The sequence below is a fragment of the Kitasatospora sp. NPDC043949 genome, from assembly GCF_056435365.1.
This window is the reverse complement of sequence record NZ_JBWKEQ010000012.1, coordinates 56,066-108,635: the sequence shown is the minus strand read 5'-3', so window position 1 is coordinate 108,635 and position 52,570 is coordinate 56,066. Positions and strand designations below refer to the sequence as shown.

The 52,570-nt window shown below is 69.4% G+C and carries 44 protein-coding genes, 4 tRNA genes and 2 pseudogenes (1 of these 50 only partly in view); 26 read left to right on the top strand and 24 right to left on the bottom strand.

Features of this window, described 5'->3' with window-relative positions; genetic code table 11:
* Nucleotides 1–128: 128 nt before the first annotated feature.
* The 3 genes from metG to AC07AL_RS12970 all read right to left on the bottom strand — a co-directional run bounded on the left by metG (nucleotide 129) and on the right by AC07AL_RS12970 (nucleotide 3,118).
* Nucleotides 129–1,862, bottom strand: coding sequence for a methionine--tRNA ligase (gene metG / locus AC07AL_RS12980; protein ID WP_363628064.1), 1,734 nt, complete (start codon nucleotides 1,860–1,862; stop codon nucleotides 129–131).
* A gap of 207 nt (nucleotides 1,863–2,069) precedes the next feature.
* Nucleotides 2,070–2,270 carry a DUF397 domain-containing protein gene (locus tag AC07AL_RS12975; protein WP_063348346.1) on the bottom strand — a complete coding sequence of 67 codons (201 nt, stop codon included), beginning with the start codon at nucleotides 2,268–2,270 and terminating at the stop codon, nucleotides 2,070–2,072.
* A complete protein-coding gene (locus AC07AL_RS12970) occupies nucleotides 2,267–3,118 on the bottom strand; it encodes a helix-turn-helix domain-containing protein (protein ID WP_363628065.1) in 852 nt (283 codons plus the stop codon). The genes AC07AL_RS12975 and AC07AL_RS12970 overlap by 4 nt, the downstream gene beginning before the upstream one ends.
* A 309-nt stretch (nucleotides 3,119–3,427) precedes the next feature.
* Here AC07AL_RS12970 and AC07AL_RS12965 point away from each other — a divergent pair, with 309 nt between their 5' ends.
* Entirely contained in the window at nucleotides 3,428–3,586 is a 159-nt protein-coding gene (locus AC07AL_RS12965; RefSeq protein ID WP_350880619.1) for a hypothetical protein, read from the top strand.
* A 51-nt stretch (nucleotides 3,587–3,637) separates the two neighbouring features.
* On the opposite strand, the gene AC07AL_RS12960 is transcribed toward AC07AL_RS12965, so the two are convergent.
* The 3 genes from AC07AL_RS12960 to AC07AL_RS12950 form a co-directional block, all read right to left on the bottom strand.
* Nucleotides 3,638–3,838: a DUF397 domain-containing protein gene (locus tag AC07AL_RS12960; RefSeq protein ID WP_350880617.1), complete on the bottom strand. Its 201-nt coding sequence runs from the start codon at nucleotides 3,836–3,838 to the stop codon at nucleotides 3,638–3,640.
* Nucleotides 3,839–3,898: 60 nt separating this feature from the next.
* Nucleotides 3,899–4,528: a GNAT family N-acetyltransferase gene (locus tag AC07AL_RS12955; RefSeq protein ID WP_363581419.1), complete on the bottom strand. Its 630-nt coding sequence runs from the start codon at nucleotides 4,526–4,528 to the stop codon at nucleotides 3,899–3,901.
* Between the two features lie 123 nt (nucleotides 4,529–4,651).
* Nucleotides 4,652–5,935: an adenylosuccinate synthase gene (locus tag AC07AL_RS12950; RefSeq protein ID WP_363581417.1), complete on the bottom strand. Its 1,284-nt coding sequence runs from the start codon at nucleotides 5,933–5,935 to the stop codon at nucleotides 4,652–4,654.
* Between the two features lie 126 nt (nucleotides 5,936–6,061).
* On the opposite strand from AC07AL_RS12950, the gene AC07AL_RS12945 reads away from it, so the two are divergent.
* From AC07AL_RS12945 to purM, 3 genes are all read left to right on the top strand, one after another.
* Nucleotides 6,062–6,916: a diacylglycerol kinase family protein gene (locus AC07AL_RS12945; RefSeq protein ID WP_363581415.1), complete on the top strand. Its 855-nt coding sequence runs from the start codon at nucleotides 6,062–6,064 to the stop codon at nucleotides 6,914–6,916.
* Between the two features lie 242 nt (nucleotides 6,917–7,158).
* A complete protein-coding gene (purF, locus tag AC07AL_RS12940; RefSeq protein ID WP_350880611.1) occupies nucleotides 7,159–8,742 on the top strand; it encodes an amidophosphoribosyltransferase in 1,584 nt (527 codons plus the stop codon).
* Between the two features lie 79 nt (nucleotides 8,743–8,821).
* The gene (gene purM, locus AC07AL_RS12935; RefSeq protein WP_363581413.1) at nucleotides 8,822–9,907 is read left to right on the top strand and encodes a phosphoribosylformylglycinamidine cyclo-ligase; all 1,086 of its coding nucleotides are present in this window, start codon (nucleotides 8,822–8,824) and stop codon (nucleotides 9,905–9,907) included.
* A 162-nt stretch (nucleotides 9,908–10,069) separates the two neighbouring features.
* Here purM and AC07AL_RS12930 read toward each other — a convergent pair whose 3' ends face one another.
* Both AC07AL_RS12930 and AC07AL_RS12925 read right to left on the bottom strand, forming a co-directional pair.
* Nucleotides 10,070–10,327, bottom strand: a complete 258-nt coding sequence (locus AC07AL_RS12930) for a DUF3073 domain-containing protein (RefSeq protein WP_063348338.1) — start codon at nucleotides 10,325–10,327, stop codon at nucleotides 10,070–10,072.
* A gap of 416 nt (nucleotides 10,328–10,743) precedes the next feature.
* Nucleotides 10,744–11,901, bottom strand: coding sequence for a Glu/Leu/Phe/Val dehydrogenase dimerization domain-containing protein (locus AC07AL_RS12925; protein ID WP_363581411.1), 1,158 nt, complete (start codon nucleotides 11,899–11,901; stop codon nucleotides 10,744–10,746).
* 208 nt (nucleotides 11,902–12,109) lie between these two features.
* Here AC07AL_RS12925 and AC07AL_RS12920 point away from each other — a divergent pair, with 208 nt between their 5' ends.
* Nucleotides 12,110–12,997 (top strand): DUF8083 family protein, encoded by an 888-nt coding sequence (locus AC07AL_RS12920; protein WP_363581409.1) that lies wholly within the window; start codon nucleotides 12,110–12,112, stop codon nucleotides 12,995–12,997.
* 485 nt (nucleotides 12,998–13,482) lie between these two features.
* Entirely contained in the window at nucleotides 13,483–13,689 is a 207-nt protein-coding gene (gene bldC / locus AC07AL_RS12915; protein WP_014137253.1) for a developmental transcriptional regulator BldC, read from the top strand.
* A gap of 357 nt (nucleotides 13,690–14,046) precedes the next feature.
* On the opposite strand, the gene AC07AL_RS12910 is transcribed toward bldC, so the two are convergent.
* Together AC07AL_RS12910 and hrpA are read right to left on the bottom strand one after the other, a co-directional pair.
* Nucleotides 14,047–14,120, bottom strand: a tRNA-Asp gene (locus AC07AL_RS12910).
* 118 nt (nucleotides 14,121–14,238) lie between these two features.
* Complete coding sequence (hrpA, locus tag AC07AL_RS12905) at nucleotides 14,239–18,225, bottom strand: ATP-dependent RNA helicase HrpA (protein ID WP_363581407.1); 3,987 nt, start codon at nucleotides 18,223–18,225, stop codon at nucleotides 14,239–14,241.
* Between the two features lie 187 nt (nucleotides 18,226–18,412).
* Between hrpA and AC07AL_RS12900 the strand changes: the two genes are divergently transcribed.
* Complete coding sequence (locus AC07AL_RS12900) at nucleotides 18,413–18,943, top strand: SigE family RNA polymerase sigma factor (RefSeq protein WP_363376868.1); 531 nt, start codon at nucleotides 18,413–18,415, stop codon at nucleotides 18,941–18,943.
* Nucleotides 18,940–19,920: a hypothetical protein gene (locus AC07AL_RS12895; RefSeq protein ID WP_363581405.1), complete on the top strand. Its 981-nt coding sequence runs from the start codon at nucleotides 18,940–18,942 to the stop codon at nucleotides 19,918–19,920. Before AC07AL_RS12900 ends, AC07AL_RS12895 begins: the two co-directional genes overlap by 4 nt.
* Nucleotides 19,921–20,011: 91 nt before the next feature.
* On the opposite strand, the gene AC07AL_RS12890 is transcribed toward AC07AL_RS12895, so the two are convergent.
* The gene (locus AC07AL_RS12890; RefSeq protein WP_363581403.1) at nucleotides 20,012–20,557 is read right to left on the bottom strand and encodes a Uma2 family endonuclease; all 546 of its coding nucleotides are present in this window, start codon (nucleotides 20,555–20,557) and stop codon (nucleotides 20,012–20,014) included.
* A gap of 688 nt (nucleotides 20,558–21,245) precedes the next feature.
* Between AC07AL_RS12890 and AC07AL_RS12885 the strand changes: the two genes are divergently transcribed.
* The 5 genes from AC07AL_RS12885 (at nucleotide 21,246) to AC07AL_RS12865 (ending at nucleotide 30,169) form a co-directional block, all read left to right on the top strand.
* Nucleotides 21,246–21,830: a hypothetical protein gene (locus AC07AL_RS12885; RefSeq protein ID WP_478317418.1), complete on the top strand. Its 585-nt coding sequence runs from the start codon at nucleotides 21,246–21,248 to the stop codon at nucleotides 21,828–21,830.
* Between the two features lies 1 nt (nucleotide 21,831).
* The gene (locus tag AC07AL_RS12880) at nucleotides 21,832–23,994 is read left to right on the top strand and encodes an N-6 DNA methylase (RefSeq protein ID WP_478317417.1); all 2,163 of its coding nucleotides are present in this window, start codon (nucleotides 21,832–21,834) and stop codon (nucleotides 23,992–23,994) included.
* Between the two features lie 93 nt (nucleotides 23,995–24,087).
* Nucleotides 24,088–25,707: a class I SAM-dependent DNA methyltransferase gene (locus AC07AL_RS12875; RefSeq protein WP_478317416.1), complete on the top strand. Its 1,620-nt coding sequence runs from the start codon at nucleotides 24,088–24,090 to the stop codon at nucleotides 25,705–25,707.
* Nucleotides 25,708–25,802: 95 nt separating this feature from the next.
* A complete protein-coding gene (locus tag AC07AL_RS12870) occupies nucleotides 25,803–26,936 on the top strand; it encodes a restriction endonuclease subunit S (protein WP_478317415.1) in 1,134 nt (377 codons plus the stop codon).
* The gene (locus tag AC07AL_RS12865; RefSeq protein ID WP_478317414.1) at nucleotides 26,933–30,169 is read left to right on the top strand and encodes a type I restriction endonuclease subunit R; all 3,237 of its coding nucleotides are present in this window, start codon (nucleotides 26,933–26,935) and stop codon (nucleotides 30,167–30,169) included. Before AC07AL_RS12870 ends, AC07AL_RS12865 begins: the two co-directional genes overlap by 4 nt.
* Nucleotides 30,170–30,233: 64 nt before the next feature.
* On the opposite strand, the gene AC07AL_RS12860 is transcribed toward AC07AL_RS12865, so the two are convergent.
* From AC07AL_RS12860 to AC07AL_RS12825, 8 genes and pseudogenes are all read right to left on the bottom strand, one after another.
* The gene (locus AC07AL_RS12860) at nucleotides 30,234–30,725 is read right to left on the bottom strand and encodes an NUDIX domain-containing protein (protein WP_478317437.1); all 492 of its coding nucleotides are present in this window, start codon (nucleotides 30,723–30,725) and stop codon (nucleotides 30,234–30,236) included.
* 252 nt (nucleotides 30,726–30,977) lie between these two features.
* A pseudogene (locus tag AC07AL_RS12855) lies at nucleotides 30,978–31,553 on the bottom strand (recombination directionality factor); the annotation flags it as partial.
* 399 nt (nucleotides 31,554–31,952) lie between these two features.
* On the bottom strand, nucleotides 31,953–32,999 hold the full coding sequence (locus tag AC07AL_RS12850; protein ID WP_478317413.1) for a hypothetical protein: 1,047 nt from the start codon (nucleotides 32,997–32,999) through the stop codon (nucleotides 31,953–31,955).
* Nucleotides 32,993–34,015 (bottom strand): glycosyltransferase, encoded by a 1,023-nt coding sequence (locus tag AC07AL_RS12845; RefSeq protein ID WP_478317412.1) that lies wholly within the window; start codon nucleotides 34,013–34,015, stop codon nucleotides 32,993–32,995. The genes AC07AL_RS12850 and AC07AL_RS12845 overlap by 7 nt, the downstream gene beginning before the upstream one ends.
* Nucleotides 34,016–35,308 (bottom strand): serine--tRNA ligase, encoded by a 1,293-nt coding sequence (gene serS / locus AC07AL_RS12840; RefSeq protein WP_478317411.1) that lies wholly within the window; start codon nucleotides 35,306–35,308, stop codon nucleotides 34,016–34,018.
* Entirely contained in the window at nucleotides 35,301–36,011 is a 711-nt protein-coding gene (locus tag AC07AL_RS12835; RefSeq protein ID WP_478317410.1) for a histidine phosphatase family protein, read from the bottom strand. Before AC07AL_RS12835 ends, serS begins: the two co-directional genes overlap by 8 nt.
* Entirely contained in the window at nucleotides 36,008–36,967 is a 960-nt protein-coding gene (locus tag AC07AL_RS12830; RefSeq protein ID WP_478317408.1) for an aminoglycoside phosphotransferase family protein, read from the bottom strand. Before AC07AL_RS12830 ends, AC07AL_RS12835 begins: the two co-directional genes overlap by 4 nt.
* The gene (locus AC07AL_RS12825; protein WP_478317407.1) at nucleotides 36,967–38,217 is read right to left on the bottom strand and encodes a methionine adenosyltransferase; all 1,251 of its coding nucleotides are present in this window, start codon (nucleotides 38,215–38,217) and stop codon (nucleotides 36,967–36,969) included. Before AC07AL_RS12825 ends, AC07AL_RS12830 begins: the two co-directional genes overlap by 1 nt.
* A gap of 211 nt (nucleotides 38,218–38,428) precedes the next feature.
* Between AC07AL_RS12825 and AC07AL_RS12820 the strand changes: the two are divergent.
* The 7 genes and pseudogenes from AC07AL_RS12820 to AC07AL_RS12790 form a co-directional block, all read left to right on the top strand.
* Nucleotides 38,429–38,644, top strand: a pseudogene (locus AC07AL_RS12820) (helix-turn-helix domain-containing protein); the annotation flags it as partial.
* Nucleotides 38,645–38,833: 189 nt separating this feature from the next.
* Nucleotides 38,834–39,820 carry a hypothetical protein gene (locus AC07AL_RS12815; RefSeq protein WP_478317436.1) on the top strand — a complete coding sequence of 329 codons (987 nt, stop codon included), beginning with the start codon at nucleotides 38,834–38,836 and terminating at the stop codon, nucleotides 39,818–39,820.
* Complete coding sequence (locus tag AC07AL_RS12810; RefSeq protein WP_478317406.1) at nucleotides 39,817–40,701, top strand: phosphotransferase enzyme family protein; 885 nt, start codon at nucleotides 39,817–39,819, stop codon at nucleotides 40,699–40,701. The genes AC07AL_RS12815 and AC07AL_RS12810 overlap by 4 nt, the downstream gene beginning before the upstream one ends.
* Nucleotides 40,702–40,732: 31 nt before the next feature.
* Nucleotides 40,733–41,896, top strand: coding sequence for a damage-control phosphatase ARMT1 family protein (locus tag AC07AL_RS12805; RefSeq protein WP_478317405.1), 1,164 nt, complete (start codon nucleotides 40,733–40,735; stop codon nucleotides 41,894–41,896).
* Between the two features lie 751 nt (nucleotides 41,897–42,647).
* Nucleotides 42,648–42,836, top strand: coding sequence for a helix-turn-helix domain-containing protein (locus AC07AL_RS12800; protein WP_478317435.1), 189 nt, complete (start codon nucleotides 42,648–42,650; stop codon nucleotides 42,834–42,836).
* The gene (locus tag AC07AL_RS12795; protein WP_478317404.1) at nucleotides 42,836–44,266 is read left to right on the top strand and encodes a site-specific integrase; all 1,431 of its coding nucleotides are present in this window, start codon (nucleotides 42,836–42,838) and stop codon (nucleotides 44,264–44,266) included. Before AC07AL_RS12800 ends, AC07AL_RS12795 begins: the two co-directional genes overlap by 1 nt.
* The gene (locus AC07AL_RS12790) at nucleotides 44,241–45,119 is read left to right on the top strand and encodes an HNH endonuclease (RefSeq protein ID WP_478317403.1); all 879 of its coding nucleotides are present in this window, start codon (nucleotides 44,241–44,243) and stop codon (nucleotides 45,117–45,119) included. The genes AC07AL_RS12795 and AC07AL_RS12790 overlap by 26 nt, the downstream gene beginning before the upstream one ends.
* 277 nt (nucleotides 45,120–45,396) lie before the next feature.
* On the opposite strand, the gene AC07AL_RS12785 is transcribed toward AC07AL_RS12790, so the two are convergent.
* From AC07AL_RS12785 to AC07AL_RS12765, 5 genes are all read right to left on the bottom strand, one after another.
* The gene (locus AC07AL_RS12785) at nucleotides 45,397–45,708 is read right to left on the bottom strand and encodes an SMI1/KNR4 family protein (protein WP_478317402.1); all 312 of its coding nucleotides are present in this window, start codon (nucleotides 45,706–45,708) and stop codon (nucleotides 45,397–45,399) included.
* 1,066 nt (nucleotides 45,709–46,774) lie between these two features.
* Nucleotides 46,775–46,848, bottom strand: a tRNA-Phe gene (locus AC07AL_RS12780).
* A gap of 27 nt (nucleotides 46,849–46,875) precedes the next feature.
* Nucleotides 46,876–46,949: transfer RNA gene (locus AC07AL_RS12775), tRNA-Asp, on the bottom strand.
* 55 nt (nucleotides 46,950–47,004) lie between these two features.
* Nucleotides 47,005–47,077, bottom strand: a tRNA-Glu gene (locus tag AC07AL_RS12770).
* Between the two features lie 126 nt (nucleotides 47,078–47,203).
* Nucleotides 47,204–47,545 carry a metallopeptidase family protein gene (locus AC07AL_RS12765; RefSeq protein WP_350880588.1) on the bottom strand — a complete coding sequence of 114 codons (342 nt, stop codon included), beginning with the start codon at nucleotides 47,543–47,545 and terminating at the stop codon, nucleotides 47,204–47,206.
* 70 nt (nucleotides 47,546–47,615) lie between these two features.
* Here AC07AL_RS12765 and crcB (AC07AL_RS12760) point away from each other — a divergent pair, with 70 nt between their 5' ends.
* From crcB (AC07AL_RS12760) to AC07AL_RS12735, 6 genes are all read left to right on the top strand, one after another.
* Nucleotides 47,616–48,107, top strand: a complete 492-nt coding sequence (gene crcB / locus AC07AL_RS12760) for a fluoride efflux transporter CrcB (RefSeq protein WP_400804486.1) — start codon at nucleotides 47,616–47,618, stop codon at nucleotides 48,105–48,107.
* A complete protein-coding gene (locus AC07AL_RS12755) occupies nucleotides 48,104–48,454 on the top strand; it encodes a DUF190 domain-containing protein (protein ID WP_363581399.1) in 351 nt (116 codons plus the stop codon). The genes crcB (AC07AL_RS12760) and AC07AL_RS12755 overlap by 4 nt, the downstream gene beginning before the upstream one ends.
* Entirely contained in the window at nucleotides 48,451–48,825 is a 375-nt protein-coding gene (gene crcB, locus AC07AL_RS12750; RefSeq protein WP_478317401.1) for a fluoride efflux transporter CrcB, read from the top strand. The genes AC07AL_RS12755 and crcB (AC07AL_RS12750) overlap by 4 nt, the downstream gene beginning before the upstream one ends.
* Before the next feature lie 404 nt (nucleotides 48,826–49,229).
* A complete protein-coding gene (locus tag AC07AL_RS12745; protein WP_363581395.1) occupies nucleotides 49,230–49,661 on the top strand; it encodes a hypothetical protein in 432 nt (143 codons plus the stop codon).
* Between the two features lie 196 nt (nucleotides 49,662–49,857).
* The gene (locus tag AC07AL_RS12740) at nucleotides 49,858–52,200 is read left to right on the top strand and encodes a DEAD/DEAH box helicase (protein WP_400804492.1); all 2,343 of its coding nucleotides are present in this window, start codon (nucleotides 49,858–49,860) and stop codon (nucleotides 52,198–52,200) included.
* Between the two features lie 203 nt (nucleotides 52,201–52,403).
* Nucleotides 52,404–52,570, top strand: partial view of a TIGR02452 family protein gene (locus AC07AL_RS12735; protein WP_363581391.1) — the start only. It continues 691 nt past the right edge of the window; only the first 167 of its 858 coding nucleotides appear in the window; the start codon lies at nucleotides 52,404–52,406; its stop codon lies off the right edge, out of view.

The window sequence follows — 52,570 nt, the reverse complement described above, 5'->3', positions numbered from 1 at the left end:
GGGGGAGGGCTTGGCTACTGGGGACGGGCCAAAGAACAAAACAAACCCACGAGGGCGGTAGCCCCACCCCCCCCTCCTGTGGACGCGGGCGGGCCCCCCCCCCCCCCCCCCCCCCCCCCCCCCGGGGCTCAGCCCTCCTGGCCGCCGAAGCGGGTGGTCCAGGCGGTCAGGTCCTCGTCGGTGATCTTGGCGAACAGCACCGGCGGCACGGTGAACGCCGTCCCGGCCGGCACCAGGTCCAGTGCCCGCGCCTGCTCCGGGCCGACCCAGGACAGGCCGGCCGCCGGAGCGTCCTCGGGCAGGGCGAAGGCGCCGCGCATCGCCGCCGCCGCGGTCGGGATGAACGGCTCGGAGACCACCGCGTACAGCTGGATCAGGTTCATCGCGGTGCGCAGGGTCAGCGCCGCCGCGTCCGGGTCGGTCTTCACCTGGAGCCAGGGCGCCTTCTCGTCCAGGTACGCGTTGCCAGCGCTCCACAGCGCGCGCAGAGCCTGCGCGGCCTTGCGGAAGTTGAGCCCGTCCAGCTGGGCCTCGTACTCGGCCAGCAGGGCGGCGATCTGCTCGCCGAGGCGCTGTTCGGCCTCGCCGGGCGCGTGGCCGGCCGGGACGGCGTCGCCGAAGCGCTTGCGGCTGAAGGTGAGCACCCGGTTGACGAAGTTGCCGAGGGTGTCGGCGAGGTCCTTGTTGACGACGGAGGCGAAGAGGTCCCAGGTGAAGCTGGAGTCGTCCGACTCGGGGGCGTGCGCCATCAGGAAGTAGCGCCAGTAGTCGGCCGGCAGCAGTTCCAGGGCGACGTCGGTGAAGATGCCGCGCTTCTGGCTGGTGGAGAACTTCCCGCCGTAGTAGGTCAGCCAGTTGAAGGCCTTGACGTAGTCGACCTTCTTCCACGGTCGGCGCGAGCCGAGGATCGTGGCCGGGAACATCACGGTGTGGAACGGGACGTTGTCCTTGGCCATGAACTCGGTGTACCGGACGCTGTGGTCGGCCTCGTACCACCAGGACTTCCAGTCCCGGGCCTGCCCGGCCGGGGCCGCGTCCGCCCACTCCTTGGTGGCGCCGATGTACTCGATCGGGGCGTCGAACCAGACGTAGAACACCTTGCCCTCGGCCGCCAGCTCCGGCCAGACGTCGGCCGGCACCGGGACGCCCCACTCCAGGTCGCGGGTGATCGCGCGGTCCTGGAGGCCCTCGGTGAGCCACTTGCGGGCGATCGAGGAGGCCAGCACCGGCCAGTCGTCGCCGTGGGCGGCGATCCACTGCTCGACCTCGTCGGTCAGCTCCGACTGGAGCAGGAACAGGTGCCTGGTCTCCCGGACCTCCAGGTCGGAGCTGCCGCTGATCGCCGAACGCGGCTCCAGCAGGTCGGTCGGGTCCAGTACCCGGGTGCAGTTCTCGCACTGGTCGCCGCGCGCCTTGTCGTAGCCGCAGTGCGGGCAGGTGCCGACGATGTAGCGGTCCGGCAGGAAGCGGCCGTCGGCGTTGGAGTACACCTGCCGGATCGCGCGCTCCTCGATGAAGCCGTTGCGCTGGAGTTCGCGGGCGATCTCCTGGGTGATCTCGCGGTTCTGCGGGGAGGAGCTGCGGCCGAAGTGGTCGAAGGACAGCCCGAAGCCGTCGTACACCGCCTTCTGCGCGTCGTGCGCCTGGGCGCAGAACTCGGCGACGGGCAGCCCGGCCTCCTGCGCGGCCAGTTCGGCGGGCGTGCCGTGCTCGTCGGTCGCGCAGATGTAGAGCACCTCGTGGCCGCGCCGGCGCAGGTAGCGGGAGTAGACGTCCGCCGGGAGCATCGACCCGACCATGTTGCCCAGGTGCTTGATCCCGTTGATGTACGGAAGGGCGCTGGTGACCAGGTGCCGAGCCATCCTCGGATGCTCCGATTTCTCCCGCACGCGCACCCCACCCGGAGTGCTGTGCCAGGCGCAGGGGTCCACTGTGGGCTGCCAAGCCTACCGCCGCCGGGCCGGGAGGACGGTGCGGCTCAGGGGCGGGCTCAGGGGTGGGCTCAGGGGTGGGTGCGGTTCAAGGGCGGTGCTGCTCAGGGGCGGGTGCTGCTCGGGGGCGGGTGTGGCTCAGGGCCCGACGGAGTCGCTGTACCGGTCGAACTCCCCGGCCTTCACCCCGCGGACGAACGCGGCCCACTTGCGCGGCGTGGTCCGGACGACGATCTCGGGGCGGTCCGACTCGCGGATCTCCACCAGACCGTCGGCGGCTCTGATCTCGACGCACTCGTTGCTCTCGCCGCTGGACGAGGACTTCCGCCACTCAGTCATGAGAAGTCTTTCAGTAAGGCCCGGATGAAGTCCCGGGACTCGGCCGGCCCGAGGGCGACCGCGGCGGTCTCCTCCTTGATCTGTCGGTACGTCTGCAGTTCGGTGTCGGTGTGCACGAACTTCGGCCCGTTCGAGAGGTCGATCTGCACGGTGTCGAGCTCGGGAACGGGCCCGCGGGCGAGGTAGAGGCTCTCTCCGGACCCGGGAAAGGTGTCGACGCTGAACGGGATGGTCCGGATCTCCACCCCGGGCCGCTCGGAATCCTCCAGCACGCCGAGCAGCTGGTCGCGCAGCACCACCGCCCCGCCGAACTGCATGCGCAGCGCGGATTCGTGGATGTACGCGGCGTACGGCTTCGGGCGTTCGGTGAACAGCCGCTGGCGCTGGATCCGGAACGCGGTGCGGGCGTCGGCGTCTGGCTGGGGCATCGGCGGCCGGACCCGGGCGAACACCGCGGAGGCGTACGCCGAGGTCTGCAGCAGTCCGGGGATGAAGGTGGTGTGCAGGATGGCCAGCGACTCGGCGTGGTGCTCCATCTCCGCGATGTCGATGAGCCCGCCGGGCAGCCGGCCGCGGTAGCCGTCCCACCAGTACTTGCGCCGGTCCTGCGTCATCGCGAGCAGCGCGTCGAGGTAGGGGCCGTCGGCGCAGTGGCAGGTGCGGGCCCAGAGCCGGAGCCGTTCGGCGCTGATGCCGGACTTCCCGTTCTCCATCTGCGAGATCTTGGGCAGGTCGGTGCCCAGGGTGGCGGCCAGGCTCTTGGGCGTCACGCCCACGCGTTCGCGCATCTTGCGCAGCTCGATGCCAAGGCGCTGCTGACGCACGGTCGGCGACAAGCGGGGTGGCATGACTCTCTTCTCCGGATCGCGGCTCGGGTCGATGCTTCCGGTGAAGTGTGCCGTGCTCACCCGGCCCTAGCTACTGAAATGGGGGATACCCCACGATGGAGTGAACGTTCTCCCGCTCGGTAGCAAGTCTTGCACCTCGACCCTATGGTCGTTCCCGCGTCAGTCACTGACTTGTTGTGGCCTAAACAGCCGCCAATCAGCCGTAAATACACACCAGATGCATGGTCGGCACGCTCGACATCACCGACCGGAGACTGTCATGCCGCTTCCGCTGCTTCTCACCCCCGCCCACCGCATTCCCGCCACCCGGTGAACGGCCTGCTCGTCGCCGGTTTGTCCGCCCTCCTGCTCGCCGTGCTATTCGTCGGCTGGCTGGTCTGGCTGGTCAACGCCCAACCCCGCGAACCGCGTTCCGTAAAACGCGAGTTCGTCGTCCGCCATTCCTCCGCCGCCGTCGAGAAGAAATAGCGCGCGGCAGCGGTGGCCCCCCGCCGGGAGGGGGGCCACCGGAGGGTGCGGTCAGCCGTCGCCGAAGTGGTCGAATTCGCCGCGCTTCACGCCCTCGATCCAGAGCGCGAACTTCTGCGGGGTGGTGACGATGATCGCGTCGGGGCTCTCGGATTCGCGGACCTCGATCAGTCCCCGTTCGTTGACGGACACCTCCACGGAGTCGCCGCCGTCCCGGGTGCTGCTGGTGGACTTCTGCCACTGCTGGGTCATCGGTTTCCTACTCCCATCGCGGTTCCTGCCTGGCACCCTGGACAACTCCCGGGGGGCCGTTCAGGAACGGGGGCGCACGGGGGGTTGGGCACCGCGCGAAAGGCGCTCGACGAGGCGGATCCGGGCGGCGGGCCACTCGTCGGCGAGCATCGAGAAGTAGGCGGTGTCGCGCCACACGCCGGTGGCGCGCCGCTTCTCGCGGCGGTGGACGCCCTCGTACCGGGCGCCGAGGCGCAGGATCGCGTTGCGGGAGCGCTCGTTGAGCGCGTCCGTCTTCCAGTAGACCCGGCCCATGCCCAGGTCGTCGAAGGCGTGCGAGAGCAGCAGCAGCTTGGCCTCGGTGTTGACGGGCGTGCGCCAGACCGAGCGGGCGTACCAGGTGCCGCCGATCTCGACGACCTCGTCGACGGGCCTGACGTCGTAGTAGCCGGTGATGCCGACGGCCCGGCCGCTGGGGAGGTCGATCACGGCGAACTTCACCGCCGACCCGGCCGCCACCTCGGCGAGCCGGGCGTCGAGGATCGCGCCCAGTTCCTCCTCGGTCGCGGGCGGGAGGGAGGGGATCCAGCGCCAGACCTCCGGGTCGGGGCCGACGCCGGCCCACAGGTCGGGCAGGTGGTGGCGGCCGAGGGGCTCCAGGCGGACGTGGCGGCCGGTGAGGGTCACGGGCGTGGGCGGCTGTGCGGTCATGCCGGAAAGGTAGCGCCATGCTGCACTAGATGCAATGAACTTCTGCACTAGTGCAAAATCGGCGGAGCGGGCAAAGCGAAGGGCCCCGTGGGACGTCCCGCGGGGCCCTCGACCGGATCAGGCTCAGATGAACGAGTTGATCTGGATCGTCTCGTCGCGGCCCGGGCCGACGCCGATGGCGGAGATCGGCGCGCCGGACATCTCCTCCAGCGCCTTCACGTACGCCTGCGCGTTCTTCGGCAGCTCGGCGAAGGTCTTGGCCTTGCTGATGTCCTCGGTCCAGCCCGGCAGCGTCTCGTAGATCGGCTTGGCGTGGTGGAAGTCGGACTGGTTGTACGGGAGTTCCTCGACCCGCTTGCCGTCGATCTCGTACGCGACGCAGACCGGGATCTGCTCCCAGCCGGTGAGCACGTCGAGCTTGGTGAGGAAGAAGTCGGTGAGGCCGTTGACCCGGGTCGCGTAGCGCGCGATGACCGCGTCGAACCAGCCGCAGCGACGGTCACGGCCGGTGGTGACACCGCGCTCGCCGCCGATGCGGCGCAGCGCCTCGCCGTCCTCGTCCAGCAGCTCGGTCGGGAACGGGCCGGAGCCGACGCGGGTGGTGTAGGCCTTGAGGATGCCGATGACCCGGTCGATCTTGGTCGGGCCGATGCCGGCGCCGGTGCAGGCGCCACCCGAGGTCGGGTTCGACGAGGTCACGAAGGGGTACGTGCCGTGGTCGACGTCGAGCAGGGTGCCCTGGCCGCCCTCCAGCAGGACGACCTTGTTCGCCTTGAGCGCCTGGTCCAGGACGAGGGTGGTGTCGGCGAGGAAGGGCTTGATCTTGTCCGCGTAGCCGAGGTACTCCTCGACGACCAGCTCGGCCGGGATGGCGCGGCGGTTGTACAGCTTGACCAGGATCTGGTTCTTGTCGTGCAGCGCCGCCTCGATCTTCTGGCGCAGGATCGACTCGTCGAACAGGTCCTGGACCCGGATGCCGACGCGGTTGATCTTGTCCGCGTAGGTCGGGCCGATGCCGCGGCCGGTGGTGCCGATCCGACGCTTGCCGAGGAAGCGCTCGGTGACCTTGTCCAGGGTGCGGTGGTACGGCGTGATCAGGTGGGCGTTGCCCGAGATCAGCAGCTTGGAGGTGTCGATGCCACGGTCGTTGAGGCCGCTCAGCTCGGAGAGCAGCACGCCCGGGTCGATGACGACGCCGTTGCCGATGACCGGCGTCACGTTAGGGCTGAGGATGCCGGAGGGGAGCAGGTGCAGGGCGTACTTCTGGTCGCCGATGACCACCGTGTGACCGGCGTTGTTGCCGCCCTGGTAGCGGACGACGTAGTCGACGGAGCCGCCGAGGAGGTCGGTGGCCTTCCCCTTGCCCTCGTCCCCCCACTGAGCGCCAACGAGCACGAGTGCCGGCACAGGCGTACACCCCTTCCGGTTGGGGCATCCTGCGTAGGCCGCAGTCTGCCCCGAGATAGACGAAGCCCCTGGCGCAGTAGCGCAAGGGGCTCTTGCACCGAGAGATTACCTGAGGAAGGACCGGTCGTGTCGTCCCTGTCCACGCCCGCAACCGGCGGCCCCGAGCCGCTCCTGCTGCTCCTCGACCCGGCGGCCCGGCAGACCGACGGCGAGTCGGTGCGGATCGCGAAGGACGTGCTCTGCGGAGGCGCGGACGTCAAGGTGGTCTATCCGGAGAGCCCGTCCGAACTCGACCGGGTGCTTTCGCACCGGGGTCGTCGACGCCCGGTCGTGATCGGTTCCGACCTGGCGTTGCAGCGGGTGCTCCAAGCCCTGTACCGCCAGCGTGAGCTGGGCGCGGATCCGGTGGGCATGGTTCCGGTCGGCCGGTCGGAGGAGCTGGTCGCGGCCCGCGCGCTCGGGGTGCCGGGCGAGCCGGTCCGGGCCGCGCGAGCGGTGCTGTCGGGTGCGGCGCGCAAGCTCGACCTGCTGGTGGACGACGGCGGCGGGGTGGCGCTGGGAGGGGTGCGGATCACCGGTGCCGGGACGCGGCGTCCGGCCGGCCGTACGGGTGGTTGGCGTTCGCTATGGGCGAAACTGGCTGCGGCCGAGCAGGCGAACGCACTCGCGGCGGACGGCCGGTCCTCCGCCGAGCACAACCCCCGGGTCCGGGTCGAGGCCGACGGCCGGCTGCTCGCCGACGTGCACCGGCCGGTGCGGCTGGTCCAGCTGACCCTGCCGGGCGTCGAGGCGGACGCCGCCGGCGTGCTGGAGGTGGTGATCCGCGCGCCCGGCGCCCTGGTGCGCGCCCGGGCGGAGAGCGTCTCGGTGGTCGGGCGCGGCTTCGGCTACGAGGCGGACGGCCACCCCGTCGGTCCGGTCCGCGCCCGCACCTGGACGGTCCACCCGGGCGCCTGGGGCCTGTTGCTGCCCGCCGCGTGACGCCGGGGTGAACCCCGGGTGAGCAGGCTCACTTTCGCCGTCGCCCCGACTCCCGGCCCTCCGCACACGGAACGCCCCAACAGGCGCGAACCACAAGGCCAACCGCCTCCGGCCGGAATTCCCCCCACCCGAAATCCCCACCCGGTAAGGGGTTTTGTCTACGCGCGTTACCGGCCGATCGTCAGACAATCCCGGCCGCCCGGGTTCCGGAAGCCCGTGCCCGCTGCCCTAGACTCGAAGACGTGCCACGTGGTGACGGAAGACTCAACCACGATCTTCTTCCCGGTGAGAAAGGCCCCCAGGACGCTTGCGGCGTCTTCGGTGTCTGGGCTCCCGGCGAGGAGGTCGCCAAGCTCACGTTCTTCGGCCTTTACGCCCTGCAGCACCGCGGTCAGGAATCCGCGGGCATCGCAGTGAGCAACGGCTCCCAGATTCTCGTCTTCAAGGACATGGGGCTCGTGTCCCAGGTCTTCGACGAGGCCTCCCTGGGGTCGTTGCACGGGCATATCGCCGTCGGACACGCCCGCTACTCGACCACCGGGTCCTCGGTCTGGGAGAACGCCCAGCCGACCTTCCGCGCGACCGTGCACGGTTCGCTGGCCCTCGGGCACAACGGAAACCTGGTGAACACCGCCGAACTGGCGGCGATGGTCGCCGAACTGCCCGGTGAGGAGCACGTCTCCCGCTCCGGGCGGAGCGCCGCGACCAACGACACCGACCTGGTGACCGCGCTGCTCGCCGGCCACCCGGACCTCTCCATCGAGGAGACGGCCAAGGTCGTGCTGCCCAAGGTCAAGGGCGCGTTCTCGCTCGTCTTCATGGACGAGCACACCCTCTACGCCGCCCGCGACCCGCAGGGCATCCGCCCGCTGGTGCTCGGTCGGCTGGAGCGCGGCTGGGTGGTCGCCTCCGAGACGGCGGCGCTGGACATCTGCGGCGCCTCGTTCATCCGCGAGGTCGAGCCCGGCGAGCTGATCGCCGTCGACGAGAACGGCATGCGCAGCTCCCGCTTCGCCGAGGCGAAGCCCAAGGGCTGCGTGTTCGAGTACGTCTACCTGGCCCGCCCCGACACCAGCATCGCCGGGCGCAACGTGCACCTCTCCCGCGTGGAGATGGGCCGCCGCCTGGCGAAGGAGGCGCCCGTCGAGGCCGACCTGGTGATAGCGACGCCGGAGTCCGGCACCCCCGCCGCGATCGGCTACGCCGAGGCCAGCGGCATCCCGTACGGCTCCGGCCTGGTGAAGAACGCCTACGTGGGCCGCACCTTCATCCAGCCCAGCCAGACCATCCGTCAGCTCGGCATCCGGCTCAAGCTCAACCCGCTGCGCGAGGTCATCGCGGGCAAGCGCCTGGTGGTCGTCGACGACTCGATCGTCCGCGGCAACACCCAGCGCGCGCTGGTGCGGATGCTGCGCGAGGCCGGCGCCGCCGAGGTGCACATCCGGATCTCCTCGCCGCCGGTGAAGTGGCCGTGCTTCTTCGGCATCGACTTCGCCACCCGCGCGGAGCTGATCGCCAACGGGATGACCGTCGAGGAGATCGGCCGCACGCTCGGCGCGGACTCGCTCTCCTACATCTCGATCGACGGCATGATCGAGGCCACCAAGCAGCCCAAGGACAGGCTCTGCCGGGCCTGCTTCGACGGCGAGTACCCGATGGAGCTGCCGGACCCGGCACTGCTCGGCAAGCTCCTGCTGGAGGCCGAGATCAAGGGCAGCCAGCAGCCGCCGGCCGTGCGCGGCAAGCCGACCAGCGGCAGCGACCTGGACGGCGTCCAGTCGCTGCTCGGCGGGGCGGGCGCGGCCGACGCGCTGCGCCGCCCGTAACGAATCCACGGTGGGGTCCCGCGAAACGGGGCCCCACCGCTGTTCCAGCCCCCACCAGACCCGAGAGGGCCGCACCGTAGTGACCAGCAACCAGAACGGCGCCACCTACGCCGCAGCCGGCGTCGACATCGAGGCGGGCGACCGCGCCGTCGAGCTCATGAAGCAGTGGGTGAAGAAGGCGAACCGCCCCGAGGTGGTCGGCGGTCTCGGCGGCTTCGCCGGCCTCTTCGACGCGTCCGCCTTCAAGCGCTACGAGCGGCCGCTGCTGGCTTCGGCCACCGACGGCGTGGGGACCAAGGTGGCCATCGCGGCCGCCATGGACAAGCACGACACCATCGGCCACGACCTGGTCGGCATGGTCGTCGACGACCTGGTCGTGTGCGGCGCCGAGCCGCTGTTCATGACCGACTACATCTGCGTCGGCAAGGTCGTGCCGGAGCGGGTCGCCGCGATCGTCAAGGGCATCGCCGAGGGCTGCGCGCTGGCCGGCTGCGCCCTGGTCGGCGGCGAGACCGCCGAGCACCCGGGCCTGCTCGGCCCGGACGAGTACGACGTCGCGGGCGCCGGCACCGGCGTGGTCGAGGCCGACGCGCTGCTCGGCGCCGACCGCGTGCGGGCCGGCGACGTGGTGATCGCGATGGCGGCCTCGGGCCTGCACTCCAACGGCTACTCGCTGGTGCGCCACGTGCTGCTGAACGAGGCCGGCTGGAAGCTGGACCGCAAGGTCGAGGAGTTCGGCCGCACGCTCGGCGAGGAGCTGCTGGAGCCGACCCGGATCTACTCGCTGGACTGCCTGGCGCTCACCCGCGCCACCGAGATCCACGCCTTCTCGCACGTCACCGGCGGCGGCCTGGCGGCCAACCTGGCCCGGGTCGTCCCGGAGGGCCTGCACGCCCGCCTGGACCGCGGCACCTGGACCCCGCTGCCGGTCTTCCAGACCGTCGCCCAGGTCGGCAAGGTGGCCACCCTGGAGATCGAGAAGACGCTCAACATGGGCGTCGGCATGGTCGCGGTCGTCCCGCCGTCCTCGGTGGACGCCGTGCTGGCGATCCTGGAGGACCGCGGCGTCGAGGCCTGGCTGCTCGGCGACATCGTCGAGCGCACCGGCGAGCACGAGGCCGGCGCGGCGCTCTACAACGCCTACGAGGGCTTCACCGCGGGCTGAGCCCGGCTGGACGACGAGAGGGCCCCTCCGGCGCACCGGAGGGGCCCTCTCGTCGTCCAGCCACCCGGGGGGCGGCGACCACCCGGTAACCATCCGGTACGCGGGAACGCCGAAGACCGGCCTGGCGCGCTGGGCGCCTGGGCCGGTCGGCGAAACTACTGGCTACGAGCGGCGAGAGGCCTGCGACGGCCCGGTGCCCGGCTCGGTGTCGTCCTCGTCGTCGAGGTCGGCATAGCGGGCGGCGTACTCGGCATACGGGTCGTCGTCCTCCTCCTCCTCGATCGGCTCCGGGTCGATCGGAGCGGTGGACGGCGATGCGCCCAGCTCGTTGGACAGACGGTTAGCGTCAAACCCGCCGCTGTTGTACTTCAGCTCGCGGGCGACCTTCGTCTGCTTGGCCTTGGCCCGGCCGCGCCCCATGGGTCGACCCCCTCAACGATGGGGCTCACGGCCCCGAGTCTGACACGTGTTCATGATCAGGACCGGCCTGCCCGAATGGGAGGACCGTCCCTTGGAGCATTAACGGTACCTGTTTCCGCCGCTGGACGGTACGTCGTCGGTGTGACGTGGCGCGCACCGACCGCACCCGAGACCAGGTCTTCCCAGGTCAGGGGAGGTTTTGCGGCGGTTTGCGCGCTGTCCGGAGGTGTCTGAGGTCCGTCGTTCCAGGACCGATTATCCCCCCAAGGGGGACCTTGGATCACCCGATCGGGCGCAGAAGTGAGAATCCGGTTCCACATCGTGATGCGCGGGGGGCGGCTGGGCCCCTCCCGCCCGGGGGCGGGTCACGGGGGTGCGGCCGCCCCCCGCGCATCCGAGGTTCCGGGGGCGCCGGATCAGGCCCGGCGGGCGCCCGGCAGCAGGACCGTGCGCAGCGCGCTGATCTCGCGCATCCGCTTCTCGGCCAGGCGGTCGGCGGCGACCGCCGGCGGGACGCCGTCGGAGGCGGCCCGGGTGAAGATCTCCAGGGTGGTGTCGAAGATCCTGGTGGCCTTGTTCTTGGCCCGGTCGAAGTTGAAGCCCTCGATCTCGTCGGCGACCTGGATCACGCCGCCGGAGTTCACCAGGTAGTCCGGCGCGTAGAGGATGCCGCGGTCCGCGAGGTCCTTCTCGACGCCCGGGTGGGCCAGCTGGTTGTTGGCCGCGCCGCAGACGACCGTGGTGCCGGACTCGCCGAGCGCGGCCACCGTGTCGTCGGTCAGCGCGCCGCCCAGGGCGCAGGGGGCGTAGACGTCCAGCCGGGCCTGCAGCAGGGCGGCGGTGTCGGCGACGACCTCCACCTCCGGGTGGGCCGCGCGGACGCGGTTCACGGCGGTCTCGGAGACGTCGGTGATGACGACGGTGGCGCCGTCCGCGACGAGGTGGCCGACCAGGTAGTGGCCGACCTTGCCGACGCCCGCGACGCCGACCCGCTTCCCGCGCAGGGTCGGCTGGCCCCAGCGGGCCTGGGCGGTGGCGCGCATGCCCTGGAAGACGCCGAAGGCGGTCAGGATGGACGAGTCGCCGGCGCCGCCGTGCTCGGGCGAGCGGCCCGTCACGAACTGCGTCTCGCGCGCGATGACGTCCATGTCCTGCACGTAGGTGCCCACGTCGCAGGCGGTGATGTAGCGGCCGCGCAGGGACTCCACGAAGCGGCCGTAGGCGCGGAGCATCGCCTCGTTCTTGTCCTTGGTGGGGTCGCCGATGATGACGGCCTTGCCGCCGCCGAGGTCGAGCCCGGCCAGCGCGTTCTTGTAGGACATGCCGCGGGACAGGTTGAGCGCGTCCTCCAGGGCCGCCTCCTCGGAGGCGTACGGGAAGAAGCGGGTGCCGCCGAGGGCCGGGCCCAGCGCGGTGGAGTGGATGGCGATGATCGCCTTGAGCCCGGAGCTGCGGTCGTGGCAGAGGACGACCTGCTCGTGGCCGTCGCCGGGGGCGCCGTCCTGCTCGGTGCGGAAGATCCTGCTGAGCACTCCGGGTGCGGGGTGCGTGGCGGATGTCTGTACGTCGGTCACTGTGGTGACTCCAGTATCGAAGGCCCGCCTGCTGTGGTGCGGGCGCCTAGGGCGAAGCGTAGTCGCGGGAGCGTCGCCGATCCGCCCTCTTGTCCGAGCTTGTCCCCGCGGTCCGGGGAATGGGACGCCGGGGGTGCGCGGTGCGGGCGCGAAGGGGTTCGGGGGCGCGCCCTCCCGGGGCCGGTCGGCGCGTGCGACCATGCAGGACGTGACCGTCGTGCGCACCTCGGTACTGCCGCCCTACGCCGCCCACCTGCGGGTCTACGAGCCGCTGGCCGCCTACCCGGAGTCCGAGCGGGCGCGCTGGCAGGCCTACGCGGCGGAGCGCGGTCCGGACGCCGTCGAGGCGGCGCAGCCGGTGGCCGCGGCCGTCCTGGAGGAGCAGCGGGAGGCGCTGGCGGAGCTGGCCGCCCGGACGCCCCGGGCGCTGCCCGAGCGGGAGAGCGGGCGGGCCTACCTGCGGGTGGTGGACGGCGTGCTGTACGTCTGCCCGTGGGCGACCAGGCTGCGCAGCTGGCAGGCGCTGGAGGAGCTGCGGGCGGCCGCGCCGGTGGCGCTGCTGGACACCGCGGTGCCGCCGGTGGCCCGGGCGGCGGCGGAGGCGGACCGGGAGCGCTGGCGGGCCGGCCATCCGGACGCCCGGCCGTGGATCCTGACCAGCCGGTGGGAGGTGCCGGTGCGCTGGTTCCTGCCGTTCGGGGACGAGGACCGCTGTTTCGTGCCGGCGCAGGAGCGGGGCAAGCCGGGGCGGGCGGCGGCGCTGTTCTACCTGGTGCCGATGGCGCAGGCGCGCCGCCGGGTGGCCCGGGCCTTCCGGGCGCTGCGTGAAGAGGTGCCGGACGGGGAACTGGTCCGGGGGGCGGAACAGGTCGGGCGGTGGCTGGAGGAATTCCATCCGCGCTCGCTGGTGGAGCTGGACTACGGGGGGCTGGTGCATTTGCTGGGGCCGGAGCGGCTGTTGGCGGACCGTTCGGCGGGGGAGCTGGAGGAGGGGCTCCGCGCGCTGCGGGCGGGGGACACCGCGGAGGCGCTGCGCGCGTACGGGGAACTGACGGCGCGCTGGCGGAGGGTGCTGGCGCTGCGGTACGCGAACTGACGTCCGACCACCCGTGTATGACTGTAAGAGTCCTATGGCCCGAGCTGGATGACCAAGGTCCTGGTTCGGGTCAATAGCTGTCGAACGTGACACTACTCACCGTTGACGCGAACTTACCCCTATGTGCAAAAATGGGACAACCAGCCCAACTTCACGCGGGCATGCCCACTTTTGGGTGGTTCTGGAGTCGATGCGTGCTTTGCGGGGAAACAGGGGGCCTGGTCCCCTCGTAACCAGGCGTCACGGCCGCGTGACTGCCCGTTATGGGGTGGTCCATCGCCATCCGTCGCTCTTGAACCCGTGAGGGGTCAATTTTGGCGGTTTGGTCGATAGGGCTGGACGGATGGTGTAGTTGTAGACACCAGGACAAGCCGTTCGTCCTATAACCGACTCGGCCCGTCTATGCCATTTCGGGCATCGCGGGCCAAGGTGCAGAATTTGAAGGATAGAACCGCCCTGGTTCGGTTCTCCCGAGGAGGCCGCTCATGACCGCTCGTACCCCTGATGCTGAGCCCCTGCTGACGCCGGCAGAGGTCGCCACCATGTTCCGCGTGGACCCGAAGACGGTCACTCGTTGGGCCAAGGCGGGCAAGCTGACGTCCATTCGCACGCTCGGCGGTCACCGCCGTTACCGCGAGGCGGAGGTGCGCGCTCTGCTGGCCGGGATTCCCGCTCAGCGCACTGAGGCCTGATAGGCCGAAGGCTCTTTAAAGGGGCCGCTTACCGGACTCCGCCGGGTCCGGTAAGCGGCCCCTTTGCCATGCCCGCTCGCGGTGTCCGGGTACTCGGCACAACGTACGGAATGCTGAACTCCGGATAACGATTCGATGCGCATGATGCGGGGGGGATTTACAGTTAATGGCTGTACAATTTTACATATTAAATTAGTGAGGTCTTGGTGGGGGTGGTGCGGGGGTGTTCTCGGGAAAAGATAAGTGACGACCGTCACACCGTCTGTCACTTGTGGTCTGGACCTGGTCCGGGATAAACACCGGACGCCAAAAGCGAGAGGCCCGGAACCTGACGGTTCCGGGCCTCTCGCACTGCGGCGATCCCGACGGGACTTGAACCCGCGACCTCCACCTTGACAGGGTGGCGAGCTAACCAACTGCTCCACGGGACCAGAGTTTTCTGATCTCGTTCACTCGCTTGCCGCGCTGCGAACAAGACAGATCGTAGCCCATGGTGGGCCCCCAGGTCGAACTGGCACCTGAGGGCCCCCGAGGAGGCCGCCGCCCAGCTCAGAGCGTGGCCCTGGCGGCCTCCATCGCCTTGGTGATCCGCTTCTCCGACACCGGGCTCGGCGTGCCCAGCGACTGGGCGAAGAAGCTGACCCGCAACTCCTCGATCATCCAGCGGATCGCCAGCACCTCCGCGGACGGCTGCCGACCGGCCGGCACCGCCGCCAGCAGCTCCCCGTACTCCCGCTGCACCTGCTGGACCTTCAGCAACTGCTGGGCGTCCCGCTGCGGGTGGTTGGGCAGCGCCTCCAGCCGGCGGTCCACCGCCAGCAGGTAGCGCTTGAGGTCCGGCAGCCGCTGCCAGCCGGTGTCCGTGACGAAGCCCGGGTGCACCAGGGAGGCCAGGTGCAGCCGGATGTCGTTCACCGCGTTCAGCAGCACCGGGCTGCTCACCGACTTCAGCCGGGTCGAGGCCTTGTGGAAGGCGATCAGTGCGGTGGCCGTCTTCAGCGTGGTGTCCGCGGACAGGTCGTACAGGTCCGCCCGCACCTTGTCGTGCAGCGTGCCGAAGGCCGCCTCGTCCCAGGCCGGTCCGCCGGCCAGGGTCATCAGCCGGTCCGTCGCACAGGCCACCACGTCCTCGAAGAGGGCGTTCACCGAGCCGTGCGGGTTGTGCGAGAGCGCCAGCTTCGCCTGGTTGCCCAGCCGGCCCTGGATCGACTTGGCCGGGGAGGTGGTGGTCAGCATCAGCAGCCGGCGGGTGCCCTCCCACATCGACCGCGTCTGCGCCTGCGGGGTGTCGAACAGCTTCACGCCGACCGACGCCCCCTCGTCCACCAGGGCCGGGTAGGCGCGCAGCGAGTGGCCGCGCGAGCGCTGCTCGAAGGTGCGCTGGAGCACGGGCAGGCCGCCCGGCCAGGCGGTCAGCCCGCCCTGCTCGATGCCCTGGCCGGAGGCCGCCGAGGACAGCGTCTCCTTGAGCTTCGGCTTGAGTCGCAGCCGCAGCTCCTCCAGGTCCTTGGACTCGGCGAGCTTGCGGCGGCCGTCCACCACCCGGAAGGTCACCTTGAGGTGGTCCGGCACCCGCTCGTCGTCCCAGGCCTCCGGCGGCACGGTGATGGCCGTCAGGCGCTTGAGGGCGTGCTCCAGGGACGGCAGCAGCGGCTCCTGGCGGTCCTCCACCGCGCGCAGCGCCGCCTTCGCGAAGTCCGGCGCCGGCACGAAGTTGCGCCGGATCGCCTTCGGCAGCGACTTGATGTACGCGGTGACCAGCTCCGTCCGCAGGCCCGGGATCTGCCAGTCGAAGCCCTCCGCGGTGACCTGGTTGAGCACCGGCAGCGGGATGTGGACGGTCACGCCGTCCGCGTCGCTGCCCGGTTCGAACTGGTAGGTCAGCTGGAAGCGCAGCTTGCCCTGCTGCCAGTGGTCCGGGTAGTCGGCCTCCGTGACGCCGTCCGCGGAGTCGTTGATCAGCATCGACTTCTCGAAGTTGAGCAGGTCCGGCTGCTCGTGCCGGGCCTTCTTCCACCAGGAGTCGAAGTGCCGGGTGGAGACCACGTCCTCCGGCAGCCGGGCGTCGTAGAACTCGAACAGGGTCTGGTCGTCGACCATGATGTCCCGGCGCCGGGCCCGGTTCTCCAGCTCCTCGACCTCGCCGAGCAGCTTGCGGTTCTCGGCGAAGAACCGGTGGTGGGTCTCCCAGTCGCCCTCGACCAGCGCGTTGCGGATGAACAGCTCGCGGCACAGCTCCGGGTCGATCCGGCCGTAGTTGACCTTGCGCTGGGCGACGACCGGCATCCCGTAGAGCGTCACCCGCTCGTACGCCAGGACGGCTCCGGCCTTCTTCTCCCAGTGCGGCTCGCTGTACGTCCGCTTGATCAGGTGGCCGGCCAGCGGCTCCACCCACTCCGGCTCGATCTTGGCGTTGATCCGCGCCCACAGCCGGGACGTCTCCACCAGCTCGGCCGACATCACCCAGCGCGGCGGCTTCTTGAACAGGCCCGAGCCCGGGAACACCGCGAACCGGGCGCCGCGCGCGCCGCCGTACTCGCGCTTCTCCACGTCGAACAGGCCGATGTGGGAGAGCAGGCCGGCCAGCAGCGACTGGTGGATCCGGTCGGCGTCCGGCTCGGCGTCCTCGTGCGGCTCCTCGATGGTGACGCCCAACTGCTTGGCGACCGTGCGCAGCTGGGTGTAGATGTCCTGCCACTCCCGTATCCGCAGGTAGTTGAGGAACTCCGCCTTGCACATCCGGCGGAAGGCCGAGGAGGACAGCTCGCGCTGCTGCTCCCGGACGTAGCGCCACATCGCCAGGTAGGACAGGAAGTCGGAGGTCTCCGAGTTGAACCGGCGGTGCCGCTCGTCGGCGGCCTGGCGCTTCTCGGCGGGGCGCTCGCGCGGGTCCTGGATGGACAGCGCGGCGGCGATCACCATCACGTCGCGCACGCAGCCGTTCTTGTCGGCCTCCAGCACCATCCGGGCCATCCGCGGGTCCACCGGGAGCTGGGCCAGCTGGCGGCCGAGCGCGGTGAGGCGCTTGCGCGGGTCCTTCTCGTCCGGGTCCAGCGCGCCCAGCTCGTGCAGCAGGTGCACGCCGTCCTTGATGTTGCGGGAGTCCGGCGGGTCCAGGAACGGGAAGGCGGCGATGTCGCCGAGGCCCGCCGCCGTCATCTGCAGGATCACCGAGGCCAGGTTGGTGCGCAGGATCTCGGCGTCGGTGAACTCGGGGCGGGAGAGGAAGTCCTCCTCCGAGTACAGCCGGATGCAGATGCCGTCGGAGGTGCGGCCGCAGCGGCCCTTGCGCTGGTTGGCGCTGGCCTGGCTGATCGCCTCGATCGGCAGCCGCTGCACCTTGGTGCGGTGGCTGTAGCGGGAGATCCGGGCGGTGCCCGGGTCGATCACGTACTTGATGCCGGGGACGGTGAGGCTGGTCTCGGCGACGTTGGTGGCGAGGACGATCCGGCGGCTGCCGGAGCGCTGGAACACCCGGTGCTGCTCGGCCGAGCTCAGCCGGGCGTACAGCGGCAGGACCTCGGTGGACTTGAGTTTCAGCTTGTCCAGGGCATCGGCGGTGTCGCGGATCTCGCGCTCGCCGGAGAGGAAGACCAGGATGTCGCCCGGGCCCTCGGCCTGGAGCTCCTGGGCCGCTTCGCAGATCGCCTGGATCTGGTCCCGGTCGCGGTCGGCGTCCGTCGCGTCGTCGTCCTCGTCCAGGTCGTCGACGAGCGGGCGGTAGCGGACCTCCACCGGGTAGGTGCGGCCGGAGACCTCGATGATCGGGGCGTCGTCGAAGTGCCGGGCGAAGCGCTGCGGGTCGATGGTCGCGGAGGTGATCACGACCTTGAGGTCCGGGCGGCGCGGGAGCAACTGCTTGACGTAGCCGAGGATGAAGTCGATGTTGAGGCTGCGTTCGTGCGCCTCGTCGATGATCAGGGTGTCGTACTGGAGCAGTTCGCGGTCGGTCTGGATCTCCGCGAGCAGGATGCCGTCCGTCATCAGCTTGACCAGGGTGTCCTGGCCGACCTGGTCGGTGAACCGGACCTTCCAGCCGACCGCCTCGCCCAGCGGGCTGCGCAGCTCCTCCGCGACCCGCTCGGCGACCGTACGGGCGGCGATCCGGCGCGGCTGGGTGTGGCCGACCAGACCGCGCACGCCGCGGCCCAGCTCCAGACAGATCTTCGGGATCTGGGTGGTCTTGCCGGAGCCGGTCTCACCCGCGACGATCACCACCTGGTGGTCCCGGATGGCCGCCAGGATCTCGTCCTTCTTCTGGCTGACCGGCAGCTCGGCGGGATAGCTGATCGGCGGGACGGCACCGCGGCGCTGCTCGACCAGCAGCTCGGCGCGGTCGATGTCGGCGGCGATCTGGGCGGCGACCTTCTGCCGGGCCTCGGGCTTGCGGACCCGACGGGCCCCCTCCAGTCGGCGCCCGATCCGCACCTGGTCGCGCAGGGTCAGCTCGGGCAGGCGGGCGGCCAGCTCACCGATACCGGAACCCTCGGCGGGTGCGGGGGCGGACTGGACTGCGGGAGAACTCACTGCGGGCATCCCTCTAGGTTCGCAAGGAGGCACGGCGGCGCGCACCTCGGTTTTCGAGCCTCTCCAGTGTCACAGCCCCCGGCGGCCGAGCGCGAACGGCGGGTCCGGGTGCCGGTGACGTCGGGCCGGGCGGCTTCGGGCCGGGCCAGGCAACGGTTCGCGGCGGTTTCGGGCTCTGGGGGTTGAGGAGGTGCTCATGGGAGCCCAGAAGACCGCGAGGGACGAGGAGTTCCGCGCGTTCACCGGCAGCGCGTGGACGCGGCTGCTCAGGACGGCGTACCTGCTCGCGGGGGACCGGCACACCGCCGAGGACCTGGTCCAGCAGGCCCTGGAGCGGGCGTACGTCGCCTGGAGCCGGGTCCGGGCGGCCGACGACCCGCACGCCTACGTGCGCCGGATCCTGATCAACGAGCACGCCCGCCGGTTCCGCCGCCGAGCGGCCGAGGAACTGGTCACCGCCGTCCCCGACCGGGCCGCACCCGAGGGCCCCGACGGCTACGCGCGGCTGGACGAACGGGCGGCGCTGCTCACGGCCCTCGGCACGCTGCCGCCCCGGCAGCGGCAGGCCGTCGTGCTGCGGTACTGGGAGGACCTCACCGAGACCCAGACCGCCGCGGCGATGGGCTGCTCGGTCGGGACGGTGAAGAGCCAGGCGGCCAGGGGCCTGGCCAAGCTGCGGGAGGCCTCCTCACTCAACGGGCTGGCGAGCATCGGAGGCGGAAGATGAGCAACGAGGGCAACGTGGGGGCCATGGGGAACGTGGACGGCGAGGACAGGGCCGGGGCGGGGTCCGAGGCCTCGGCGGCGCGGGTCCTGGGCGAGCTGGCCGGAAGCGTCGAGATCGGGGCCGTCCCGTACGACCGGCTGGTTGCCGGGGGGCGGCGCCGGCTGCGGCGCCGGCGGCTGCTGACCAGCGGGGCGGTGGCGGCGCTGGTCGCGGCGGCCGTCGTCGGGGGGACGGCACTCGGCGGGCTCGGGCTCGGGCGGGGGCCGGGAGACGCGGCCGACGCGGGGGCGGTGGTGGCGGACGCCCGGACCGTCACCACCGCCGAGGCCGCCGCAGGCACCGCAGGCACCGCGGGCACCGCCACGACACCGACCGCTCCCGCGCGGGATCCGTTCACCCCGGTCCGGGTCGTGGTCGGCCAGGGCACCACGAACGGCAGGCAGTGGCAGGCGTGGGCCGCGTTCTGGCCGGCGGCCGCCACCAAGGAGGACGCCCTCCGCCAGGCCCGGCTGATCTGGGCGGACCGGCACGCGGCCATCCCGCAACTGCCGGAGACCACCCGGGCGGACATCGACCGGAGCTGGCACCCGGACGTGGACCTGGTGAACCTCTACGCCACCGTGGACGGGCAGCGCCAGGTCGACGACGCGATGCACGACACCCCCGCCCCGGGGACGCCGGACGGGGCGATCATCGACCGGGCCACCTCCGGAGGGGGGACGATGCTCGGGCTCAAGGGCGGGGAGCTGGGCGCCTCACCGGTGGTGATCGCCGGGGTCCGGCCCCAGGTCGCGAAGGTCGTGGTCACCTGGGACACCGGCGGCGTCAGCGCGTCGGTGCCGGTCGCCCTCGGCGACTCCCCGACGCACTGGTACGCGATCGCCAAGAAGCCGGGCGCCCAGGCCCGCACGTTCACGTACTACGCGGCGGACGGCTCCGTGCTGGGCACCGACGCCAGCTGGTTCCGCTCCTACTGAACCCGCCCGGCGCTGTGCGGCCTCGGCGCCGCCCGCGCGACCGGCCCACCTCCCCCTCGGGTCAGCCCGCCCGAGGGGGAGCCGCCCGGGATCAGTAGGGCAGCAGGTCGCCAGTGACCAGCTCGAACCCGAAGGGCTCCGGAACGCGCAGCGTCTCGCCGAACGCGATGTCCTCGCGCCGGTGGTACCGGGTGCCGTCCGGCCTGCTGAAGAGGGTGACGGTCTTCTCCCGCGCGTCGACCAGGAGGTACAGCGGGATCCCCATCAGCGGGTAGTCCCGCACCTTCCCGACCCAGTCGTTCTCGGGGTTGGAGGGCGAGACCAGCTCGACCGCGATCGCGGCCAGCTCGGCGGGCACCTGGTTGTCGGTGGTGGCCAGCGCGTCGTCCGGAAGGTACGTCAGGTCGGGATTGCGGCTCTTGCCGACGTTGGGCGAGACCAGATCGGTGTTCTCGCTCGGCAGCAGCCCGGCCGGGGTGTGGGCGTCGAACTGCCGGCGCACCACCAGCAGGTTGCGCTGGTGGATCCCCGAGGGGCTCACCATCATGGTGATGGTGTCGCCGGAGAGCTCCACCTTGAAGCCGTCGGGCAGGCTCCTGCGGGCTTCTTCCAGGAGCTCGAAGTGTTCCGGGGTCATGAGTGCGACGCCTCCCGAACCGAATCCACCGGTATCCGGCAGCCAGCGTAGTCGGCGTCCGACCCCCGGGACGGCGGAAGCCCCGCAGCGATCACGCTGCGGGGCTTCCGATCTGTGGCCAGGGCCGGGGTCGAACCGGCGACCTTCCGCTTTTCAGGCCAAGCCGGGGCGGTGATATGACCCACTTTGTCTGGTTCTGCAGTCTTCGGACGTCCGCTGTCGGATGCCCTTGCCCAGGCCGGTTGGCGTCAGCGCTGGCGTCAATCGGCGTTGCCCGTCCGTAGGGAACCGAGGCTTAGTAACCGCAGGCCTTATTGCTGTGCGATTCTGAGAAGCGCCCTTCTCACCGAGACGCGTTGACATGGCGGGGAGGCGGTTCACTACTCTTGGTCGTAGTTAGCAGAGCGTTGCTTCTGTGAGCAGGCCTCTTGCTTAGAAACAGTTGCGCCCCCGAGTCCGCCTGAACTGGGCGGGCGGACTCGGGGGCGAACAACCAGGCTCTGCCTCGGGCTGTGTGCAATGCGGTGACAGGACTCCAAGGCTTACAACGACGACACTATCACGTGCCCTCGTTGCACGAAAGAGGGCGATGATGACACAGGGTGACCAAGCGCGCTTAATCGAGGCTATCTCCGCAGAGAGGTTTCAGCCCTTCCTGGACACGTGCAGCGGTGACGAGGAGGAGGCCATGCGTCTGTATGCCTGGGACTCGGAAGTGGCGCGCGCCCTGCAGAGTCCTCTTCGTGACCTGGAAGTGGCCCTGCGGAACCAGTTGCACCGGCAGCTCGGAGGCCGGTATGCCCGACAGGACTGGTGGAACGAACGGCGGGCCGAGCCCAATCGTCACGGCCGAGCCGAGATCGAGACCGCAGAGGAGAAGTTGGTTCGGCGCAAGCCCACGTATGAGACCTGTGACGTGGTTGCGCAGCTGTCCTTCGGCTTTTGGGTCAGCCTGCTTGGCAAGGGCGGCCGAGGCGGCAACTACGAGATGAAGTACTGGAACCCTGCACTGAGGCATCTCTTCCGCGAGCACCGCGGCGGCCGCGAAGCGCTGCACGGCAAGTTTGACCGTATGCGTACGCTGCGCAACCGCATTGCGCATCAGGAGCGAATCTTCCACCGGCATCTCGACGAGGACTTCCGCACGACCATAGCTCTGCTGCGCTATCTCTCTCCGCCGATGGCGGAGAGGCATGAGAAGCACAGTCAGGTGCCCGAGGTGCTGGCCCGCAAGAGTGGTGTGCTGTCCGGCCAAGAGCCGGTGAGGTTGTGACATGACGACGGAAGAGACGGGGTGGGACAGCGCGCAGGCGGCGTCCGGACTGGTTTCTCTGGGAGAGATCAAGGAACTCGCCCAAGTAGGTCGGCCCACCGTCAGTAACTGGCGGCGCAGATTCTCCAAGGAGTCCCTTCAGCCGGACAGCGACAGGCGCCCACCGTTCCCTGATCCTGTGGGAGGCAGCGACAGCCGGCCCCTCTTCGACGCGGAGGCTGTCGCGGCCTGGTTGGACTTGCGACCGATCCCGGATGCGGGACCCCAGGAGAACGACACCCTTCCGACATACGGCGATCGGTTTCGACGCGGTCTCAGGCGACGCGAACTCGTGGCGCTGCGACACGAGCTGGAATCGGCGAAGCAGCTCATCGTCGACGCGCTCGCCATCTGCGCCATGGCCAGCGAAGGGGACAGCTGGTGCACTGATGCCCTGCCAGCAGAGCTGCTGACAGACGCGGAAGTCGCAGATCCTCGTGTTGTGCGTGCGGTCCGGCAGCTCACCGAAGAGTTGGGTTCCCCTGGGGCCGCCGCCGACGCGGTGCTGGCCCTGACCGAGCGGTTGGAGTCCGACCTGATCACGGATGCGACGCCACCCGCGCTCGCAGAGTTGGTCGGCAGGCTGGCCAGCCCGGTGGCCTCCGATCGCGACCACCCCACCATCATCAATCTGTGTGCTGGCGTGGGGGAGTTGCTGTTCGTCCTTGACGGTATCCGCGGGTGCGGCAGAATCGTCGCGGTGGAGCCCGATCCTCTGCGACGCAAGCTCATCCTCTACCGGCTCCTTGCACATCACCGCACTGCCGTGGACATCTGTGCGCGTCCTGAGGAACTGGACACCCTGCGACCCCGGGAGTTCGATCCGGATCCTGAGCGCGCTCGGGGCATCCCGTCTGGTGACGTCGTCATCGCCGACCCGCCCTACGCCGCAGGGGAGCGGGAGTATGACGAAACAGGGCCGTTGCGCTGGGCCCTTGAAACTGCGGACCGCCTCAACCCTGGCGGCCGGGGCCTCGTCGTCGTACCGTCCTGGACCCTGAGTCGGCCGCGCGGCGCGACAGCGACATCGAACGCGCGGATGCGTGAAGAACTGCTGAGCCGGGACGCAGTGGCGGCGATCATCCAGTTGCCGCGCCGCATTCACCGGTACCGCACGGGCGCAGAGCATGGGCTGCTCGTGCTGCGGAACGAGACGGCACCGCAGAAGTCGGGCCGGGTGCTATTGGTCGACGCCGACCGGATTGCCCGCCGGGTCGGCAGTGCGTGGCCGGCGCACGTGGCGAAAGTGCTGCAGGACGGAAAGTCGCCGGTGGCGGAAGAAGCAGGCAACTTCCCAGTTTCGGTCGCCGGGCCCAGGAGGGGCGTTCTCCTCGACGGCCGTTCCATCCTGCCAGCGCACCGTCTCGCTACGAAGGAACAGGGCCTGGACCACTTCTCGGCCACTTTGGAAGCACGACGCGAGGCTGCGACGGCACTGCCGCAGCTCAAGAGGTGGATTGGAGACCTCGGTATAGCCAGACGGCCCCCCGGCGGTGAGGTGGCGCACCGCAAGGTCGGCGAGCACTTGCGGGCCGGCCAGCTCAGGCTGCTGGCGGGGCACCGGATCCATGAGTCGGATGTCGGGGACGCCGGAGTGATGGTTGTAGGGCGTGAGGAAATGCTCGGCACGCTGCCGCTCGGGCAGCGCCGGATCGCGTTGGAAGACCTGGCTCGGTATCCCCAGGCTGTGACCACCGAGCGCGGCGACGTCTTCCTCCTCACCGAGCACCGGGTACGCACGCGTGTGGACGCCGCAGGCGGGTGTGTACTGCTCGCACCAGTGCAAGGGTTAAGGATCCCGGCCTACCGGGAGTTTTTGGCCGGGAAGGTACGCCCTGACGAAGTATGGATGCGCCCCCACCCGCTCGCGCAACTGCTCGCGGCCCCTCGTAACCAGCAGCGCAGCAGCGGGTCGCTGGTCCGAAGGGTGAGCGTGCGGGAAATGGACCTGCCGGGGCTGCCGCCCGGAGAGATTGCCGAGCTGGAGGCCATCCTGGCTGAGACGGACCGGCAGCGCGCGGACGTGGGCAGACAACTGGAGGCGCTGGATAACCTGGCCCTGCGGCTGGCGGCCGGGGTCGCCGACGGGGACCTAGCGCTGCGCCGCCGACCTGGCAGTGCCTGAGGCCGGTCCGGCGAGACGACAAGGAGCATGGCAGTGCCGTCCACCACGGCCCATGACGAAGATCATCGCAATCAGGAAAGAAGTGAGGTCCCTGTGCCGCCACGGAAGAAGAAGACGGCTGAACCCCAGGACATGAAGAAGGTGCTCTGGGCGGCGGCGGACAAGCTGCGCGGCAGTCTGGACGCCGCCGGGTACAAGCACTTCGTCCTGGGCCTGGTCTTCCTCAAGTACGTCTCCGCCGCCATGGCCGAGAAGCGGGCCCAGTTGGAGGCCGAGCTGTGCGAGGAGGGCGGCTGGAGCGAGGAGGACATCCTCGCCACCCTCGAAGAGCGCCGCGAGTACACCGGTTCCGGCATCTTCTACGTGCCGCCCGCCGCCCGTTGGGAGAGCGTGCTGGAGCGGGCGAAGGGCACGGTCGAGGGCGAGAGCGTCGGCGAGACCGTCGACGCGGCCATGCGCGCCATCGAGAAGTTCAACCCGGCGCTGAACAGGACCCTGCCGAAGATCTACAACAGCGGCCAGGTGGACGAGGAACGCCTCGCCGGCCTGGTGAAGCTGCTGGACCGGCTGGTCTTCCAGGAGCAGCTGGGCGAGGACGGCAGGCGCAAGGGCGCACGGGACATCATGGGTGAGGTCTACGAGTACTTCCTCGCCGAGTTCGCCCTGAAGGAGGGCCGCAAGGGCGGTGAGTACTTCACCCCCGAGAGCGTGGTGAAGCTGCTGGTCGAGGTGCTGGAACCGAAGCAGGGCGAGCGGGTCTACGACCCGGCGTGCGGCTCGGGCGGCATGTTCGTCCAGGCGGAGAAGTTCATCGAGACGCACGGCGGCAACCCGCTGAACGTCGCCGTCTACGGCCAGGAACTCAACCAGACAACCTGGCAGTTGGCTCACATGAACCTGGCGATCCACGGGGTCGAAGCCAAGCTGGGCGACGAGCCGGCCGACACGTTCCGCAACGACCAGCACCCGGAGCTGAAGGCGGACGTGGTCATGGCCAACCCACCCTTCAACATCTCCGACTGGGGCGGGGAACTACTCGGCATGGACAAGCGGTGGGCGTACGGCACCCCGCCGGTCGGCAACGCGAACTACGCCTGGCTCCAGCACATGATCAGCAAGCTGGCCCCGGGCGGCCGTGCGGGCGTCGTCCTTGCGAACGGCTCGATGAGCAGCAAGCAGTCCGGCGAGGGCGACATCCGCCGCGCGATCGTCCAGGCCGACATGGTGGCCTGCATGATCGCCCTGCCGGGCCAGCTGTTCCGGTCCACTCAGATCCCGGCCTGTCTGTGGTTCCTGGCGGAGGGCAAGGGACGGCACTCGGCCTGGGCGCCCGGCCGCAAGGGCGAAGTGCTGTTCATCGACGCGCGCGAGTTCGGTGAGATGGAGAACCGCACGCTGAGGAAGCTGACGGAGGAGGAGATCGTCCACCGGATCGGCGACACGGTGCGGGCGTGGCGGGGCGTGGAAGGGGCTGGCCCCTACGAGGACGTGCCGGGTTTCTGCGTGAGCGCTTCGCTGGACGTCATCGCCGAGCACGACTTCGTGCTGACGCCAGGGCGGTACGTGGGTATGGCCGAGGCGGAGGTGGATCCGGACGCGGAGCCGGTGGAGGAGAAGATCGCCCGCTTGACGGCTCTGCTGAGGGAGCAGTTCGCGGAGTCGGAGCGGTTGGCGAAGGTTGTGGATGAGCAGGTGGGGAGGGTTCAGTGCTGAGCGGTACCTACACAGTGGAGGAGCTACAGAGGCGCGGAATTCTCCTAGTAGAGGACGGCAACCATGGAGAATACCGTCCTCGAGCGGAAGAATTCGTGCGCTCTGGCACCTCCTTGGTGCGAGCAACAGACATCATTGCAGGTTTCATTTCTTTTGATGAGACTCAGAAGATAAATAACGTGGCGACTGCTCGCATCAGAAAGGGGGTCGGGGCTGATCTGGATGTGATCCTTTCACACAAGGGAACTGTGGGTAAAGTTGCCTTTGTTCCGGAAGGTTCGCCAAAATTTGTTTGCTCTCCTCAGACGACATTTTGGCGCAGCCTCGACCGTTCTGTCCTGGAGCCTCGCTATATTTATTACTACTTGAAGAGTCCAGGTTTCGTTAATCAGCTTCGCGCGCGAGAGAATGAAACTGATATGGCGGCCTATGTTTCACTTACACAGCAACGTCAACTTTGGGTTGAGCTGCCTCAAGTGCAGGTCCAACGTTCCATCGCCGAAGTGCTCGGTGCCCTGGACGACAAGATCGCTCTCAACGAACAGCATGCGAAGACTGCCCTGGAGTTGGCAGACTGCCTATATGAGCGCGAATCCGTGGACCACCGTCATTGGCCCGAGTCACCTCTGGGCGACACCGCGAAGTGGCTCTCTGGCGGTACGCCAAGGACCAGCGAGCCGCGCTACTGGGGAGGTGACATCCCCTGGATCTCGGCAGCGAGCCTCAAAACGCCTTGGCTTTATGCGTCCGAGCGCTCCGTGACTGAACTGGGAGCCCGGAACGGCACCCGTCTCGTGCCGAGGGGGGCGATCCTCTTCGTGGTGCGGGGCATGAGTCTGACGACGGAGTTCCGGGTTGGAATCGCGCAACGCGAGGTGGCCTTCGGGCAGGACTGCAAGGCGCTTATGCCACATGCCGGTATTGATTCGGTCACCCTCTTTTTGGCGATCAGGGCGCAGTCAGCCAGAATCCTGGGGATGGTCGATCTCGCCGGACATGGAACCGGACGCCTGGTGACCGAGCGCGTCGCGAACCTTCGGGTGCCGCTTCCGCAGGGTGAAGCCGCAGTGGGATTTGCCGCGCGTGCGGGCGCGCTGATGGAGCGCGCAGTCGCCGTGACGTACGAAAACCGGACCCTCGCCGACCTCCGAGACACCCTCCTCCCTCAATTGCTCTCCGGAAAGCTCCGCGTCAAAGACGCCGTCCGTACCGTCGAGGAGGTCGTATGACCGCAGGTGCCGAGCCGTCGCTCGGCGAGCCGCCGATAGACCGGCTCACCGAGAGGGAGCTGGAGTCGCACGCGCTTGAGCTGCTCGCCGAGTACGGGTGGCAGCACCTTCCGGGGCCGGAGCTCGGTCCCGCCTACGGCGTGCGGGCGGACTGGGACGATCTGATCCTCCGCCCGCGCCTGCTCAAGGCGATCCGCAACCGCTACCCGCGCCTGCCCGAGCACGTTGCCGAGGACGCCGTCAACGAGCTGCTGCGCTGGCACACCCGGAACGACCTCCGCGAGAACCATCGGTTCTACGAGCGCCTGACCGGCGGCGTCCGCATCCCGTACGACGACCCCGCCACCGGCGAGAAGCGCCACGCCACCATCCGCCCCGTCGACTTCGCCGACCCGCACGGCAACGACCTCGTAGCCGCCTCCCAGGTACGGGTGCGCAGCACCAAGAACCGGACCTTCGTCTTCGACATCGTCCTGTACGTCAACGGCCTGCCTCTCGCCGTCGTAGAGCTGAAGAAGGCCGACAGCAACGACAGTGCCCGTACCGCGTACAACCAACTCCAGGGCTACCGGCGTGAACTGAAGGGGACCAGTGCCTTCGCTACGCTCCTTGTCACCCTCGTCTCGGACGGCATCACCGCCCGCATGGGCACCCCATTCACGCCTTGGCAGCACCTGGCCCCTTGGAATGCCGACGAGCACGACGTGATGCTCCGCAAGGACGAGCGCCAGGACGGTCGCGCGCTGGAGCGGATGATCTACGGTGCGTTCGAACCCACCCGTTTCCTGGATCTGGTCGCGAACTTCCTGTCCTACTCAACCCCGGAGTCAGGTGCCGTCGACACGGTCAAGCTCGCTAAGGCCCACCAGTACATCGGCGTCAACGCAGCAGTTCGGGCCACCGAGTCTGCCGTGGCCACTGACGGTCGCGCCGGAGTCGTCTGGCACACGCAGGGCGCTGGCAAAAGCGAGGAAATGCTGTTCTACGTCGGCAAGGCAGCCCGGACTCCCGAGCTGTCCAATCCGACCTTCGTCCTTCTGACGGACCGCATCGACCTGGACACTCAGCTCTACAAGACCTTCGCCGCCAGCCGGACCCTGCAGAAGATCACCGGGGCTCCTGAAAAGGCGGAGGATGCCGGCCAGTTGCGGCAACTGCTCCAGCGGCAGGAGGGTGGCGGCGGAGTCGTCTTCACCACGCTGCAGAAGTTCCGTCTCACCCCAGAGGAGCGGGCAGCGGGTGTCCGACACCCGCTTGTCTCCCCGCGCCGCGACGTGATCGTCGTCGTCGACGAGGCTCACCGCAGCCACTACGACTTCATCGACGGCTACGCCCGTAACCTGCGCGACGCACTGCCGAACGCCACTTTCATCGCGTTCACCGGCACGCCCATCGAGAACCATATCGGTAGCACCAGGGGTGTCTTCGGTGAGGACATTCACACCTACGACCTCACCCAGGCCGTGGACGACGGGGCGACGGTTCCTGTCTTCTACGAGCCGCACCTGGTCCGGGTGGACCTGCCCGCCAACGTCGACCTAGACGACCTGGACGCCCGCGCCGAGGGATTGATAGAGGGGTTGTCCGAGGAGGAGAAGCGTAAGGCCCGTCGGCAGTTCGGAGAGTACGAGAACCTGATCGGCGCTCCGGAACGGATCAAGGAACTCGCCGGAAAGCTGCTCGACCACTGGGATGCGCGCCGCAGCGAGATGGTCAAGCTCACCGGGCGCCGGGGCAAGGGAATGATCGTCTGCGCGTCTCGTGTCATCGCCGCCCGCCTCTTCGAGGAGATCATTCGCCGCCAACCCGACTGGGCGGGCGAGCGCGACCCGAAGACCCGGCTGCTGACGGACAACACCGGCCGGATCAGGGTGGTGTTCACTGGCAACCCCGCCAAGGACAGCCCGGAGGTTGCCGACTACGTCCGAACCCCTGCCCAGCTCAAAAAGATCCAGGAGCGGGTGACCGACGCGGACGACGAGCTGGAACTCGTCATCGTCCAGTCCCTGTGGCTGACCGGCTTCGATGCTCCGCCGCTGCACACCCTCTACCTCGACAAGCGCATGCGAGGCGCGGCGCTCATGCAGGCCATCGCCCGCGTCAACCGCACCTGGCCGGGCAAGCCATCCGGCCTGGTCGTCGACTTTCAGGGCGTGATCCGTGAAATCAAGGAAGCCCTGGCCGAGTACTCCGAGCAGGACCAGAAGCACCCGATGCTCGGCGCGGACCTCGGCGGGGCCGTCAAGCTCGTACGAGAGAGCCACCAGCACGTCGACGCCCTCCTAGCCGACTGCGCCTGGCGGCGCATCCGCGACGCGGGCGGGCCCTCTGCCTATCGGGAGGCGCTGACGGAGGCACTGGAGTTCCTGATCGCACCGGAACCAGGGCTGGAACCCGGCAAGGCCCCCCGCAGGCAATGGTTCATGCGCCACGCCAACTTGCTGCGTCAGGCTTTCTCCCTCTGTCCGACCGACCGGCGGGTGCAGGATCTGCTTGCCGACATTCGCTTCTTCGAGGCTGTACGTACCTCGCGTGAGAAGTACGCCATGGACGAAAGGGAGGAACAGGGCCTCGCCACGGCCGCCGACGTACGCCTGCTGATCGCCCAGTTCAACGAGTCCGTCGTCGCCACCGACGGCGTGGTGGACATTTACGACGCGGCTGGTCTGACCAAGCCCGACCTGTCGCACCTGGACGACCGGGTGCTGCGGGACCTGCAGAGCAGCAAGCACCCCAACCTCGTCATCGCGGCACTGCGACGCGCACTGATGAAGGAGATTAAGGACGCCCATCCGAACAACATCACCCGTCAATACACCTTCACCGAGAAGATGAAGCGCGCCATGAACCAGTACACCAACGGCCTGCTCACGGCCGCCGAGTTCATGAAGTTCCTGGTGGATCTGGCGCGGGAGGTGTCGGCTGACCGGGGCAGGGCGAAGAAGCTCGGCCTAACCGAGGACGAACTTGCCTTCTACGATGCGCTCGCGGCCGACCAGTCGGTGGTTGAGGAGATGAAGGACACGGCCCTCGCCAAGATCGCCCACGAGCTTTACGAGCAGATCCGGAAGGACGTCACAGTCGACTGGAAGATGAAGGAGCAGGCCCGGGACCGGATCATGGCCCGAGTGCTCCGTCTGCTGCGCAAGCATGGCTATCCGCCGGGTAAGCAGCCTGCGGCGATAGAGCGCGTGCTGAAGCAGGCAGAGGAATTGGCGGAAGTCTTGGCCTGAACGGCACCCACGACTGTGAACGCAGACCTGCTATTGGCATCGAAGGGAACGTCCTACACAGGCCCTACGGGCGGGGCGCGCCTTGCTCCAGGTAGACCGTCTCCGAGCGTGCTCGGGCCGCACAGGCGGCGTGGATGCGGCGGGCGAGACGCGGGATGAGGAGTGCGTCGAGCTGGTTGGTGGTGTGGAAGGCATAGCCGCCGATCTCCACCTGGTCAACAGTGATGCGGTCAAGCTCGTCGGCCGGGAGGACACCGCCGTCGAAGACGAAGAGGAGCTTGTCGCCCTCGGTGGGGTGGGGCGCCCAGTCGGCGACGAGCAGGCGGCCGATCGACGGGGTGATGCCGAGCTCCTCCTTGACCTCCCGGGCCGCACCCTCGCTCGGGGTCTCGCCGACGTGCAGGTAGCCTCCGGGGATCTCCCAGTCGGGCTTGTAGGTCGGCTTTACGAGGAGGACGCGGTCGTCCTCGTCGAAGAAGAGCACCCCGGCGGCGGTGCGTGGCTGGGCAACTGCCTCGGGTGCGTCAAGGGTGCACGTGGGTTCCGCGCCACTCACGGATTCGGGTTCCCTCGCGTTGGGGCGCAGGCTTCGACGCGCTGCCGCAGGCTCCGGGCGGCCGGACCGCGGGAGCGACTTGGATGACCGGGCGGCCGGGCCCACCGACTCGGGTGGCGGAGGCGACGACAGTCTGGTGGGTCTCACTACGGCGCGAGGAGGAGGCGTCGCCGGATCACCCAGTACGCGGACCACCGGTTTCCGGTAGCGAACGGCTACACCGGACGCGGTGGTGAGTTCCACCAGCTCAAGTGCGAGGTCGCACGTCGTGGGGCCGTCGGTCTCGGTTAGGGCACGCTGAAAGTCGGCAACCGTCTTGGCCAGCTCCCAGGAGCTGCTCACGAAGCGGAAGAGTCCGAGGGCCGGCTTATCGGCGAGCTTGAAGTCGATGCCGATGCTCGGCACGGGGCCTCGACCGGACTTCGCCGCCAGCCTCCGTTCCTCAATGCTTTCTGGACACCCGCACGGCTTGCCGGCATCCGGCTCCGGTGCGAGCAACCGGGTGCCGTCGCAGTCGTGGAGCACCTTGCCCTTGTAGCCGAAGAGCAGCATGCGGGCCTGGACCGCGGATGGTCCTTCAACGATGATCCGCACCGTGTCGTAGTCGGTCAGCACCTCCAAGGAATCCTCGGCCGTCGTCTCCCACTCCACGGGCTCACCGCCAAGCAGGCTCGCGACACCTGCGGCAACGTCCGGGGAAGCCATCGTCACGCGCCATGCGTCCAATGCCTGCGGTCGGTTGTCCACCAGCCGCCCCACCCGAAAGCGGCCGACGTAGTCCGACTGACTTTCCGAGTCGCGGTCGGAATCCTGTTCTCTGCCTGCCACAGTCAGCAGCCCCTTCTCGCGTAAGCGACGACCCGTCAGGTTGGGCGCCGAACCTCCAGCCCGTGATGAGCGTATGCCGGGAAAGGGCAGCCCTGGCGCGGTGCGCTGGCGGGCCTCGGCCGCGTGCCCCTCCTCACATACAGGCTGCGGCCCGTCTCGTAGCGTCAGCCCACGCACCGGCGAGCTGGGCGCGGAGGTGGGCCTGGCGGGCGTGGTGGTGCTGCCGCTCCAGCCGCCAGGCGCAGAGGTGACACGCCGCGAGTGTGACGGTCTCGCCTTCGACGGTGAGTGTGCCCAACTCGGCGACTTGGGTGACTTCCTCGCACTTGAAGCAGAATCCGGTCGTCCAGGCGAAGCGGAGTCGGAACTCGGCGGGCGGGTTCCGGTTACGTCGGGGCTTCACGTTCTGTCGCTCCAGCTCGACCGAGGTAGGGGGAGGGACGTGGCGGAGGTGACGTCGCGGCGGTGGATCTCGCGCTCGATGACGAAGGCGACCTCGGGCCACGGCAGGGCCATCGGTGAGGTGAGGCTCCAGAATCCGTGGCTTGCCCGGACCAGGGCGCTGACTCCGAGCGGTGCGGCGTCGGCGGGGACGGCAGAAAGGATTCGGCGGAGTACACCGCCGGCCCCTCGGGCCGCAGGGGCGATGCCGTTACCGACCAGCAGCGTCGCGGTTCGAACGGCGTCGAGCACGTCGGTAGCCACACCGGACGTCGCGAAGCGGCCGAAGGCCAGCTCCCACCATGGGCGGCGGGTGCGGGCCCAGACCAGGCGCTCAAGGCCGGAGCCCAGGTCCACCGCCATGCAGCTGGGATCCGCAGCGTTCCAGAGCAGGACGATGTCACCGATGGGAAGGTCCAGGTGACGGAAGTGCACCGTGAGGCCGCAGACTTCGCGGCGTTGCCAGACGGCGTTGCGGCCATGGATGGTGAGGTGTCTGGCGTGGAGGCCGATGCCGGACAGCAGTGTGAGCCAGTGGTCGAAGATCCCGGTGAACTCGGCTGTCCGAGTGACGGGTTCGATGCGCGAGACGTTGACGAACGAGGTGAGGAATCCCTCCCTCAGGGCGCCGACGTGGTCCCGCTCGCCGGTCAGTCGGACGACCGGCTGGGGCAAGTAGCCCCGGCGGAAGACGTATGGCTTGCCGTCCTTGAGGAGGGGGTCGACTGCCTGGACAGCGGAGATCGTCAACTCGGTGTCCCGGCCCCACCGCATGGGCAGCGGTCTCGCGCGGGCGACGCCAGCCGCGCGGAAGCCGCTCTCCAACTGATTCAGCAGACCGGCCCACTGGAGTGGTCGACTGGCCGGCCGGTACGGCGTCCCCCAGTCGCGGTGGCGGATCTCGAAGCGGCCGTTGGCGTCGTGCTCGATCTCCCACTGCGTGCCGAGCCCGAGGCGGTCGCTCAGGAGATTGAGCGGCCTCGACGGTGGGTCCGCGGTCAGCACGGCCTGGTCGCCAGGGCGCGGAAGTGTCGCTCGGGGTCGAACCGGCTCAGGCCGATGTCCTGTACGGTCGGCGCGTCCAGTTCCAGGCACCGCTCGATCGCAGCGGCAAGCGCCAGGGCCGCGTCCTCGTCGTCGTGCTCAGGATCGACTCTGGCAACGGCTCCGGTGGTCTCGCACAGAGCCGCCTCCGCACAGGTGCCGTCTCGCCAGCAGAGCGCGGCGACGGGCGTGCCGGCACGCAGGGACTCCCCGAACACGGCGGCGCCGGCCTCCACGTAGCTTCGTGAGCAGGTGTAGACGTAGACCGAGGCGTCGGAGAACGCGGCCGTCTTGGCTGTCCCTCCGACCTCGCCTACCCAGCTGACGTGATCAGCCGCGAAGAGCGCCTGGTGACGTCGGACGTAGTCGTTGTCGAAGACAGGTCCGACGACGTGTATCCGCCGGCCGAGCAGTTGGGCCGCGCGCACCGCGAGGTGCGGCGCCTTCTCCTCGTCGATCCGGCCGAGCCAGACGAGGTCGCGGCCGGGCCGGGCGGGAGGTTCGGCTTCACCGAGCCCGAGGTGGACCGCGTGCTCCAGCACCGGCGTGTGGGCGGCGTACAGCCCCGCCATCTCGGGCGAGTAGCAGTACAGCCGGGAGCGCTTCGCGTCGAAGGCGTCGGCGGCGTGCCGGAAGACCGGCGAGTGCTGGAAGGTCGCGACGTCGCAGTCGAGATCGGCCCAGACCCGACGCCACCCGGGGAGCGATGGGTACTCATGTCCGACCACGAGCAGGTCGTAGCCGGTGGAACGCAGGTCACGAGTCTGCCGGGTACCCGGCTGGAGGTCTTCGAGGCGGATCGGACGAGTGGTCCAGTCCGCTCCAAGGTCGGTCCTCCAGCCGGGGCCGAGGAGGTGTACGTCGGCGCCTGCGGCTCGGGCGCCTTCCGCCACTGCCCAGAGCCAGCGTTCGATCCCGCCGTAGCCGACGGGCGGGAAGGTGTAGCTGCTGGGGAAGTCGCAGATGCCGACTAACACTTATGCCTCCGTTGTTCCGTCCGCCGAGATCCGGCGGAATCCGAGGTAGGGCACCAGGGCCTCGGGCAGGACGATGGAGCCGTCCTGCTGCTGGCACTGTTCGAGAAGGGCGGCCAGCGTGCGGCCGATGGGCAGTCCGGAGCCGTTGAGGGTGGCGACGGGCTTGGTCTTGCCGTGCTCGTCACGGGTGCGGATGCCCGCGCGGCGGGCCTGGAAGGAGCCGCAGTCCGAGACGGAGGAGATCTCCCGGTAGGTCTGCTGGCTGGGCAGCCAGACCTCGATGTCGTAGGTGATCTGGGCGGAGAAGCCGAGGTCGCCGGCGGCGAGCTGGACGACCCGGTAGGCCAGTCCCAGCTCCTTGAGGCAGGCTTCGGCGTGGCTGAGCATCTTCTCCAGCTCGGCCTGGGAGTCCTCGGGGTCGCAGATGCGGACCATCTCGACCTTGGAGAACTGGTGCTGGCGCAGGATGCCGCGGGTATCCCGGCCGTAGGAGCCGGCCTCCGAGCGGAAGCACGGGGTGTGCGCGGTGAGGGCCAGGGGGAGTTCGGCGGGCGGGATGATCTCGTCCGCGTAGAGGTTGGTGAGCGGGACCTCGGCGGTCGGGATCAGGAAGAGCTCGCGCTCGCCCATGCCGGTGGCGAAGAGGTCCTCCTCGAACTTCGGGAGCTGGCCGGTGCCGGTCATGGTCTGCCGGGTGACGAGGTACGGGACCGCGTGTTCGACGTAGCCGTGCCGCTTGGTGTGCAGGTCCAGGAAGAGCGTCGCCAGGGCGCGCTCGATGGCGGCGCCAGCGCCGCGCGAGACGCTGAACCGGGAGCCGGAGAGCTTGCTGGCACGGGCGAAGTCGAGGATGCCGAGGGCCTCGCCGAGGTCCACATGGTCCTTCGGTTCGAACGAGAAGGACGGCGGCGCGCCGAAGCGACGGATCTCGACGGCGTGCTCGTCCGAGTCGCCATCGGGGGTGCTATCGAGCGGCAGGTTGGGAATGGTCAGCAGGAAGTCGCGCAACTCCTGCTGCACCTGCTCCTGCTCCGCCTCGGCCGACCGGATCTCTTCCTTGAGGTCGCGGGCCCGGTCCTTCAGCGTCTCGGTGTCGCCGCCCTGGCGGGCCGCCTGCTGGACCTCCTGGGCGACTCGCTTCGACTCGGCCCGCAGCTCGTCCACGCGAGTGATGAGCTGGGATCGGCTGGACTGAAGAGACTCCAACGCAGAGAGATCCAGGGTGTAGCCGCGGCGGGCGAGGCGGCGGACCGCCTCGGAGCCCATCTCGATGAGGGCGCGGGGATCATGCATGGGAGTTCGTCTCCTCCAGCTGGACAGATGGTCCATCGAAGGTAGCAAGCGTGCGCCGGTCTTCTGGCCGCGATGACCATCCGCCCGCTGCGGCGGTCTCCTGTTCCTCCGCGTCCAGGAGTTCGAGCAGCGACGCGGTGAGGTCTTCGAGTTCGCGGTCCTCGATCCTGACCAGGTACAGGCAGGGCACCTCATCGAAGAAGATCGGCATGGCCCGCCCGGGGGCGTCGCGCGAGGTCTGTCTGTGCCACCGCAGCACGGAGGCCAGCAGGCCGTGCGCGACGACCGTCCGAGGCGAGGACAGCTGGAGTGCGCTCCGGAGGCCGACAAGCATTCTGCGGATGGCCTCGCGCTGCGACTTGGCGGCCCCGGGCGGGTTCTCCCATGGTCCGGCGGCGACTAGCCAGCGCGCGTACTCCGTGAAGGGCCCGCCTTCGAACTGCCCGTAGTCGACTTCATTGAGGGCGGGCTCGACCCTGACGGGCTGATCGGCATCGCCCATCAGCAGGCGTGCCGTCTCACCCGTCCGGGCGAACGCCGAGGTGAGCCAGATCTTCGGTTGAACGGCAGTGATCACGCCGCTACCGGTCCGGCAGGCGACGCGTCCTGCCGGATCCAGCGGAAGATCGACAGTCGGGTCGCCGTTGACCTGGTGAGCCGCGCTGTAGTGGGTACTGGAATGGCGCAGGAGGTAGGTGGTCACGTCTGGCCGTCCTTCTCCGGCACCGCAGTGAGATCGAGGTCGCCGGCCAGCCCCGCGATCACCCGCTCCATCACGGAGGCGCGGTGGTCTCCCACCTCGCGGTAGTAGAGGAGCCCGTCCACGCAGAGTGCGAGGCTCCAGTGGCGTAGCCGCCGCGGATCGAGGCTGGCGGTGGTGACGGCGATCTCGAAGCGGTCCCGGGTGTGTGTGCCCAGGTTGTAGTAGACGGTCCAGAACGCCCAGTCGAAGACCTCGTCGCCGACCATCGGCAGGGGGTCCGCCAGGACCGGCTTCCGGCGGTCGTCGAAGAGGACGTTCTCGCGGTAGACGTCCGCGTGAAGGACCGATGCCCGTGCCGCGTCCGGGTGCAGTCCGGTGACCAAGCGCTCACCGAGCCTCGCCCAGTCGACCTCCAGCTGGGGGCGTTGCGCCGCCAGGCGTCGGTGGACTCGCGGGACCAACTCGCATTCGAGGAAGTCGTGGAGGCTGGGAAGCGCTGCGGCTGCGGTGTTCGCGGCCTGGCCAAGGCGATGCAGTTGCCGCAGAGCGGCGGCCACCGCCTCGTACTCGTGCATCTCCGGTCCGACGGAACCGCCGGGTACGGCTGCCACCATCTCCAGGGCGGCGACGCCGAGGTCGTCCGCGTGCTCGAGCACCCTGACGGCCGGCCCGGCCGCCCAGATGCCGAGCACGATCATCTCGTTGCGGTAGCGGCTGTGGTCGGGCCATGCCTTCAACAGGACCTTGCGCCCGCTGGTTCGCTCGCGCGCCACCATCAACAGGGAGGCGTGGCCGGCATCGTGGTAGCCGTCGGGGGTCAACTGCCAGCGGCGTGCGGCTTCGTTGAGGAGCTCGGGGGCGCGGGCCAACCACCCGTGCACCTCCGGACCGTAGTGCTCCCGGAGCCGCTGCCAGGCGCTGCGCGGGGGGAGGAGCGTGGGCGATCCGGTGTGCATCAGCTGAGCCGGACGCCGTGGTGGACCAGCTCGGCTGTGAGCTCCGGGAAGCCCCCGAGGGCCAGGGCGACCTGGGCCTGTACCTTCTCGATCTCCGGGTCCTCGGCCGCGAGCCGGACCAGGACCTTCCAGGGCTGGTCGAGCCGCTGGCCGGTCGCGCTGACCAGGTGCACCTCGGCGTAGCTGCCGGTCTCGTCGTACAGGCGCTGGGCGAGGCGGGTGGCCGCGAGGTTGTAGAGCTTCCCGACGTGGTAGACGGGGTTCTTGCCGCTGGCCCCTTCCAGGTTCATCGGGCGGAGCGGGGTGATGAGGCCGTTGACCCGGTTGCCGCGGCCGACGACGCCCTCGTCGCCCGACTCGATGGAGCTGCCGGTGTAGGTCAGGTAGAGCTCGTCCTTCTCGGGGACGTCGCGGGCGTTGAGGAGGAAGGTGATCTCGATCCCGGGGAGGTGCTGCTCGGCGAACCGGGCGCACTCAGCCAGGACCTCCTCCTTGTTGGCGAGGTACGCGGCCCGGTCGGGCACGTGCTCGGACTTCTGCGGGACGCACAGGATGGCCTCGGCCTTCGCGCCGTCGAAGTGCCCCATCAGCTTCACGTCGGAGCCGCACCAGGGGTTCGCCAGGGTGAACTCGCTGACGCCGGAAAGGTGGTTGACGAGCGCGTGGGCGAACTGCTCGAACGGGGCCATCGGGGCCCAGCCGGTGCCGAGCGAGGTGTCGTTGGCGAGCAGGGTGTGGCGCTCGCGCAGGTCGTCCACCGAGCGGGGCGCGAACCAGCGCGACCGGTCGGTGCTGCTCTCGTCGGTGACCACCGCGCCGGGGCTGGGGTTGCTGGTGATGTTGAAGACCAGGTCGAGGTGGCTGGCGAGCTCGGGCAGCCGGTCGTGGAAGAAGGCCAGGACGGCCTGCTCGACCAGCTCCAGTACCGGGATGTCCTCGCCGCCGCAGGCGTATGCGGCCCGGCCGTTGACCAGGACCTTCACCGGGGCCGTCATCCGGCCGGCGCCGTAGCGGACCTCGCAGGAGCCGCCGAGCAGGGCGAGCTTGTCGAAGTTGTGGTGGAGCACGGCGCCGAAGCGGTCGAGCGTGTAGCGGCTGTATGCGCGGGAGAGCTCCTCGGCCAGGTGGTCGGCGAGGGTGTCGGGGTGGCCGAGTCCCTTGCGTTCCAGCAGGACGAGGTCGGTGGGGAGCGGACGCCCGGTCTCGATGGTGATGCTGCTGTGCTCCACGGTCGTGCTGACTCGCTGCATGGCGATCTCCTCTTCCGTCGGTCCGGCTACGGCGGCAGCCCGCGGGGGGCGTTCGACGCGTAGTTGTGCCGAACACCTGCACGTCAGGCTCGTAGCGGTGTGTAATGGGCGCTTAGCGCTCGGAAACATTCAGCCCTGCCGGTGAACGGCCCGACCAGTACCGGCATTCGGACAGCGACCGCTGTCCACAAGAGACGCCCTGGGGGATCAAGTGCCGCGACCACTCAAGCCTCTGGACCCCACCCGGTCTGCGGCCCACTGGTTCGGTGCGGAACTTCAGTACTGGCGAAAGCTCAGGGGGCTGAGCCAGGACAGGCTCGGGCAGTTGGTCCACCTGAGTGGGGACCTGATCAGCAAGATCGAGCGGGCGGAGCGGCCCTGCAAGCTCCACCACGCCCAGGCGTTAGACGCGGTCTTGGACACCGGCGGAGTGCTCGCGCGAAGCGTCGTGCTGGCCGCGGCTGAATTGGACAACCGCTCAGAGGTAATGGACAAACGGCGCAACGGGGCCGTCAAGCCTCCCCGAAGGGAGGTGCTCGGGGGCACGCTGGAAATGCCACCGCCAGCCTCCGAGTGGAATGAGTCCGACCCCGTGGAACGACGCAACTTCCTTGCCGTGACGAGTGCAGCTCTCGCCGCCGGCCCTCTGGCCCAGCTCCTGACCTCCACCCCAGCCGCCGCGGTACCCGCAGTTGTCCGGACCGCCGACGTCGAGCAGATCCGCACCGCAGCGACCACACTGCGCAGCTGGGACAACCTATACGGCGGTGCCGGCGTCGTCCGTGACACGGCGCTCGCCCAACTGCGCTGGGCGGCCGGTCTCCTGAAGAGTCGCTGCCCCGCTCCGTTGCGGGCTGAACTGTTCGGAGCCGTCAGCCGCCTGGCGACCGTGGTCGGCGCCTCGGCCTTCGACGCCTTCGCCCACGAAGACGCCCGCCGGCTCTTCGCCTTCGCCACCTCGTGCGCCGAGGAAGTGGACAACTGGCCGCTACGTGCCATCTCCTACAACCTCCGCTCCCGCCAAGCGATCTGGTGCGGAGATCCCGATGCCGGTCTCACCTTCGCCGAACTCGGCCTGGCCCGCGCCGACCGACTTTCCCCCGCGGAGCAGTCCATGCTCCACAACGCTCGCGCGCGGGCCCTGGCCAAGATGGGACGAGCCCAGCAGACCCTGGCCGCGATCGGCGTGTCCGACGACTCGTACACCTCGATCACCCCGGCCACCGAGGGGCCGTGGATGGCGTATTACGACGGTGCCCAGCACCACGGCGACACCGGCCACGCCTTGTTCGACCTCGCCCTCGCCGGTCATCCGCCGCAGGAAGCCCTCCGGCGACTCCAGGCAGCGGTCGACGGCCACGGCGACGGATTCGCCAGATCCCGCGCGTTCTCCCGAACCAAGCTCGCCACGCTCCAGATGGCTGCCGGTGACCCTGAGCAGGCGTTGGCCGAGGGCCGGACCGCCCTCGCCGAGGTCAGCGACCTCCGCTCGCTGCGTGCCAACCACGAGATGGCTGAACTCGGCCGGGTCGCCCATCGCCACCGCAACCTCGGCGACATCCGGGACCTGCGGGAACAGATCGCCGCTACGGTGGCAGCGTGAGCAACATCGAGGACTCCCACTCCCTACTGCTCAAGGCGTGCGCGACGGTGGGCCTGTCCGCAGCGGGAGCCGAACCGATCCGGATCGGGGAGAACGCTCTGTGGCGATTGCCGCGGGGGATCGTGGCTCGCATCAGCCGCCCCGGCCAGTCGGCTGCCGCCGGACGCGAACTGGCGGTCGCACGCTGGCTGCGCGACTGCGGGGTTCCTGCAGTTCGCCCGCTCGAGCACCTGCGGTCGCCAGTCTATGTCGACAACAACCCCGTGACCTTCTGGCACGAGCTGCCCCAGCACCGCCCAGGAACCGCTGCCGACATCGCGCCGCTCCTGCGGCGGGTCCACAAGCTTTCCGTTCCTGACTTCCCGTTGGGCCAGCTCGACCCGTTCGTTCGGCTGGCCGCCAGGATCGACGGGGCCGCCACCCTCGACGACACACGGCGGCAGTGGCTGCGGGACCGCTTGGCAGAGCTCCAGGCGGCGTGGCGGAGCCTCCCGCCCGGTCTGCCTGCGAGCGTCATTCACGGTGATGCCTGGCGCGGCAACGTGGCGGTCGCACCGACCACCACCTACCTGCTCGACTTCGAACGAACCTCCCTCGGGCCTCCCGAGTGGGACCTGACGGCTACCGCCGTCGGCTTCGGCACCTTCGGTACCGTTTCGGACAGCGAGTACACCGCCTTCTGCGAGGCGTACGGTGCGGACGTGATGACCTGGGCCGGCTACCCGATACTGCGGAGTATCCGTGAGCTCCGGGTCACCTGCTTCGCTCTCCAGCACGCGGCAGCTGATCCGGCTCAACACCGGGCGGAAGCTCATTACCGCCTCTCCTGCCTGCAGGGGCAGAACGGTCCACGCCCGTGGGGTTGGACAGCTGTCAACTGAGATGTCGATGAGAGGGACGCCCCCGACCGTGATGACTGCACCCGTGATCCGCAGTGATGTCCCCGGATCCTTCGCTTGGGGTGTCTTCCACGAGCGGCACCCGAAGCTCGTCCAGCAGATGCTCGATGCACTGCCGTACGGGCCGAGCGAGCGGGTCGCGATCGAGCAGCTCCTCGCCGAGAGCACCGATGGTGTGCTGCAGCCGCTCAGCACCAGTGCCCACGATCACCAGCAGTGGCTGGAGTGGGGTAAGGGCCTGTTCGGACGGCCGTGGGGCGACGCGCCGTTCCTGTGGGCCGAGAGCTACTTCTACCGCAGGCTGCTCGAAGCCACCGGCTACTTCCGGCCCGGGACGTGGCAGGGCATCGACCCGTTCGCCCCGTTCAAGGACGCCGAACTCGCCGGCCCGGCCGTCGACGCCGAGCTGGCGGCTCTCGGCGACCTGCCCTCGAACTTCACCGACAAGCGAGCCGAGGCGCTTCTCTCCTCGGCGCTCTGGGGCAACCGCGCCGACCTGAGCTTCCAGATCACAGCGGAGGCCGGAGGGTCGATCGCGTCCGACCCGGTGGCCGACGACAGCGAGTCGCTCTGGGCCGAGCTGGAGCGGGTCGAAGGCGGGCGTGTCTGCATCATCGCGGACAACGCTGGCCGGGAGCTCCTGCCGGACCTGGTGCTGGTCGACCACCTCCTCGCATCCGGCCTGGCGGCACAGGTCGTCGTGTACGTGAAGCCGCAGCCGTACTACGTGTCGGACGCGACGATGGCCGACGTCCTCGCCACCGGCGAGCGCCTGCGCACCGCGACCACTGCGGCTGCCGCGACGATCGGCGAACGGCTGTGGCGAGCGATGAACAGCGGCGTGCTCGTGGTCCGCACGCACTCGTTCTTCTGCGCGCCGCTGCCGTTCCACGACATGCCGGCCGACCTCCGGTCCGAGTTCGCCGGCACAGCGATGACGATCCTCAAGGGCGACCTCAACTACCGGCGGCTGGTGGGCGATCAGATGTGGCCTGCCACCACTGCGTTCACCGAGGTGGCCGACCACTTCCCCTCAGCCGTCACGGCCCTGCGGACGCTGAAGTCGGACGTGATCGTCGGCGTCGATGCTGCCGTCGTCGCTCAGCTCGACAGCGCCGGGACGCCATGGCGGACCAACGGCCGCCACGCCGTCATCCAGGTCGACCTCCGCCGGTAGCCGAAGCGCCCCCAGTGTGCCGCGCTGTCCTCGGTCGTCTTGGCGTGACGCGGCAAGCTCGGAGGTGACCAGTGGCGGGTGCGGCGTGGACGTCAGTCCAGGTTCCGGGCCGACCGCCCGAGTCCCCCTCGGTGGTTGCCCTGCCATTTGGTGCGGCCGGAATCCAGAGCTACTGTCACACCCCACTGCGGCTACCAACCGCGTGAAACGCCCATCCACGACGATCAACCGCGGTGCCGGGTTGCCGCCCACCAACCACCGGGGAAGGAACCGCGTGCTGTCCACGCGTCGCCATGCCGTCGGCCAGACTGCCACTGGCCCGGCGCAGGCCGAGGTCATCCTCGGCCGTCTCGCCGTACCTGCCGTGCTTGCCGTCATCGCGGCCCACAGACCGATCTGACGGTCCGTCCACGCTGTCGCCGGTGACCACGTCCCGTGCCGCCTTCGGGCCGACAGCTTTTTCCCAGTCACCCGCCGCCCCGCACCGGGGCCGGTCGGGACTTCTCCCCTGTTCCCGGCAGAGGCGTCCAGTCGCCAAACCTTCGCCCCTGCCGGGCCAGATCCCTCCACACCTGGGCGCTCGCGCGCCCGCCAACTGAAGGGTCCTGTCCCTAGCATGGCACTCTCGATCGTTGCTTCGCCGAAGGTCCCGGCGCCGCCGTCGCTCGCCTCCGCCGAAGCCGCCGGCTCGCTCGGCGGTCCGGTTCTCGTCTCGGTACCTGTCGCCGCTCCGGCGGGAGCGGCCGACCCCATGGCTCCGCACGAGCAGCTCCTGCTGACCATCCCGGACGTCATGGCCCAGCTCCAGCTCGGCCGCTTCACCGTCTACGACCTCATCCGCACCCGCCGCCTGCCCTCGGTGACCATCGGCCGCTCCCGCCGCGTCCCGGCCGCCGCCGTCCGAGCGTTCGTCGCTGAGCTCGCGGAGGTGGCGGCCTGATGACCAAGCGCAACCCCAATGGCGCGGGCAGCATCACCCTGCGCAAGGACGGCCGCTACCACGGCCGCGCGTACGTGATCACCACCTCCGGCCTCCGCAAGCGGGTCTCCATCTATGGCAAGACCTGGGACGAGGTTCACAACGCCCTCGTCGAACTGCAGGCCGACGCCATCAACGGCATCCCGCTGCCCGACACCGACTCCAACGTCGGCCAGTACCTCAACTACTGGCTCGCGGAGGAGGTCCTGCCCAACCGTCGGCCCAAGACCTACCACGGCTACGAGAGCGTGGTCCGCGTCCACCTCATACCCGGCCTCGGCACCAAGCGGCTGCGCGACCTGCGCGCCCAGGAGGTCCGCGTCTGGCTGAACCGGGTGCGCGCCGAGTGCCAGTGCTGCAAGGGAGGCTGGGACGCGCAGCGGCCCAAGCCGATCTGCTGTGCCGCAGGCGAGTGCTGCAAGCGGCTGCTGTCTGCGCGGATGATCCAGTCTGTGCACGCCGTGCTCCGCAACGCGCTGGAGCACGCCGTCCGAGAGGAGCTGATCCACAAGAACGTGGCGAAGCTCGTGAAGGTCCCCGCGCCCGACTACCGGACCGGCAAGGGCCTGACCACCGCTCAGGCCAAGCTCGTACTCAAGGAGCTGAGCGGCCACCGCCTGCACACTCTGTACGTGCTCGCGCTGATGCTCGGCATGTGCCGGGGCGAGCTGCTCGGCCTTCGCTGGAGCTCCGTCGACCTGGAGCACGGCACCCTCACGGTGAGCACCAACCTCCAGCGGGTCGAGGGCGAGCTGCGGCTCGTCCTGCCCAAAACGCTGTCCTCCGAGCGCACCCTGCCGCTGCCCGCGCCGGTCCTCGCCGCCCTAGTGGACCACCGGGAGCGTCAGGCCGTCGAGCGGGCCGCCGTCGGCATGGACTGGCAGGAGAACGGCCTCGTCTTCCCGTCCCGGATCGGTACCCCGTACGAGCCGGACAACCTCCGCCGCAGCTGGCACGCGGTCCGCGGACGCCTCGGCCTGGACGACCTCCGCTTCCACGACCTCCGCCACACTTGCATCACCCCTGCTGCTCGACCTCGGTGTGCCTCCGCACATCGTTCGGGAGATCGCCGGCCACAGCGACGTCGGCGTGACCATGAAGGTCTACGCGCACGCCTCCCTCGCCGAACGCCTCAAGGCCCTGAGCCGCCTCGGGGAGGCGCTCTCCTAGCCTCGCGCTCTGACTCATCAGGTCCACTGGTGCCCGGCAAGACCCAACCCCGGGGTCCTGTCGGGCACCTCGACCTCAGACCGGACAGGACACCGGCCAAAACCGCTCCGCCGCCCTCGCTGACCCCGAAGCATCCGCACCGGGGCATGAATCTCGATAGTCTGAACACCGGGTCGATCTCGGTGGAGGGGAACCGTGTCAGGGAAGAGCCAATGGATTGAGCACGAGTACTTTCGTACGTACAGGATTGCGACGCGAGTCGAGGCTATTTGCCTGAATCCGGTCAATTACTTGCGGGAGCTGGAGGCGCTGTTCCTTGAGGATGGCATTCTTGCTTTCGCCCCCAGTTGGCAGAAGGATACGGCCCTTCATCGGATCATCAGGTATGTTGCTGACGATTTTTTCGCGGAAGACACCAGCGGGCCGGTGTGTGTTCCATGGGGGCCCGACCCTGTGCATCCCCAGTGGATTCTTCCTGTCGATTTGGCCCTTCATTTGTATGGCCTGGTCGAGGAGCCAGAATTCTTCATCCCGGAGGAACGCGAACTTATCCAGGGGGAGGATGGGATCCTTCGGCAGCGCACGCCTACGTGGGTGGAAGGCGCATGCTATGAGCACCATCAGGACATGATGCTGACTCAGGTATATGAAGATCTGCTCATGGGGATTGCTGAAGAGGTCTTCTTTGTTATGTTCCTCAACCGTCGAGCCCTGGAGGGACTCAACAGGCATCTTGCTGGGCGCCTGCAAGATGTAGATCCGGGGTACCTGGCGGAGGAGGATGAGGAAGCAGCTCGACTGTTCTCTGGCGCTGGCGAACTTAAGCGGGTGTGTCCTCCAGTGTGGGCTAAGAGGGCGGTATTCTATCGCGAGCGAGGGCGCTGCGCATCGTGTCGAACGGATTTGTCGGGTCTTATTGACACGTTTCCAGACGCGAACTATGACCACATGGCCCCCCTGGCGAAAGGCGGACTCAACGACCTGACGAATTTGCAGCTACTATGCGGTAGGTGCAACCTCAAAAAGTCGGATAAGTCGGTCGTTTCAAGTAATCGCTATCGACGCTGGTACTGACCGGCGCGATCCCCTGGCGGGTTGACTGGCGTGCCACAGGCGTGCCAGATAGGGCGGTACGTGGCGGTCAGTCGCGGACGCCGGCGGTGCGGCGGACCGGGAACCGGCAGAGTAGGAGTGCCGCAGGTCAACAGGGTGCGCACGCCAAGCCGTCAGAGAAGCTGTCCTTGACGGGCTCGCGAGCGTCGAGTTCCTCCGACCGGCGAGCCCGCTCCTCCACGGAAGGGAACGGCTTCCCCAGGAGCGCGTTGTCGCTTCGGACCTTGCCGTGCTCCAATCAGTGCCAGCCCAGCCCATCACGCTGCAGCGGGAAGATCCCGTAGACGGGGCCCGCGCTGCCCGCGCCCACTTCGAGGAGGAAGGTGCGGTAGTCGACCGGGAGGGAGATGCCAAGCTCCTCCTCGGCTTCCGCCACCTCGGCCTCGCTGAGCGGTGGCTGCAACAGGAAGTCATGCCCGAAGCCCTGTAGGCGAGCCCCGAAGACCTCCTCCGCGGACGGGGCGTCCCGCAGGGCCAGAACCTGCTCGCGAACTCCCGACCAGTCCACTCCTGAGTCGGCGATCTCTGACCCCTCTGCATCACCCGTCATGATCGAGCCTCCCCGTGATCCTCGGTTGTTTCAGGTCTGATCTTTCGAACGCCCGTACAGGCCACCGGCGAACCGTCAGCGGTGAGGAAGGCCGCGAAGTGCCACGAGCCGTCCGGACTGTCGATGGACCCAAGCCGGACCGGCTGAGTGCCGCGCTCCCTCGGGGCCGCCACGGTCTCGGGCAGCCCGATGGTCTCGATGTTCGCGGCCCGTGTGTGTTCGAGCCGGACAGCGTAAGTGCCGGCCAGCACCTCCGCGGGCACCACTCCGCTTGCGATCCTGGAAGTACCGCCTAGAAGTACCGCCTGTAAGCACCGCCTCCCGTGCCGCCCTGCAGGCCGGAGTCTGATCTGCGAGGACGCGGAGCATGGCCTCGGACGATGGGTCGGTGTCCGGTGGGGCGAGATCCAGGTCGTCTTCCCAGCCCTCCGGCAGCCTGGCTGCCGTGACGACCAGGTCATCAGCCAGAGCGAGGATCCGGACACCTCCACCTTGGAAGGCCATCTCGAAGCCGACGCGGCTGTCGATGGACCGCTGTCGGATGTGTTGGATGGAGGCGACCCTGCTGCCTGTGAACGGTGCGGAGGGAACTCATCCGGTGCGTCGCTGACCGTGACATGGCCGAGCATGTCCATGTCGTAGGAGTCGTGGGGCTCGTCGATCCGGAGATCGAGTATGTGGTCCAGCGTGTGGAACCGGACCGGGCCGAGGTCCTCCACGTGCAGCCACATGTGCAACAGCTCGGACTTGCCACCGCCGTCGCGGGCGTGGAACCACGAGCACGTAGCGCGTTGCACTTGCCGACCGACGAGGTCCTCCGGAGTTACCACCGGGCGATCGTGTCAGCCTCGGCTGGAGGGGATCAACGGGATTCTGCCGACGCCGGTCACCCCTGCGGAGCAGCATCCTGTGATTGGCGTCACATGCCTCCATTGCCGGGGCCAGCCATCTTGGCTGCTCAGATCCAGAGCGATTCGGAGCCGTTGGCGTCAGCGTTGGCGTCAAACGGCACGAAAATGCCCCCGAAGCGATCTGCTTCGAGGGCATTGTTCCTGGTCAGGCTATGTGGCCAGGGCCGGGGTCGAACCGGCGACCTTCCGCTTTTCAGGCGGACGCTCGTACCAACTGAGCTACCTGGCCGTACTACACCGTCTCTTGCGAGACGAGCGATCCCGACGGGACTTGAACCCGCGACCTCCACCTTGACAGGGTGGCGAGCTAACCAACTGCTCCACGGGACCTTGTAGTGGTTTCCCACTAAGGTCTTGCGGCACTGCTTTTTACTACGGTACTGCGTGCCCCCAACGGGATTCGAACCCGTGCTACCGCCTTGAAAGGGCGGCGTCCTGGGCCACTAGACGATGAGGGCTTGCGGCCTGTCCCGCTGTTTCCAGCGTTCGGGGACGTCGAGAAGCATATGGGATGCAGGGCGGATCGCCAAAACGGGTTTCGGCCGGGTGGGTGGGGGCCGTCCGAGGGCCGCCCGGGGCGGGGGTCAGGACCAGCCGAGTTCGTCGAGTTCGTGGTCGTCGAAGCCGAAGTGGTGGGCGACCTCGTGGATGACCGTGGTGCGGACTTCGGCGACGACCTGGTCGTGGGTCTCGCAGTGCCGGAGGGTGGGGCCGCGGTAGATGAGGATCCGGTCGGGCAGGACGCCCGCGTACCACTCGCCGCGTTCGGTGAGCGGGGTGCCCTCGTAGAGGCCGAGGAGTTCCGGGTCGGCGGGGTCGGGCTCGTCCTCGACGAAGACGGCGACGTTGTCCATCATGGCCGCGAGCTGCGGGGGAATCTGGTCGAGGGCGTCGCTGACCAGCGTCTCGAACTCTTCCCGGGTCATCTCCACCGGTTCATTGTCGGGTCTGGAGTGACGCTGTGCCAGACGGCGGAAGCCGGTGTTTGATGGGGTTATGGCGACCTCGGACGGCACGGTGGACGGCCCGGCGCGGACCCGGCCGGTGGGCGACGGGACGGCCACCCGGAGACGGCCGCCGGTGTGGCGCGGGCAGGGGCCGGCCGTGGCCGTGATCGCGGTGGGCGGGGCGATCGGGGCGGTGGCCCGGTACGGCGCCGGGCTGGCCTGGGCGAACGGGCCGGCGGCGTTCCCGTGGACGACGCTGCTGATCAACGTGGTCGGGTGCGCGGTGATCGGGGTGTTCCTGGTGGTGATCACCGAGGGGCGTCCGGCGCACCCGTTGCTGCGGCCGTTCTTCGGCACCGGGGTGCTGGGCGGCTTCACCACCTTCTCGACGTACGCGGTGGACATCCGGCGGCTGGTGGAGGAGGGGCGGCTCGGGCTCGGGCTGGCGTACCTGGGGCTGACGCTGCTGGGCGCGCTCGGCGCGGTGTGGGCGGCGGCCGCGCTGACGCGCCGTCTGATCGCCCGCGGGGGCGTGCAGTGAGCAGGTTGAGCGGGCCGGCGCTGCGGCTGACCGTGCTGGTGGGGGAGAACGACCGCTGGCACCACCGGCCGCTGTACAGCGAGATCGTGCACCGGGCGCGGGCGGCGGGGCTGGCCGGGGCGAGCGTGTTCCGGGGGATCGAGGGGTTCGGGGCGTCGTCGCTGGTGCACACGGCGCGGCTGCTGTCGCTGAGCGAGGACCTGCCGGTGGCGGTGGTGATCGTGGACGAGGAGGAGCGGGTGCGGGCGTTCCTGCCGCAGTTGGACGGGCTGGTGGCGGAGGGTCTGGTGCTGCTGGACCGCTGCGAAGTGGTCAGGTACGTGGGGCGGGAAGAGGCTTCGGGGTGAACTGGCTGCTGGTGGTGGCGGGCGCGGTGGTCGGCGCGCCGCTGCGGTACCTGACCGACCGGGCCGTGCAGGCCCGGCACGACTCGGTGTTCCCCTGGGGGACGTTCGCGGTGAACGTGGCCGGCTGCCTGGTGCTCGGCCTGGTGACCGGGGCGGTGGCGGCGGGGGCCGCGTCCCCGCACGTCCAGGTGCTGCTGGGGACGGGGCTGTGCGGGGCGCTGACCACGTACTCGACCTTCTCGTACGAGACGCTGCGGCTGGTCGAGACCGGGGCGGGGCGGTACGCGCTGGCGAACGTGGCGGGCAGCGTGGTGGCGGGGCTGGCCGCGGTGTACGCGGGGGCGGGGCTGGCCTCGGCGTTCTGGGGCTGAGCGTCTGCCGGTCTGCTCGCCTGCCGGTTCGGCGGGCTGTGGCGGATGCGGCCCGGACGCTTCCTGGCGCGCTGCCCGTGTCCCGTCGGGGCGGGCGCGCGTTGGGCACCGAAAAGCGGCCGCGCGAGCAGTGGGCGGCCCGGGTGGGGCGGTGGAGAGGGATCTCGGTGGCTTCGGTGCGGGCGGTTCGGGCGGTGGTGCGTACGGCTTCGGTGCTGGCGGTGGCCGGGCTGGGGTTGACGGGGTGCATGTCGGTCGGTCCTGAGGCGGAGGTGAAGCACGGGGTGGCGCCGGTCGGGCAGGCCGGTCCGGCGGGCAAGCCGGGGGTGACGAGCGGGCCGTCGGCCTCGCCGAGCGGCGCGCATCCGGGGAGTGCGTCCGGGCGCCCGGAGCGTTCGGGGGGCTTGCAGAGCGAGAACGCGCCGGCCGGGGTGACGGCTGCGGCGGCGGGCGAGGTGGCACCCGGCGCGAACGGCGCGGCCGCCGGCGTGGTCCCGGTGCCGGGGGCGCCCGCCGTGGACGCCGCGCCGGCCGGCACCGGCGCGAACGGTTCGGCGGGGGGCGTGAGTGCCAGCCCCGCGCCCCGGCCGGGCGGCGGTGCGTCGGCCGGTACCGGTGGTGCGGCGGGCACCGGGGGCGCGGGCGGGGCGGGCGGCACCGGTGAGGGCCGCTCCGGCGGCACGGCGGGCACGCCGTCGGCCACGCCGAGCAGCCACTCCTCGACGTCCCCCGAGCCCGAGCACAGCTCACCCGCCGCGACCGTCCCACCGACCACGGAGCCCTCGGCCGGCAACTCCGGTTCCTCGGCCCCGAGCCCGCATGCGGGTGGGCATTAGCGGGCTGGCCAGGGCATTTGCCTCTGATCCCGAGGTTCGTCTATGGTGGTAGATCGTTCGTTTGATTCATTTGACTGGCGCCCTATTCCCATCTGGCGCCCTTGGCGCGTTCCGGCGATCCGTGGCTGACCGCATAGAGGCGGTTGTGAAACAGAACCCCCGGACTTTGGCGCGTGCCACTTCCGGAAGGTTTTACATGTCTCTCGTTGACGACGCCCGCTTCGCCATGCCCGCGAGCGAGGCCGCCGCCGATGTCACCGACACCGCCGACACCCTCACCGACGCCGTCGAGGCCGTCGAGCCCACCGACGCCGACGCCGACGTCGAGCTGAACGCCGACGCCGTCGAGGCCGAGGAGGCCGTCGAGGCCGCCGAGCCCACCATCACCTTCGGCGACCTGGGCCTGCACGACGACGTCGTGCGCGCCCTCGCCAAGCGCGGTGTCACCACCCCGTTCCCGATCCAGGCCGCGACCATCCCGGACGCCCTGGCCGGCAAGGACGTGCTGGGCCGTGGCCGCACCGGCTCCGGCAAGACCCTCAGCTTCGGCCTGCCGCTGCTGACCCGCCTCGCCGACGGCGAGCGCACCAAGCCCAAGCACCCGCGCGGCCTGATCCTCGTCCCGACCCGCGAGCTGGCCATGCAGGTGGCCGACGCCCTGGAGCCGTTCGGCTCGGTGCTCGGCCTCAAGCTCAAGGTCGTCTGCGGCGGCACCTCGATGTCGAACCAGATCTACGCGCTGGAGCGCGGCGTCGACGTCCTGGTCGCCACCCCCGGCCGTCTGCGCGACCTGCTGAACCGCGGCAGCGCCAAGCTGGCCGACGTCCGGACCGTCGTGCTCGACGAGGCCGACCAGATGGCCGACATGGGCTTCCTGCCCGAGGTCACCGAGATCCTCGACCAGGTGCCGGCCGGTGGCCAGCGCCTGCTGTTCTCCGCCACCCTGGAGAACGAGATCGACACTCTGGTCAAGCGCTACCTGAAGAACCCGGTCACCCACGAGGTCGACCCGTCGGCCGGCGCGGTCACCACCATGACCCACCACATCCTCGTGGTGAAGCCCAAGGACAAGGCGCCGATCACCAACGCGATCGCCGCCCGCAAGGGCCGCACGATCATCTTCGTCCGCACCCAGATGGGCGCCGACCGCGTCGCCGAGCAGCTCATCGAGGCCGGCGTGAAGGCCGACGCGCTGCACGGCGGGATGACCCAGGGCGCCCGTACCCGCGTCCTCGGCGACTTCAAGGACGGCTACGTCAACGTCGTCGTCGCCACCGACGTCGCCGCCCGCGGCATCCACGTCGACGGCATCGACCTGGTCCTCAACGTGGACCCGGCCGGCGACCACAAGGACTACCTGCACCGCTCCGGCCGCACCGCCCGGGCCGGGCGCTCCGGCGCCGTCGTCACCCTGGTGCTGCCGCACCAGCGCCGCGGCGTCTTCCGCCTGATGGAGGACGCGGGCGTCGACGCCTCGCGCCACATCCTCGACCACGCCTTCGACGCCGAGGTCGCCAAGATCACCGGCGCCCGTTCGCTGATCGAGGTCCAGGCCGAGAGCGCGGCCGGCATCGCCGGTGCCGCCGAGCGCGAGCTCGCCGACATGACCCGCCAGCTGGAGCGCGCGCAGCGCCGCACCACCGAGCTGCGCGAGGAGGCCGACCGCCTGGCCGCGCGGGCCGCCCGCGAGCGGGCCGAGCTGGGCATCGAGGACGAGGCCCCGGCCGCCGAGGCGGGCGACGAGGCCGCTGCGGAGACCCCGGCCACCGAGGCGCCGGCTCCGGCCGCCGCGCCGCAGGCCGAGGAGCGCACGCCGTCGTACCGCGAGGCGCGCACCGAGCGTCCGGCCTTCGGCCGTGACCGTGACCGCGATGACCGTGGTGGCCGTTCCGGTGGCTTCAACCGTGACCGTGACGACCGTGGTGGCCGTTCCTTCGGTGACCGTGACGACCGCGGCGCCCGTTCCGGTGGCTTCAACCGCGATGACCGTGGTGGCCGTTCCGGTGGCTTCAACCGTGACCGTGACGACCGTGGTGGCCGTTCCTTCGGTGACCGTGACGACCGCGGCGCCCGTTCCGGTGGCTTCAACCGTGACCGTGACGACCGCGGTGGCCGTTCCTTCGGTGACCGCGACGACCGCGGCGCCCGCTCGGGCGGTTTCAACCGTGACCGTGACGACCGTGGTGGCCGTTCCTTCGGTGACCGTCCGGCCCGCACCGGTGGTGGCTTCGACCGCGACCGTTCCGGTGGCTTCAACCGTGACCGCGACGACCGCGGCGGCCGTTCCTTCGGCGACCGCCCGGCCCGCACCTTCGGTGACCGCCCGTCCTTCGGCCGGGACCGCGACGAGCGCGCCGGCAGCAACAACCGTCCGTTCGCGCGTCGTGACGACCACCGCTCCGGCGGCCGTCCGCAGGCCTCCGGTGGTGGCTTCGGCCGTGACCGTGACGACCGTGGCGGCGCCCGCTCGGGTGGCTTCGACCGCGACCGTTCCGGTGGCTTCAACCGCGACGACCGCAAGCCGCGCTGGAAGAACTGACGCCGTACGGCCGGTGGTTGACCACCGGTAGCTGAACACCTGAACACACACGACGGGCCCGCTCCATGCACTGGAGCGGGCCCGTCGCGTTCCCCCGATGCCCCCGGTACCTCCCCCGGTACCCCTCGCGCCCCCGAGGCGTTGTTCTGCAGCTGAGAATAACCTGTGGCGCGGCCCGGCGGAAGTCCCGTAGCGTCCCGGACATGAGCAGCAGACTGCACGACGTGGCCCGGGTGAACGAGGAGATCGCCGAGCGGGGGAGCTACCGGGCGGCCGGTGGCGAACTCGTCACGGTGGGGGAGCAGTTGGCGGCTGCCAGGGCCGGCACGGTGTCGTACGCGCCGCCGGCGCTGGACGCGCTGCTGAGGGG

Coding starts and splice junctions, on each gene's coding strand:
- AC07AL_RS12900 (WP_363376868.1), top strand. CDS start 18,413: ATGGGAGCCCAGAAGACCGCGAGGGACGAGGAGTTCCGCGCGTTCACC.
- AC07AL_RS12740 (WP_400804492.1), top strand. CDS start 49,858: ATGTCTCTCGTTGACGACGCCCGCTTCGCCATGCCCGCGAGCGAGGCC.
- AC07AL_RS12865 (WP_478317414.1), top strand. CDS start 26,933: ATGACCGCAGGTGCCGAGCCGTCGCTCGGCGAGCCGCCGATAGACCGG.
- AC07AL_RS12960 (WP_350880617.1), bottom strand. CDS start 3,838: ATGACCCAGCAGTGGCAGAAGTCCACCAGCAGCACCCGGGACGGCGGC.
- AC07AL_RS12895 (WP_363581405.1), top strand. CDS start 18,940: ATGAGCAACGAGGGCAACGTGGGGGCCATGGGGAACGTGGACGGCGAG.
- serS (WP_478317411.1), bottom strand. CDS start 35,308: ATGCATGATCCCCGCGCCCTCATCGAGATGGGCTCCGAGGCGGTCCGC.
- AC07AL_RS12955 (WP_363581419.1), bottom strand. CDS start 4,528: ATGACCGCACAGCCGCCCACGCCCGTGACCCTCACCGGCCGCCACGTC.
- AC07AL_RS12825 (WP_478317407.1), bottom strand. CDS start 38,217: ATGCAGCGAGTCAGCACGACCGTGGAGCACAGCAGCATCACCATCGAG.
- AC07AL_RS12830 (WP_478317408.1), bottom strand. CDS start 36,967: ATGCACACCGGATCGCCCACGCTCCTCCCCCCGCGCAGCGCCTGGCAG.
- AC07AL_RS12930 (WP_063348338.1), bottom strand. CDS start 10,327: ATGGGGCGCGGCCGGGCCAAGGCCAAGCAGACGAAGGTCGCCCGCGAG.
- AC07AL_RS12890 (WP_363581403.1), bottom strand. CDS start 20,557: ATGACCCCGGAACACTTCGAGCTCCTGGAAGAAGCCCGCAGGAGCCTG.
- AC07AL_RS12885 (WP_478317418.1), top strand. CDS start 21,246: ATGCGTCTGTATGCCTGGGACTCGGAAGTGGCGCGCGCCCTGCAGAGT.
- AC07AL_RS12785 (WP_478317402.1), bottom strand. CDS start 45,708: ATGACGGGTGATGCAGAGGGGTCAGAGATCGCCGACTCAGGAGTGGAC.
- AC07AL_RS12795 (WP_478317404.1), top strand. CDS start 42,836: ATGACCAAGCGCAACCCCAATGGCGCGGGCAGCATCACCCTGCGCAAG.
- hrpA (WP_363581407.1), bottom strand. CDS start 18,225: ATGCCCGCAGTGAGTTCTCCCGCAGTCCAGTCCGCCCCCGCACCCGCC.
- AC07AL_RS12880 (WP_478317417.1), top strand. CDS start 21,832: ATGACGACGGAAGAGACGGGGTGGGACAGCGCGCAGGCGGCGTCCGGA.
- AC07AL_RS12805 (WP_478317405.1), top strand. CDS start 40,733: ATGACTGCACCCGTGATCCGCAGTGATGTCCCCGGATCCTTCGCTTGG.
- crcB (WP_400804486.1), top strand. CDS start 47,616: ATGGCGACCTCGGACGGCACGGTGGACGGCCCGGCGCGGACCCGGCCG.
- metG (WP_363628064.1), bottom strand. CDS start 1,862: ATGGCTCGGCACCTGGTCACCAGCGCCCTTCCGTACATCAACGGGATC.
- AC07AL_RS12970 (WP_363628065.1), bottom strand. CDS start 3,118: ATGCCACCCCGCTTGTCGCCGACCGTGCGTCAGCAGCGCCTTGGCATC.
- AC07AL_RS12765 (WP_350880588.1), bottom strand. CDS start 47,545: ATGACCCGGGAAGAGTTCGAGACGCTGGTCAGCGACGCCCTCGACCAG.
- bldC (WP_014137253.1), top strand. CDS start 13,483: ATGACCGCTCGTACCCCTGATGCTGAGCCCCTGCTGACGCCGGCAGAG.
- AC07AL_RS12800 (WP_478317435.1), top strand. CDS start 42,648: ATGGCTCCGCACGAGCAGCTCCTGCTGACCATCCCGGACGTCATGGCC.
- AC07AL_RS12975 (WP_063348346.1), bottom strand. CDS start 2,270: ATGACTGAGTGGCGGAAGTCCTCGTCCAGCGGCGAGAGCAACGAGTGC.